A 57,671-nucleotide genomic window follows, 5' to 3' on the forward strand; every position below is an offset into this window, starting at 1 on the left:
CGCCGACGCCGCGCACCCGCAGCACTGGCCCTACCCGGAGAAGGTCCTCGGTTTCGCGGGGCACCCGATCGAGCTGATCGAGAGCCCCGGCACGCTGGTCCACGCCTTCCGGCCGGCCTGGTGGCTGACCGACGCCGACCGCTGGGCCGTGAAGCCGCCCACCGCGCAGTTCTGCGACACCAGCAACCAGTGCGTGCCGGGCAAGGAGTTCCCGCCGCAGGCCGACGAGGTGCTCGGTGAGCCCGCCGGGCCCTGCGCGCACAAGAACAGCGCCGGTGAGTACGACCTGAAGTGCTGGTACCACCAGCCGAACACGTGGAAGGCCAACTGCCAGGACAGCTGCGGACGGGAGTTGCTGCGGTTCGACCCGGGCTACGCCTACCAGGAAGACGCCACCAGCTACCCGCCGGTCTGCTCGACGGCCGGGCTGCCGTCGACCGCGCTGGTGGTGGACAACCTGCCGCAGAACGTGCCGTCGATCCGTCCCGGCTGCGTCAAACCACCCAGCTCGGGCACCTTCTCCTTCACCTTCAGGCAAGCCCCGACCGGCAACTACCCCGGCAAGATCGACGTGCACCAGATCGGCGCCGCCTACGGCGGGCACTTCTGGATGAGCAACACGCACAACTCCGACAGCCGTGAAGCGGTCGGTACCTGGACGCTCAGCCAAGCTCGCACCGGCCCGATGAAGATCCTCGCGCACATCCCCGATCCGGGTGCCCGGACCCGGCTCGCCGAGTACCGCGTCAACGCCGAAGGCGGGGAGCGGGGCCGGTTCGTCAACCAGGAGGGCAGCGGGAACCGGTGGGTCACCATCGGCACCTTCATGTTCAACGGCACCCAACCGCGCGTGAGCCTGAGCAACCGCACCGCCGACGGTGACGGCACCACGCGCATCGCCTGGGACGCCCTCGCGTTCGTGCCCGTCACCGGCCAGTACCACGAAGAGGCGGTCGAATCGGTCGCCGTCTACGACGAGGACCAGGACATCGACACCGCCGCGCCCGCCTCCTGGCTGGCCGGGCCGATCGCGAGCAGCGCGACCCTGTACCAGTGGGGCCGGGACTCGGCCGGCAGCGTGCTCTCGGCGAGCAACCTCGGCCCGGCCACCAGGCAGGTGATCAGCGCCTGGAAGCAGCAGGTGGAAGCCGCGGGATCAGACCCGGTCAACCACCCGGACGGCAACAGTGCCGGCACCTGGATCGGGTTCGCCCAGCCCCACACCGACCGGCCGACCGGCAACCAGCGGCCGGCCTGGTTCGACGACGTGGACCGGTTCAAGATCAGGACCAAGGCCACCATCTCGTTCGTGACCGGCGATGACGCGAGGATCATCCCCGGCACCGAGTTCGCCGAGTACGAGCACCGCACCGGCAACTCGCACCTGCCACCGTTCGTGGTCGACCTGTTCGCCGCCCTGGAGACCGACTACGGGATCACCCGGCCGGACCTGAGCTACCGCATGGTCGACCTGAACGTGCACGACGGTGCCTGGCGATCGGCCGACCCGAGCCGCGACGGCAAACTACCGGGACGGGCCTACGCCGAGGGCCGCCGGGCACCGCAGCTCACCGACGCCTCAGGCGCGGCGGCACCCACCAACGCCTCGTGCGTCCGGGCGCAGACCACGGGTGGCGGTTCGACCGGTTACCGGCCGATCCTGAGCCAGTCCGGACCGGTGAACGCGGCCGCGGCCTGGCGCGACCGCGTCGGTGGTGACGGCCGGGTCCCCGCCGGTCTCCAGCAACTGGTGGCCGACGTCTGGGACATGTTCTTCAACGCCGGCGCCGTAGCCGGGGTGAGCGCGTCCGCCTTCAACGACGCACCGCCCATCTGGCAGGAGCTGAACTTCCTGGCCTGCGTGGACGGCACGGTGCGCAAGGTCGACCAGTGGACGCCGATCCTGCGGGCCAGCTGGATGCCGGACAACTACCTCTACCACCGAGGTCTGGCCATCGACCGGAACGGCGCCCGCACCGGGACCTCCCAACCCGTCCTGCGGGGTGACTGGTTCAACTTCACCAAGATCCCCGAGGTGGGTTCGGACACGGCCTACGGACCGTGCCGCGGCATCGGACTGCACGAACGAGCGGGCAATCCGTGGGAGATCAACCCGGTCATCCCGACCGACCCCGGCACCAACCCGCCCTTCCGGAGGTTCTGCTCCAACGCATGAGAACAGTCCGCTTCATGGCGTGGTGCCCCCGTTCGCTCAGCACGTGAGCGAACGGGGGCACCACGCCGGCTGCCTCGATGTTCCCGCAATCTCCGACCGCGGCGAATTCCGCGAACGCGGGCGCCGACGGAATCCGACCAGGTTCTGTAACCGCCCCAACGCCGACCCCGATCACCGGCACGGCCGGACCACCGACACCGGTCCTACTCACCGCCGACCACCGAGTGTGGTGCCGGATGGCACCGAGCACGTCAAATCCTGATGAGCGCTTGATGCACCCGGGGCAGGAGGCGACCCATCAGGGATACCAGCGCCATCGCTCGAGGTCGGGCCAGGTGGCGGGCAGGGCGGTGGCGAGGTGGCCGCCGAAGGCGACGGTTCCCTCGTGGGAGGCGTAGGCGATCCACGTGAGCGTGTCGTCGCTCCACACGCCTTCGGCACCGGTGTATCGGGGCGCGACGAGGTCCAAGTCGATGAGGTAGTCCTCCCCGTGCTCGCTCAACTCGGTCACGCGACCACCGCGCGCCGCGCGCAGCGCAGTGCGCACGTGCGTGACGGCCTCCGGCTCGTCCCACATAACCGCCCCGGGCCTGCTCAAGCGCACTCGTCGGGCTCGGGACGCTCATCGGCAGCTGCCCGCTGGTGTGCGTCTGTTCACCCGAACGGCAGATCGAGGGGCGTGGCCACCGGTCGGGGCAAGCGGTTGGGCCGATCCGGTCATCTTGGGAGCGAATCGGCCCGGTGCGTCGTCCCAGGGGCAGTAGCTTGGCCCGATCTCCACGTCACCGGAGGGGGAGCCGATGACCGACCCGTTGGCCAACGTGCAGCGCTTGGTGGACGACTGGGAGCGCAACGCGGAGGAGAAGGCCGCCCGGTACGAGTCGATGCGGCAGGAGGTCGAGCGGATCTCCATCACCGCGTCGGCCGCGAATGGCGCGGTGAGCGTGACCGTCGGCCCGAACGGCATCCCCAGCGCGGTGACCATGACCGACGGGGTGAGCCGGTTGCGGCCGGAGCAGATCGCCGCGGCGGTGATGGAGGCGATGGGCAAGGCCCAGGCCGGCTACCCGGCCGAGCTGGCGCGCATCGTCGGCGAGACGGTGGGCCCGACCCCCTCAGGGCAGCACATCGTCGCCGTCGCCGAGCGGAACTTCCCCCGACCCGAGCCGGACGCGCGACCGTCGACGCCGCCGCGTCGGCCCGGTGACGACGGCGACTTCACCGACGAGAGCTACCTGAGGTGACGCGATGACGGGCTACGAGGCCGTTACCGGGGAGATCGGTGCGCTGGCGGGACGGGTGGAGGGCCTGGCCGACCGGCTGCGCACGGCGGCGGACGCGGCGCGGACGGTGGCGATGAACGATTCCGCCTACGGCGTGGTGTGCCAGCCGTTCGCGATGTTGTTGCAGCCGTTCGAGGAGATGGGCGTGCAGGCGCTCACGACGGCGGCGGAGACGGTGTCGGACAACGCGGCGAAGCTGCGTGAGACCTCCCGCGCCTACGACGACCAGGAGACCGGTGAGTCGGCGCGCTTCGACGGGATGAACACGTGAACAACCCCCTCGTCGCGACGGCGCAGAGCGACACGACCGCGGTCACCGGCATCGGCATCGCCGAATCCGCCAACGACCTGGCGCAGGGCATCTCCGACGGCAGCTGGGTCGCCGCCGGCCTCGGCGGCATCGGTGTCGGCCTCGAAGTGCTGTCCATGGTCATCGACCCCATCGGCACCGTCGCCTCCTACGGCGTGTCGTGGCTGATCGAGCACGTGCAGCCGCTCAAGGAGGCGCTGGACTGGTTCGCCGGCGACCCGCCGGTCATCCGCTCCTTCAGCGAGACCTGGTCCAACGTCGCCGCCGAAGTCGCCCGGGTTGCCGAGGAGCTGGGCAGGCAGGACGCACCCGGCTGGCAGGGCGCGGCGGCCGACACCTACCGCGGCCACGCCGCCCAGACCGCCGACGCCATCGCCGGCGCCGGCTCGCTGGCCGAAGGCGTAGGCGCGGGTGTGATGATCATGGGCGAGGTCGTCGCCGCGGTCCGCGAGATCATCCGCGACCTCGTCGCCGAAGTCGTCGGCAAACTCATCACCTGGGCGCTCGAAGCCGTGGCCACCCTCGGCCTGGCCACCCCGCTCATCGTCGCGCAGGCCACCTCCACCATCGCCAAGGTCTGCAACCGCATCTCCGACCTGGTCCGCAAGCTCGTCAAGACCATCGGCAACGTCACCCCGCGCATCCGCAAGGTCCTCGACAAGCTCGGCGAGATCATGGAGAAGCTGGGCAAACTCGGCCGCAAAGCCGACGGCCCCGGCACCCATGGCGTCACCAGCCCGTCAAGCGCACCCAGCGCACCCGACGCACCCACCGTCAAGGGCCCGGACGGCACCACCAGCCCGTCGAGCACACCGGACACGACCTCGCCCTCCGGCACCACCTCGCCCTCGAGCACCACCTCGCCCTCCGGGACGACGTCGCCATCGAGCACACCGTCACCGGACACCGCGTCTCCGGACACGACACCCGGTGGCGCCAACGGCACCGGATCGGCACCACCCGGCTCCGGCAGGCCGCGCTCGAGCAGTCCCGACCGGCCGAGCCTGCGCGAGGACACCCCCAACCCGCGCGACCGGGCGCAGCCCCCCGAGGGGCGCTGCGAGGGCCGCGAGCCGATCGACCTCGCCTCCGGTGAGATGTACCTGGCGCAGATCGACGTCGACCTGCCCGGCGTGCTGTCGCTGTTGATCGGACGCGTGCACGTGTCGTCGTACCGCGCCGGACGGCTGTTCGGCCCGTCGTGGGCCTCGACGCTGGACCAGAGGCTGGAAGTGGACGACCACGGCGTGCACTTCGCCGACCCGGACGGCGTCGTGCTCGTCTACCCGCTCCCGCCGAGCAGCGGCGCCCCTGTGCTACCGGTGGAGGGTGCGCGGTGGTCGTTGGCGCGTACCGACTCCGGCTATGTGATCACCCAACCCAAGACCGGACGGTCGCTGCACTTCCCGGACGCGGCCCACGCACCGATCAGCGCGATCACCGACCGCAATGGCAACCGGGTCGACTTCGAGTACGCGGGGGCGGTGCCATCCCGGATCCGGCACAGCGGTGGCTACGACATCGCTGTGGACACCGAGAACGGCCACGTCACCGGACTGAGGCTGGTCGGCCCGGCGGGCAGCGAGATCACGCTGGTCTCCTACCGCTACGACGACGACCGGCTCACCGAGGTGCTGAACTCCTCCGGCGCGGCGCTGCGGTTCGAGTACGACCACGCGGGACGGATCACCAGGTGGATCGACCGCAACGGGGAGTGGTACGGCTACGAGTACGACCACAACGGCCGCTGCGTGCGCACCACCGGCTCGGGTGGCGCGCTGACCGGCGAAGTGGAGTACGACCCAGCGGCCGGCGTCACCCGAGAGATCGACTCACTCGGACACGTCACCCACCACCACTTCAACGACGTCCGCCAACTGGTGCGGCGGGTGGATCCCCTCGGCAACCAGACGCTGTTCCAGTGGGACCGCTACGACCGGCTCGTGTCCACCACCGACGCGCTCGGCCTCACGACGTCGTACCTGCGTGACGACGACGGCGAGATCCTGGTGCTGACCCGGCCCGACGGCACGCAGCTGCTCGCCGAGTACAACGAGTTCGGCCAACCCACCCGTCAGGTGGACCCCGACGGCGCCGTGTGGCTGAAGGACTACGACTCACGGGGCAACCTGGTCGCGGTGACGGACCCGAGCGGCGCGGTGACCCGCTACGAGTACAGCGGGAACGGTGGCCTGACCGCCGTGGTGGACGCGGCGGGCGGCACGCAGCGGACCGAGGTGGACGCCACCGGGCTGCCGATCGCCGTCACCGACGCCCGCGGCGCCACCACCCGCTACACCCGCGACGCCCTGGGACGCGTGCGGCAGATCCTCGACTCGACCGGCGGGGTCACCGCGCTGTCGTGGACGGTCGAGGGCAAGCTCCTCGCCCGCACCCACCCGGACGGGTCGAGCGAGTCGTGGCGCTACGACGCCGAGGGCAACGAGGTCGAGCACGTCGACCGGGTCGGGCAGCGGACGAGCACGCGCCCCACTCACTTCGACCTGCCCGCCGAGCGGATCCTGCCGGACGGCAGCACCCTCCGCTTCGCCTACGACACCGAGCTCAGGCTGGTGTCGGTGACCGACCAGACGGGCTCGGCCTGGCGGTACGAGTACGACGCCGCAGGCAGGCTGGTGCGCGAGATCGGCTACGGCGGCCAGACCCTCGAATACACCCGTGACGCCGCCGGGCGGGTCGTGCGGCGGTCGCACGGGCCGGACGACCACATCGGGTTCGAACTCGACCCGCTAGGCCGGGTCCTCACCCGCTCGACACCGACCGGCACGTCCCGATTCCGGTACGACGAGGCCGGTCGCGTGGTGTGGGCGGCGAACGGGCACGCGGAAACCGCGTTCCGCCGCGACGCCCTGGGCCGGGTGGTCGAGGAGAGCACCAACGGGCGCACGTTGGTGTCCCGGTACGACGCGGTCGGTCGGCGCGTGAGCCGGGTCACCCCCACCGGCGCCCGATCCGACTGGACGTACGACCCGTCGCACCTGCCGACGGCCTTGCGGGGCGGCGTCCACACCCTGGAGTTCGCCCACGACGCGGCAGGGCGTGAAGTAGGTCGCCGGTTCGGATCCGCCGTGCTGGCCCAGCGCTGGGACGCCGCCGGCAGGCTGGCCGACCAAGATATGTCCGTTGTGGATGGATCCGGCGCGAAGCGGCGGGTCGCGCACCGCCGGTACCACTACCGCGCCGACGGCTACCTCACGGCGGTCGAGGAGCCCGCGGGCCCACGGACCTACGACCTCGACCCGCTCGGCCGGGTCGTCTCCGTGCACGGCCCGCACTGGTCGGAGCAGTACGCGTACGACCCGACAGGCAACCTGACCCACGTCGGAATCCCCGGGGCGGAACCTGCCCCGTTCATTTACGAGGGCACGCTGTTGCGCCAGGCGGGGCGGACCCGCTTCGACCACGACCGCCGCGGCCGGGTCGTGCGGCGGGTGCGGAGCAGGCTCTCGCGCAAGCCGGACGTCTGGCACTACACCTGGGACGCCGAGGACCGGCTGACCGAGGTCGTCACACCGGACCAAGCGCGCTGGCGTTACACCTACGACGCGATGGGCAGGCGCATCGCCAAGCAGCGGACCGGTCCGGCGGGGGAGGTGGTGGAGCGGACGGAGTTCGTCTGGGACGGCACGGTGCTCGCCGAGCAGATCGAAGCCCTCCAGGCGATGACCTGGGACCACGACACGACCGGGATGCGACCGGTGGCGCAGCGACTGCGGGTCCCCACCCACGACGCCGCATGGGTGGACCGCGAGTTCCACTCGATCGTCACCGACCTCGTCGGCACCCCCGCCGAACTCGTCGCACCGAACGGTCACGTAGTGCGCCAGGAGCAGACCACGCTGTGGGGTCGAACGGTGCACCCGACCACGCCATTGCGGTTCCCGGGCCAGTACCACGACCGCGAGTCCGGCCTGCACTACAACTACTCGCGCTACTACGACCCGGAGGTCGCGCGGTACGTCACCGACGACCCGCTGGGCATCCGCCCGTCCCCGAACCCCCGCGCCTACGTGCCGAACCCGACGCGGTTCATCGACCCACTGGGCCTCTCCCCCGCGCCGGGTGGCTCGCACGCGCTCGGCACCGGCTCGCACACCAACCCGCCGCCGCCCCGGATCCCCGGCCCGATCTCGATGGACGAAGCGGTCGAACTGGGCGCCCGGCACGCCGGCGACAACGCCCGGGTCGTTCCCTCCGGCAGCGGCGGCTACCAGTTCATCGGCACCTCCACCGACAGCGCGGGCAACCGGATCGCCAGCGTGGCGCGCTTCGACATCAACCCGGCCAGCCCGCACGTGCAACAACTCGGGCCGCACCTGAACCTAGAGACGCAGGTCAACGGCAACCCGGTACGCTCGGGCCCGTACAACGACCCGCACATCCCGATCGACCCGTCCACGATCCGGCCGGGTGACATACCGTGAGAAGGCCATGATCGTCGCACTGTCCACGACCACGAACGAGGCGGCGCTGTCCGGGACGCCGCAGGAGTACGCCGAACTCGCGACGGCGCTGGAACGCGGTCAAGGCCGGTTCGCACTGGTCACCACGGAGAGCGTCGCCCCCTACGGTGTGGCGCTGGAGACGTTGTCCGTGGAGGCGGTGGACACGCCAACCGTCCGGATCACCGTCGACCGCACGGCGCTCGACCTGGCGATCCGCGGCCCGGAGCGGCACCTGGCCACCCTCGGCGTGATCGTCCGGGCCAGCGCCGATTCGGGCGACCCGAACGGGCACGTGCACCTGGAAGGCTTCGAGGGGCACGACTTCCTCGCGGAGGACTCCTTCTCCCTGACCGTCCACGACGCGGTCGAACCGACCCCATGACCCCTCCCGGACCACTCACCCCGGTCCGGGAGCTTGTCCCGCTCGAGAAGTCATCGCCGCTGGTGGAGCGAGGGCACCACCGCGGCCCTCTTGGCTGGGTAGGTCATGCTCCCGGGCCGGGCGAACCGGGGCCGTCATGTTTCTTTCACAGCGGGCAGCGCACGAGGGCCCCTCGCGTTCTACTCGTCGGTCTTCTTCGCGGACAGCAGGATCTGGGTGTTGCAGTCCACGACCTGGCCGGCGGCGACGCTCTGCGCAGTGGTGGTCCAGTTGCGGTCGACGACCAGCATGCGGCCCTGCCCCGTGGCGTCCTCCTCGCGGAGCATGTACAGCCCGGCGGCCTGCATGGTGTCCTGAGCGGTCTGATGGACCATGCCGACCACGTCCGGGACGGTGCAGGTCTTCGAGGCCGGCGCGGACACGGCTTCGGCGGCGGTCGTGGTGGTGACCGGCGCCGTCGTGGCGGGCGGCGCGACCACGGTCTCGGTCTTGGTCTGCACGGGCGCGGCAGCGGGCGGCGTCGGGGAACAGCCGGCAAGCAACGCGGCGCTCGCCAGCGCGAGGGCCAAGCGGATCTTCAAGAGGGAACCTCTCCTGCGGGGTGCTGTCGCCCCGGGATGTCGCACGCGGAGCGAGCCGTGTTACTCCACCAGGTGCATGGCGGTCCGCCTCCCTTGCCGTCCGAGGCGGGCGGCCTCGTCCACGTCGGTCAACTCGGCCTCGATCCAGTTCACGCCACCGGGAGCGCAGGGCCTTGAGGAGGTCGGGGAACTCGGCGTGGCGTTTGCTGCGCCGAATGCGGTAGTGGATCTTCCCGGTGGTCAGGTCCAGTGCGGCGAGCATGTGCCCGACGCGGGGGTGGCGGAGGGGGTCAGGAGCGGGTGGGTGTTCTCGGCCCAGCCGAGGAAGCGCACGGCCGTGCCGTGCTGCACGGTTCCGGTTGGCGTGAAACGGCCACCGTGGAGCACGTGCAGCAGACCTTCGACCGCCGGTCCGAGTGCGGTGCCGCGCGCCTCGCCCGCCAGCCTCTCCGCGTGGGCGAGCTGCACGGCGGGCTCGCAGAAGGCGAGCAGGAACAGGGCTTGTCGCCACGCGTACGCCGCGTTCTTCACCTGGATCAGCGCCGCGTGCCGGTGGGCCGCGCGCTGGGTCAGCCTGCGGACGATCCAGCCGAACGCCTGCCACGCGAGTTCCGGCGCGAGTTCGCGCAGCTCGCCGGTCAGGTTCAGGCCGTCGACCAGAACGGCGAGGTTGTGCGTGGTCAGGATCTGGCTCTGCTCCAGCACCATGCCGTTCGCCGCCGTGGAGCCGCCGGAGGTGCCCGCCCGCTCCCGGCACAGCGCCGAGAAGTCCTCGGCGGTGTGCGTGCCCCAACGCAGCCTTCTCTTGCGCGGCGGCTCGGGCCAGTCCGTCGGCAGGTCGTAGTAGTTCGCGTAGAGCGTGCCGGCCAGCAGACGGCTCGCCACCGCGCCGGCATCGCGCCATTTGGTGGTGAACGTGCCCGTGAAGATGTCCGCGGCCACTTCCTCCACGAGCGGCAGTTCCAGCCCTGCCTGCTTCGCCAGCATCCTCAGCTCGGTCACCAGCGGGTTCGGCAGCAGTGCGTGCGGGAACGCGGTGAGCGCCAGCACCGTGGTCTGCCGCAGGGCGCGATGTGCGGCCGCGGCGTTGTCCGGCTTGGGCGAGCGGCAGGGGGCGAGCGCGGCCACCCAGGGCAGCTCGGTGAACCGCACCTGGTGTTCGAGGTTGAGCAGCAGCAGGCCGCGGCGACGCCGGAACGCCGTGTAGGTCTGCTCGTGCAGCCCCGCCACGACCGGGTCGTCGATCGCCGCGCTCAGCAGGCGTGAGGTGAGTTGCGGCAGCACGATCGCCAGCGTCTCCCCCGACGTGATCACGCCGAGGCGCACCAGCTCGTCCACCGGTGCTTCGAGGGACCGCGCCGCCTTGTGCACCAGGTGGTCCGGCATCGTCGCGCCGTGCGGGATTTCGTCGGTCGCCTCGGCTTCGGACACCTCGGCCGTCGCGACGTCGAGCGACGGCAGACCTCCGTCCGTCGGGTACCGGTCCAGCCTGCCCGCGAGCACGCCGGCGAGTGCGGCGTGGGTCGGCGCCGCGACGGTGGCCACCTGGGCGGTGCGCCACGCGTCGCGTTGCCCGGTTCCCGGAGCGCCCCGGTGGCTCACCGTGCTCGCGATGACGCGGCGGATCCAACCGACCTCCCGCGCGGTGAGCGCGTCGCTGCCGTCCGGGCAGGACTCCAGTGCGCTGCGCAGTCTCGCGAAGTTGCTCTTCGGGTTGGTCTGCCTGCCCGAGGGTGCGTGGGTGCGGGACGTTTCGGCGAAGTCCGCGAGCCACTCGGTCCTGGCCGCCGCCCAGTCCGCGGGCCATGTCCGGCACGGCCAGCCGCCGCGCACGGTCCCGTCCTCCTCGAGGTGCGGCAGCTCGTCGTCGACGGTGCGGCACCACAGCGCGACCAGCCGGTCGTACAGCGGATCCCACACGGTCAGCGCGTCGCGCATCTTGGCGAGCTGCACCGGCACGCGCGTGGAACGCAGCGACGCGGCGGCTTCCTCCACCGAGGTGAGGCGGACGGCGGCATCCGAAGGCCGGGCGATCGGTTCGAACCGTGGCGTCAGCCGCAGCCGGTGCATCAACGGGCGCAGTTCGGCGACCAGGTCGAGCGCCTGCTCCGGGAAACCCTTGTCCAGCAGCAACGCCACGACGGGCAGCGCCGCGTCCTCCGGGACCTCGACCCGGTAGTGCCCGCTGCGGATCGCGTCCAGCAGCTCGGCCTGGCCGGCGTCACCGAGGTACCAGGAGTTGAGCCGTTCCCGGTCGTTCCTGCCGGGCACGTCGTCCGGGAGGGCGGCGACGCGGGCCGCTTCGTCCTCGGACAGCCGCACCTCGGCCAGGTACCTGCCGGTCGCGAATCCGCCGTGCGCGACCTCGAGCGTCACCCACGCCGGGGTGTCCGCGACCGGGGTGCGGGAGCCGACCGTGAGCGTGCCGTCGGTCATCCCGATGACGACGTCCTCCCAGCGCCGCAGCTTGCGCAGCGCCCGCTCGCGGTCGGCCGCGGTACCCGCGGCGACCGCCGCGGCCAGTGCCCGCGCCAGCTGACCGGTCGCGTAGCCGGACGAAGCGGTGTGGACCTGGTCGGACACTGCGGACTCCACGGTTGATCGGCCATGGAGGCGGGGATCGAACCCGCGCCCTCCCCGTCCGAAGCGGGGCGATCTGCCACTGATCTACTCCATGAGGTGGGCGGATCGTACCGACCACGCACGCAGGCCGCTCCCGATTTACCCGAACGACCATGACCGCCGACCTCGACGGCGAGTCCGAGCTGATCGCGCCGACGCTCACGGCCGACCACACGTCCGCACATGCCGATGTGCGGGTGTTCAGGTGCCAGGGGAACGGTTCGCGGAACCGATCTCGAAGTCCGGGTACGACCAACTACCACCCGAGACCCGACATCACCCTCCACGGTGGAGGGTGGTGCGCGGCACCGGGTTCGTGGGCACGAGCCCGGTGCCGCGCGGCGTGGCCGCTACCGCCCCCAGAGCCGCCAGGTCTGGTTGCGCGGGCTGCTCTGGCCGGCCGGGTTGCAGGTCCACTGGTGGATGGAAGCGCGCGCCGCGGTGGAGATCTCGCTGACGTCGACGCACTTGCCGCTGTGCCGGGCCACGAGCTGGTAGTCGTGGGAGTCGTTGCCCGAGTAGGTGACCTTCCGCAGCGCGAACTGCTGGTTCTGCGCGTCGGCGAGGCAGGTCCACTGCTGGACGGCGGCTCCGTCGGCCGTGGACCTCCCGTTGACGTCAAGGCACTTGCCGGTCTGCTGGTTGACGACGGTGTAGGTGTTGGCGACCCCGGCCACCGGCCGGAAGTTCCACAGCTGCTGGTCGCCGCCCTCGCAGTGGAACTGCTGCTGCCGGTTGCCGTCGGCGGTGCTCAGGTTGGTGTTGTCCAGGCACTGCTGCGAGTGCTGGGCGACGGCCACGGACTGGAAGCCGCCGTCGGACGGCGGGAGGAGTGTCACGGTGAAGGATTCGTCGGCGTTGGTGTGGGGAAGGTTGACCGTCGTGGCGTTGTTGGACAGCGTCACGACGGAGTTGCCGATCGTCACAGGACCCTGGACCGCGCCGCCCCCGTTGTACGGGATGCGCTGGACGACCACCCGCACCCGGTTGTCCTGCACGATCCCGCTGGTGGCGTCGAGTCGCTGGAGGTTGACGGCGACGTTGCCCGTGGTGCCGCCACCGCCGACCAGGATCTTCGCGACGCCGGACGTCTTCGTGACGAACGCGTCGTAGGCCGGACTTGGCGTGACGGAGACGATCTCCCCGGTCTGCGAGCCGTAGTAGCGGTACACCCACCACTCGCCCTTGGGCTGGTGCACGCCGGCGGAGTTGCGGACCAGCAGGTTGCCCAGGTCGTTGTGCAGGTTCCCGGCGCTGGCCCAGTTGGCGCGCAGCCCGTCGGCTCCGGCTCGTTCCAGGCGCGCGATGTACCAGGAGCCGTCACCGGGGTTCTGCTCGGTCGTCCAGCCGTACTCGTTGATCTGGTAGGGGCGGGGGTGCGGAATGCCGCGTCGGCCAAGGGTGGTGTTCGCCGCCGCCACGTTGGCGACCGGGTCGCTGGGCAGGGAGTGCCAGCTGATGATGTCGGGGACGGTGTCGGACGAGTGGATGAAGTCGAGGTACTGGTTCCACCACGCCCCGTCCGTCGTCGGGACGCCGGCGAAGCTCGGGCCCACGATCAACTGCTGCGGGAACGCGGTACGGACGCGATCGTACGTGCGGCGCCACAGCTCGAAGTACTGCTCCTGCGACCGCTTCCAGAACAGGTCCAGGTTCGGTTCGTTCCACAGGTCCCACTGCACCGGCACGCCCGTGGCCCGCACGTCGTCGATCAGGCGGGTGAGGAACCTGTCGTAGTCGGTCCAGTCGCCGTTGTCACCCGGGAAGCGGGTGATCGGGTAGCCGTCGGCGCCCCAGAGGTCGTGCACCAGCAGGATGAACTCGCCGCCCAGCGACCGGGTGCGCAGCAGTTGGGCCCGGGTGGCGTTCCACCGGCGGTCGTACTTGCCCGCGACCCAGCCGCCGGGGCCGTCGAGCTGGGCGCCGCCGGCGCGCATGTACCGGAACTTGAGGTCGCGGTAGAAGTGGTCCGCGGGACCGGTCGCGTCCTCGGTCATGCCGTAGATCCACCCGGAGGCCCGGTAGGTCGGGGCACCGCCGGCGATGGAGAAGTTGACGGAGATCGACTCGTCCCCGGCCAGGGCGGCCGGTGCGGGTGCCACCACCGCCGAAAGCGCGGCTGCGGCCACTGCGGTGATCGCCGCGAGGCAGCGGCCTCGCCGTCGTGCGGGTGTGAGGGACATGCGTGACTCCTTTGTCAGGTGTGGTGGGCGTGCGAGGTCGGGGGTTCGGCGTTGAACCCCGTTGTCCCCGGGGGGCTCCGATCGGATCGGTTCGCCTACCCCGCTGACGTGGTGAGGTGTTCCGCAGCGCCGTCCGTCAGTCGGCCCTCGGCGTCCGCGGCGAGCAGCAGGTAGGCGCCGGCGGTCCAGGTGTAGGCGCGGTCGCGCAAACCCTCGCCGGTGAGGGCGTCGAAGTTCTCGGCGAAGCCGCTCTTCTCGCACACCGCGCGGAAGCGGGCGCTGACCTGGTCGGCGAGGTCGACCGCGCCGCCTCGGCGGAGGCCGTCTTCGACGAGCACGGTCGAGGGCGCCCACACCGGGCCGCGCCAGTAGCCGTCGGCCTCGTAGTGGGGCGAGTCGGGCCGTTCGGTGGCGGGGCCGACGGCGGTCAGGTGCCGGGTGACGCCCTCGGCGAGCTTGGCGTGCACGTCGGGAGGCAGGTCGGCGCCCAGGACGACGGGCATGAGGTCGAGCAGGCTCGCCGTGGTGCGCGACGTGCCGTCGAGGGCGCGGCTGGTGAACGCCGTCCCGTCCCACAGCGTCGTCAGCATCGAGTCCAGCATCGCCGCGGCTTCCCGCTCCCACCGCGTGGCGGCGGCCTGGTCGCCGATCTCGCCGGCCAGTCGGGCGAGTTCCCGCATCTGCACCACGAGGAAGGCCGCGAGGTCGGCGGACTGGACGAGCTGTTGCCCGTCGAAGACGGTGGAGTTGTCCCAGCCGCTGTCGTTGCCGTGCTCGTAGTGCGGGAACGGCTCGCCCGGCGCGCGGCGGTGGTCGAGCCAGAACCTCGTCCACGCCTCCAGCTGCCGGTACAGCAGCGGTAGTTCGGTGGTCGGGATGCCACCCGGCAGCCTGGATCGCAGCTTGGTCACCGCCCAGCCGTGGATGGGTGGTTTGACGAAGTTGTGCAGGACCTCGGCGTGGGTGATCGAGTCCGGCAGTGCCCCTTCGGGGGTCTGGTGGTCGAGCACCACCTGGAGCTGGTCCCACGCCAGTCCGGGTGCCCCCGGCGCGAGGGCGAGGGCGTTGAAGCAGTGGTCCCAGCTCCAGACCTTGTCCATCCAGTTCTTCGACATCAGCACCGCGGGGCGACGGAGGAAACCCGCCGGGCTCACCGTGGCCGACCACAGCACATAACAGGCGAGTTCGGCGGCCGGGGTGCGGGCGGAGCGCCAAGGGGCGACCGCGTCCGCGAACCGCGCGAAGGAACGCCGTGAGGCGTCCACCACCTCGGAGAACGTCGCGGCGGTGGAGTACCGCCCGCGCGTGGTCGTCATCTCCTCCACCACGAGTTCCCACTCCCCGCCGTCCCCGCCGACGACGACCGCCCGTTCCGCCGTGCCGAGCGCAGAGGCACCGGCCGAGCCCTCATGCCCTGCCAGCACGGTGACCCGGTAGCGGTGGCCTGTCTCGTAGGAGGTGAAGACGTACGACGAGGTCACGGGGTCGTGGAAGAAGTGGGTTCCGGTGAAGGGCGTGAGGGTCTCGTCCGCCGCGGCGATGCGCAGGCCCAGGCCGTCACCGGAGATCCGGAGCGCCGTGGGTGACTCGAACGCCGCCGCGACCCGTCCCCGGCCCGCGCTCCACGTGAGCAGCGCGGGGTCGGCTTTGACCTCGGCGGAGACCCTGGCACCGGACAGCACCGGCACCAGGGACAGCACCGCGTGCATGCCGTTGCGGTGGGACACGAGGTGCAGGTCCTCGGCGTACTCGGCGAGCCCCACCACCGCGGAGATGCCGAACCACGCCCCCGAGTGGCTGAACGGGATCTCCCGCACCGAGAAGTCGTCCACAAGTTCCCCCTTGGTCAGTCTTTGACGGCACCCGACGTGATGCCCGCGGCGACGAAGCGCTGGGCCAGCACGAGCAGCACGGTGGCGGGAACGGAGGCGACCACGGCGGTGGCCATGATCGCGTTCCACTCCTGGTTGTTGTTGCCGATGTAGCGGTAGATGCCGAGCGTCAGCGGTTGCATCGATCCCCCGCTGTCCAGCGTCGCGGCGAACACGAAGTCCGACCACGCCCACAGGAACGCGAACAGCCCGGCGGTGACGACCCCGTTGCGGCTCGCGGGCAGCACCACGGACCAGAACGTGCGGAACGGTCCCGCGCCGTCGATGCGCGCCGCCTGCACGATCTCGTCGGGCACCGAGGACATGAACGAGGTCAGGATCAGCACGGCGAACGGCACCGCGATCGTGGAGTCGGCGAAGACCAGGCCCCACACCGTGTTCGTGATGCCGAGCTTGACGTAGATGCCGTACAGCCCCAGCGCCATGATGATGCCGGGGATCATCTGGGCGACCAGCAGCACGAACGTCAGCGGTCCCCGGCCGCGCGGACGCAGCTTCGCCAGCGAGTACGCCGCGGGCGCGGCCAGCACCAGCGTCAGCACCACGGTCCCGAGCCCGACCAGCAGGCTCGTCCCGAAGTACGGCAACTGCTCGTCCAGCACCCGCGCGTACCCGTCGAACGTCGGGCTGACCGGGAACAGGTCCGGCGGTGACTTGCGCATCGCCTCCGGCGGCGTGAGCGAGACGTTGACCATCCAGTAGACCGGGAACAGCATCACGCCGGTGAGCAGCAGCCCCACCGCGGTCCGCCACCAGGTGCGGGTCATGACGCCTCCTGCCGGCGTTGCACCCGCACGTACACCAGGCCGGCGACCACGGCGAGCAGGATGAGCACGTTGCCCACCGCCGAGCTGGGCCCGAAGCGGGGCAGCATGCTGCCGAACCCGAGTTCGTAGGACCAGGTGGCCAGGGTGGTGGACGACCCGCTGGGGCCGCCGCGCGTCATGATCCAGATGATGTCGAAGACCTTCAGCGTGTAGACCAGGCCGAGCAGGAGCGTGACCGTGGAAACGGACCGCAGCATCGGGAAGGTGACGTGCCGGAACGTCTGCCAGGAACTCGCACCGTCCAAAGAGGACGCCTCGTGCACCTCGGCCGGGATGTTGCGCAACCCGCTGTACAGCACCACCAGGTTGAACGGGATACCGATCCAGATGTTGGCGACGATCACCGACACCAGCGACCAGTCCGGCGAGGTCAACCAGTTCACCCCGTCGAACCCGAACCGCGACAGGGCCGCGTTCACCACGCCCGCTTCGCTGTTGAACATCCACGCCCACGTCGACGCCGACACGATCAACGGCAGCAGCCACGGCACCAGGAACAGCGCCCGCAGCGTCGCCGACAGCCGGAAGTGGCGGGAGAAGAACACCGCCAGCGCCAACCCGATCGCGTACTGGAACACCAGCGACACCACCGTGAACACGACCGTGTTCAGCACCGCCGTGCGGAACACCGGATCGGTGAACACGGTGATGTAGTTGGCCAGTCCCGTCACCGGCGCGCCACCGTGCACGAAAGTGCGCACGGTGTAGTCGCGCAGGCTCAGGTCGAGGGTCGTCAGCAGCGGGTAGCCGTAGCACAGGAGCAGGTAGGCGACCAGCGGGGCGAGGAACGCCCAGCCGACGAGGTTTCGACGGACCACTGCGCTACTTCGCCGACGCCGCGGCGGCCTGGGCGTCCTTCAGGGCGTCGGCGGCCGGCTTCGACCCGGTCAGCACCGCCTGCACCGCGGTCCACAGCGGCTGCGAGATCCGCGGGTAGCGGGTACCCAGACCATCACCGGTGCGACCCTTCGCGGCCTGCACCGCATCGACCCACACCGTCAACTCCGGCTTCGCGGCGACCTGCTGCTGCCGCACCGATTCGATCGCGGAGACGTAGGTCAGCGCCGTGTCGGTGGCCAGCACGGTGTCCGCGCCGGTCAGGCAGTTGGCGATCTTCGCCGCGGTCGCCTCGCGGTCCGCCGAGCCCTGCACCGGCACGGTGACGAACTCGCCGCCGGTCGGCGCGGGCGCGACGCCGCCGTCACGGGACGGGATCGGGATGACGCCGTACTCGAAGCCCAGCTTCGCGGCGTTGCCGAGCTGCCAGGTGCCGTTCTCGGCGAACGCGTACTCGCCGGTGGCGAACTCCTGCCAACTGGTGGTCTGCGTGTTGCCCACGACCGAGTTCGGCGCATACCCCTTGTCCAGCCAGGACTTCCACAGCTCCACCGCCGCCACGGCCTGCGCCGAGGACAGGTCGGTCAGCTGCGCGCCCGCGCCCCAGAACCACGGCAGGAACTGGAACGAACCCTCCTCGGTGCCGATGGCGGAGAACGTGATGCCCTTCTTGCCCGCACCGGCGACCTTGGCCATCGCCGCGTCCAGCGACGCCCAGTCCTTCAGCGCGGTCGGGTCCACGCCGACCTGCGCCAGCACCGCCTTGTTGTAGTACAGCGCCAGCGTGTTCGCCCCGATCGGCACACCGTACGTCTTGCCACCCGCCTCACCGGCCGCCACCAGGTTGGGCGAGACCTGAGACGCGTCCAGGCCGGTGTCCTCGTTGGCCTTCAGCACCCCGCCTTCGGCGAGCGTGGAGACCACCGGGTTGTCCACGACCAGCACGTTGGGCGCGGTGCCCTGCTGCGCGGCGAGCAGCACCTTGTTGGTCAGGTCGGAAGTGTCGTACGCCTGGCGCAGGACCCCCACGCCGGCCTCCGCCCCGCACTTCTCGATCACCTTCGCCCAGTCCGAGGTCCCGTCGAACTGCGGGTACGGGTCCCACACCGCGAACGAGGCAGGGCTGTCACCACCCGTGTCCCCGCCCGAGGAACACGCGGCCAGGGACAGTCCCGCCGCCACCAGGGCGACGGTCACGCGTCGGCTGAACGGGGAGCGCTTCATCGCGGAGGGTCCTTCCAGGCTGCTGAGCCAACGACCGCCAAACCCTGTCGAACCGGTTCGACCTCGTGGGTAGCGCCAAAGTAGCCGGAGGGCGATCAGCATTGCAATACCTCGGTGTCATAGGATCGAGAGCCTGTCGAATCGGTTAGATCGGAAGCTCATGAACATCGGTGAGATCGCGAAGCGGGCCGGCGTGTCCCGCAGTACCGTGTCCTACGCGCTGAGCGGTAAGCGGCCGGTGTCCGTGGCGACGGCGCGGCGCATCAACGACGTGATCGCCGAGCTGGGCTTCCGGCCCAACGCCAGCGCGCGGGCGCTGGCCGAGGGACGAACCCGCACGTTGAGCCTGGTCATACCACCCGCCGGCAAGCGGCTGACCGACGTGCAACTGGGCTTCGTGGCCAGCGTCGTGGAGGCAGCGGCCACGCACGACCTCGACGTGCTGCTCTCCCCCAGCGGCGGCGACCACGACCGGTCGTTCGAGCGCATCGTCACCGGCCGCCGGGTCGACGGCGTGATCCTGATGGAAATCCTCCTCGACGACCCGCGCGTGGCCCGCCTGGAGCAGGAGGCGCTGCCGTTCGTCACCATCGGCCACGTCGAGCACCCGGGCACGTCGTCGTGGGTCGACGTCGACTACGCGGAGCTGATCACCCGCTGCGTGCACCACCTCGCCGACCTCGGCCACCGCGACGTCGTGCTGATCAACCGGTCCGACGAGCTGGTCGCCGCCGGATACGGACCCGCCCTGCGCTCCTCGGCCGGCTTCCTCACCGCCGCCGAGCAGCGCGGACTGACCGCGCACACCGTGTGCTGCGCCGACGAACCCTCGGCGGGCCTCGCCTGCTTCGAGGACATCCGCCGCCGGTGGCCCGAGGTGACCGCAGCGGTGACGATCAACGAAGCCGCGCTGCCCGGCCTCCAGCGGGCCCTGCGACAGGCGAACCTCGACGTGCCGGGCGACTTCTCCATCACCGGCGTCATCGCCAGCCGCCTGGCCGAAGCCTTCGACCCACCGCTGACCGCCGCCGACGTGCCCACCGAGGAGATGGCCCGGCTCGCCGTCGACCTGCTGGTGGAACGCATCGCGAACCCTGGAGCCCCGCACCGCAACGCGCTCCTGCGGCCGGTCATCTCCCTGCGATCGAGCACGGGGGCCCGCCACCGGTAGCGGCGACGATCGAACCGGTTCGACTCCACGTCGACGCAGCCGGTCACCTCGTGGCGGCCTCACCACGCTCAACTCGAACGTGCGACTCGCCGTGATCTCCCGACGCCGTCTACGTCATCGCACACACCCTCAACGAGGCTGACGTCGCCTGCCCCGCAGGACGCGACCACACTACGGGCGGCATGATCGACTTTTAACACGCACGAGGACGAGCACGTAGCCGCCTAACCGCAGGTCAGGCCCTGCGGCCGACTTCCCACACCCGACAGGCGGGCGCGCTCCCACGACGGCGTCGACCGCACGTCTAGACCGTCGCCAGCGCTCGTCGTTCGAACACGACCAGCGCGACGCCGAGCACGACCACCGCCATGCCCGCCAGCACCGCGACCTCGACCAGCACCGACCCCAGCCCGGCCGACGGGCGGGACAGGGCGAGCAGGGCGTCCATCGCCCACGAGTGCGGGAACAGGTAGCCGATCGTGCCCAGTGCCTCGCCCGCCACCTCGCGCGGCCACAGGCAGCCTCCCAGCATGCCCAGGACGATGCCCACCGGAGGACCGATGGCGGGTGCCTGCTGCGGCGAGCGCACGAGGGCGCCGACCAGCATCGCGGCGCCCGTGGCGATCAGGCAGAACAGCGCGACGACCACCCCGACGCCCAGCGGGTCGCCCCACCGCACGTCGAACAGGAACCGGCTCACCACGATGATCAGCAACGACTGCGCGAGCGCCACCGCGAACCGGCTCAACGCCTCGCCCAGCAGCACCCGGCTCCGCCGCACCGGTGCGGCCAGGGAGCGGCGGACCATGCCGATGCGGCGGCTCTCGACCAGCGCGGCGGCGACGGCCATCGAGTTGACGAACGTGAACAGCAGCAGGTTCGCGGGCGCGGTGTAGGCGAAGCCGGTCGGCTTGGCCGGCTCCTCACCGCCCGTCGAGGCGACGGTGACCGCCACCGCCTGCTCCTTCGCCTTGCGCACGTACTCGTCGGCCTGCTCCGGTGACGCGCCCGCCGCCCGCGCCGCGCGGGTCGCCTCCAGCACGGCCGCCACCCTGCCGATCGCCACGTCGACCTCGCTGCGCGCGGCCATGCCGCTACCGCTGGTCTGGGTCATGACCAGTTCGAGGTCGGTGTCACCCGGTGTCACGATCAGTCCCGCGGCCAGCTCACCCCGGCGGACGCCGTCGCGGACCTCCTCCTCGGACTCCGCGCGCCGCACCTCCAGCGCCGCGTCGGACTCCAGCTCGGCGACCACGGCCGCCGACACCGGGTCGGAGGTGTCGGCGACCACGGCCACCGGCAGCTTCGCGTCCGCCGCGTCGCCACCCAGGGCCATGCCGACGAACACGATCGTCACGAACGGCATGACGACGATGAAGAACATGCCGACCTTGTCGCGAAGCTGGCGCTTCAGGTTGGCCAGCACCAGCGCGGTGACGGGGCGGGACCTCACGCGAACCTCCCCTTGCGGAAGCCGAGCAGCGCCAGCGCGCCGGCGACGACGCCGATGCCGGTGACCACGGCGATCGGCCCGAGCACGGCGGACGGCCCGGCGCCGGTGCCCGCCAGCTCCGACAGGCCCGCCGACACCCAGCCGTTGGGCGTGATCAGCGAGACGCCGCGCAGCCATTCGGGCAGGTTGTAGACGGGGACGATGCTGCCGCCCAGGAACGCGAACACGAACGCCACGCCGAGGGTGTAGCCGTCGGCCTGCGCGTCGGTCTTCGCGCGGCTCGCCACCAGCATCACGATCGCGGTCGCCGCGAACACGTGCGCCAGCAGCAGCGGGAACACCCCGAGCGGGTCGCCCCAGCTCGCACCGAAGATCAGCACCGACGACAGCCAGGTCGCGCACATGCTGACCAGCGCCAGCCCGAACCCGACGGCGCTCTTGCCCACCAGCGCCGTCCACAGCGGCACCGGCGCGGCGCGCATCCGGTCGAGCGTGCCGTTCTGCCGCTCGCTGAGCAGGCTGCGGGCCGTGGTGCCGACGACGAAGAACGCGAACATCACCGCCATGCCCGCGCCGTAGTGCACGGCGAGGTCCACCCGCCCGCCCGCGACCGGGTCGCCGACCAGCGACAGCGCGGGCCCCGCCGCGCCGTTCTCCTCGACGAACAGCTGCACCCGGTCGGCGGGCACGCCCGCCTCCAGCGACGCGCGCACGGCCAGCGTCCTGGCCTCGACCAGGGCCGAGATCCGGTCGACCATGCTGCGCGCCACCACACCCGCCAGCGGCGACTCGGGCGATTCCACGACCGACACCTGCCCGCCGCGGCCCGCGCCGACGCCCTCGCTGAACCCGGCGGGGAACACCAGGGCCGCACCCGCCTCGCCGCCGTCGACCGCGCTGCGCGCCGCGGCCTCGTCCGGGTACTGGCGGAAGGTCAGCACGCCCTTCAGCTCGTCGGTGTTCAGCGCTTCGCGCTGCACGCTGGCCGGGAACTCGCCACCGTCGAGGTCGACCACGCCGATGGTCGCCTTGAGCGGCGGGTCGTCGTCGCCGCCCAGCGCCAGCCCGAACAGGGTCGCGAGCATGATCGGTGCGACGAGCGCGATCAGCGGCGCGGTGCCGTCCCGCAGCCGCGACCGCAACTCGTGGCCGCCCACGACCAGCAGGGCACGCATGGTGCTCTTCCCCAAGGTTCTCGCCCGTCCCTAGCTCGGTCCGCGTCAGTCGCGCAGGGTGCTGCCGGTGAGGTGCAGGAACGCCGCCTCCAGGTCGGGCTCGACGACCTCGACACCGGTCACCGCGCCCGCGTCGCCGACGGCGGCCAGCAGCGCGGGCAGCAGGTGCCGCCCGCCGGCGACGAGCAACCGGATCGACGACGACCCGGTGACCACCGCCTCGGACACGCCCTCCACGACCCGCAGCTTCTCGGCCGCCGCGGTGACGTCGCCGTCCAGCGTCAGCTCCACCCGGTCGGTGCCGCCCAGTTCGGCGACCAGCTCGCGCTTGGTCCCGTCGGCGACCACGCGACCCCGGTCGATGATCCCGACCCGCGTGCACACCCGCTCCACCTCCTCCATGTAGTGGGAGGTGTAGAGCAGGCTCATGCCGTCGCCGACCAGCGCCTCGACCCGGTCCAGGATGGCGACGCGGCTCTGCGGGTCCACGCCGACCGTCGGCTCGTCGAGGATGAGCAGGCGCGGCCGGTGCAGCAGGGCCACGGCGATGTTGGTGCGCCGCTTCATGCCGCCGGAGTAGGTGTCCACCTTGTCGTCGCCGCGACCGGTCAGGCCGACCAGGTCGAGCACCTCGCCGATGCGCGAGGTCAGCTCACGCCGCGGCAGGCCGTAGAGCCGGCCGAAGTAGCGCAGGTTCTCCCGGGCGGTCAGCTCCGGGTACAGCGCGATCTCCTGCGGCACGTACCCGATCAGCCGCTTGGCGGCCACCGGGTCCTCGTCGACGTCGATGCCGCCGACCCGCACCGAGCCGTCGTCCGGGCGCAGCAGCCCGACGAGCATGGAGATGGTCGTGGTCTTGCCGGCTCCGTTGGGGCCGAGCAACCCGTACGCCTCCCCCTCCTCGATGTGGAAGCCGACCCGGTCGACCACGGTCTTGTCGCCGTACCGCTTGACCAGGCCCTCGCACACCAGCGCAGGCGTCATGTCATCCTCTCGATCAGGGTCCGCACCCTTCGATCCGCTCCGGCTGGGAAGCACCCACCACGTTGTTCCGGAAGCGCTGGTTGCCCGGGTCGGTGCCGATCTGCACGTCGAACGGGCTGTTGCCGGTGATGGTGTTCCACTCGATGGAGTTGTCGACCGAGTCGGAGCCGCCCCAGTCCGCCGACGACGCCAGCACCAGCGCGGCGCCCATGACCGACGGGCCGCCGGGTTCGTTGCGGTGCAGCCGGTTGCCGACGATCGAGACCCGCTGGACGCCGATGGCGGCGATGCCGACGCCGGAGATCGGCGGGCCGGCGAAACCCAGCACGCCGGGCTCGTCGCCACCGGAGGCCAGGGTGTTGCCGGTGATGTCGTTGTCCGCGACGAGCACGTCGGCGACGCCGCCGGGCAGCTCGCCCTCGTACGTCTGGTGCAGCAGCAGCACACCCGCCGCGTTGCCGTGGCTGCGGTTGCGCACGACCCGGGCGCGGCTGGAGTTGTCGACGAACACGCCGAAGGCGTTGGCGGTGCTCTCGCAGTCGGCGATCAGCGCGTCGGCGGCAGGGCAGAACGCCAGCGCGATGCCGCCGTACTGGCTGCCCTCGGCGCGGCAGCGCAGCACCTCCACCTTGGCCGACTCGCGCACGTACAGGCCCCACACCGCGTTGCCGACCGACTCGACGTCGACGAGCCGCAGGTCGGTGGCGGTGTGCGCGTAGACGCCCGCGCCGGAGAAGCCGCGCACGGTCAAACCCTCGACGGTCACACCGGACACGTCGTGCACGGTGATGCCGCTGACCACGTCGGCGGGCGCGTCGTGCAGTGCCGGCACGGCACTGGGCGCGACGGCGCCGGGCACGATGACCGTGCGGCCCGCGCCCGCGCCGACGAGCGCCACATCCGGGCGGCCGATCACCAAGCTGCCCTCGTAGGTGCCCTCGGCCAGGCGCAGCACCGCGCCGGGCGCGCAGGTGTCGAGCGCTTCCTGGACGGAGTCCCCCGGTTGAATGCGTACTTCGGCCGCGGCCTCGGTCACGGGCATCGCAGCGCTCCTCTCGATGTGGTGGTCAGTATGGCAAGGGCGACGATCAGGTCACCGCGGAAGCCCCAGCGGGCCATGCCGACGACGGCCACGCCGTCCCCGGGGTCCGCGGAGCGCTCGGTGAGCCGCGCCAAGGCGGCCGAACCGCTGGCGCCGAACACGGTGTAGGCGCACCGCTCGGTCATCGACACCCGGGTGGCCGCCTCCACCTCGGGCACGGCGGCGGCCAGCAGCGGGTCGGCCCACTCCGCACCGGGCAGCGGCGCCTCGCCACGCGCTTCGAAGTCGTGCCAGGAGAACCCGGGCGGCCGGCCGCCGATCGCCTTCACCAGGCACTCCTTCACCGCCACGGTGGCCGCGGTGGCGAGGCCGGGGTCGGGGTGCAGGTCGCGCTCGGCGGGTGAGGTGACGTGCCGGGTGTAGGCGGGCCCGCTGTAGGACATGGCGCGGGTGACCCGGGCGACGTCCACCACGTCCACCCCGAACAGCATCAGCGGCGCGGTCACCCGGTGACCCCGTCGAGGAACCGCAGCAGCTCGGCGGTGTAGACCTCGCCGCGCTCGATCATCGGGATGTGCCCGCAGTCCTCGACGGTGACGAACTCGGTGTTCGCGTGCCGCGGCACCAGGTCGAGCCACGGCTCGATCGGCGTCATGCGGTCGTGGCGGCCCCAGATGTACAGCGACCGGCACGCGACCTTGTCCATCGCCGGGTCGACCTTGTAGGTCCTGGTGGCGCGGATGCTGCGGGCCATCGCCACCATCGCCGAGCCCTGGCGCAGCAGCTGCGCGGTCGACTCCACCTGCTCGTCGGTGAACAGCGGTTCACCGTGGAAGAGGGCGGCCAGCATGCGGTCGCGGAACTGCTCGCCCTGCAACCGCACGTCGCCGCGCCGGTCCATGTTCAGGCCCACGTCGGGGTCGGCGGTCAGGCCGGGCGCGCCGCTGACCACGATCGCCTTCACCCGGTCGGGGAAGCGGCCCGCGAGGTCGATGGCGACCAGGCCGCCCAGCGAGTTCGCGCAGACCACGACCTCTTGCGCGCCGGCCGCGTCCACGGCCTCCATCAGGGCGTCACCGAGGCGTTCGATGGAACCCGCCACCTTCGCGTCCACGCCGCAGATGGGCTCCTCGGTGCGCAGCACCGGCCAGCCGGCGTCGGAGAGGGCGGCGAACGGGTGGTCCCAGATCCAGCCGCCCGCGAACAGGGCGGACATGAAGGCCACCAGCGGTCGCCCGCCCGCCGCGGGCCGGTGGTCGGCGGTGAAGACCGTCATCGGGCAACTCCTGGCGTCATCAGAACAGGGGGTCGGGGGTCGGGGTGGTGCCGCACGCGCAGGTCCTGCCCTCGCTCGCGTCGACCACCTCCTCGCAGTCGGGGCAGCGCAGGTGCAGGCTCTCCCGCTCCAGCACCCACACGCTGGTGTAGGCCCCGGTGCACAGGCCGCCGCGGAAGAACTTCCGCAGGGACCGCTGGTGCGGCCGCGCGTGCACGGCGCGGACCGACTCCGGGCGGTCGAAGGCGCTGATCGTGTACTTGCGGTTGCCGATCTCGAACGTGCCCACACCGAGGAAGCCCTTGGAGGCGCGCAGCGACTTGACCACCTCGGTGCTGAGCAGGTCGACGTCCGCACCCTCGACTTCGTCGCGGAAGTCCAGGTAGGTGAACGCGAGCACCTGCGGGTAGTCGGTCCGGCCCATCGTGGTGCGCGCGCTGATGCCGTACTCCTGCACCTCGTCGTGGTCGAGGAGGAAGCGTGCCGTGTGGCCCAGCGACGAGGCCAGCGCGACCCGGTCGAAGTGGCGGCGCACCCGCACCGCGCCGTCCACGACGGTCAGCACGTCCGCGCCGACCACCGCCGCCGCACCGCCCGTTCCCGGTATCCCCAGGTAGTGGGCGCGGTGCGTGGCGGCCAGGGTCCAGGTGAGCACGGCGGTGTCGCCCGCGTCGGCGGCCGGCGCGAAGTCGAGCACCAGGTCCGGGAACCGGGTCAGCACGGCCTCGACGTGCGCGACGAGGCCGGCGCCCGACACCGGCTCCGGGGTGTCCGGGTCGGCGAACTCCGCCACCGCGTCCGCGATGGCGGCGGCGTCGCGGGCGCGCCAGGCCGCGGTCCACCGCGCGGCGGTCTCGATCAAGTCCATGCGGTCACCGCTTCCAGGTCGTGGTCCTCGGGCAGCCGGGCCGAGGTCAGTGCCACCGCGAACGCCAGGTCGGCGGTGTGGCTGACGGAGACCCGGATGCGGGTGCCCGCCGCCTCCCGGCCGTCCAGCACGCCGATCAGGCGCACGCCCGGCGGGTGGCCGTGCAGGCAGGCCGCCGTGCGGTCGCACAGGGGCGCCGGCACGGGCAGCACCTCCACCGCGCCCAGGTGCTCCGCGGTCACGGGTTCGTCCAGCAGGCGCAGCACGGCGTACTTGGCCGCGAGCCTGCCCGCCCAGTGCTGGAGGGTGCGCCCGGCGCCGGACCGCAGCCGTTCCGGGCGGGTGAACACGACCTCCAGCGGCATCGGCTCGACCAGCTGCCACGGTGCGGTCAGTCCGCCGAAGGAGACCGCGGCACTGCCCCACGTGGTCATGCCGCGGGCTCCGGGCGGCGCAACCTCCGCACGGCGGCCGGGTCGGCCATGCTGACGCACCGCGCGTCGACGCCGCGCAGCAGCCCGGCGAGCACCTTGCTGTCGCCGACCTCGACCAGGGTCTCGGCGTCGGCGAGCACGCGCATCGTCTCGGTCCACCGCACCCGCGCGGTGAGCTGCGCGATCAGCGCGTCCACGATGGTCGGGAGGTCCGTGGTGGGCTCCGCGGTCGCGTTCGGCACCACCGGGACGCGTGGCGGGCGCATCGGTGTCGCGCGCACCGCCTGGGCCCAGCCGTCCAGCGCCCCCGCCATCAGCGGCGAGTGGAACGCGTTGCTCACTTTCAACGCCACCACCTTGCGGGCGCCGGCGGCTGTGGCCAGCGCGACGAGCCGGTCGACGGCTCCGGTCGCGCCGGAGACCACGGTGTGGTCCGGCGCGTTCTCCAGGCCGACGACCAGCGGCTCGCCCGGCCGGGCGGCCTGGTCGGCCAGCTCCTCCACCCGCTGCGGCGTCAACCCCAGCACGGCGGTCATGCCACCGGTGTCGGGCAGGTCGGCCATCAGCCGGGCGCGGTCGGCGACCAGGCGCAGCGCGGTGTCGACGTCCAGCACGCCCGCCGCGCACAGCGCGCTGATCTCGCCGACGCTGTGCCCGGCGACGATGTCCGGCTCCACGCCGCGTTCACCCAGGACCGCGAGCGCGGCGAGGTTGCACGCGGTCACGGCGGGCTGCGCGTGCAGGGTGTCGACGAGCTTGTCCAACGGCCCGCGGGCGCACAGCTCCGACACCGGCGAGGGCAGCAGCTCGTCGGCGCGCGCGAGCACCGCCGCGCCCGCCGGGTCGCGGCGCAGCCAGCCGCCCATGCCGATCCGGACCGTGCCTTGACCGGGGAACACGAAGCCGATCACCTGCGAACCTCCAGTCTCCTGCGCTGCCTTGCCGACGAGCCGGGCACCGACTAGAGCCGGCGCCGCCGGGTGGGCACCGCCGCCGCCTTCTCGGTGCCCAGGAAGCCCAGCAGCAGCTTGGTGACGATCTCCGGCTGGTCCAGCGGGATCCAGTGGCTGGCGTCCTCGACGCGCTCGTAGCGCCACGAGCCCTTGACGAACTTCGCCGAACCCGTCATGCCCTCTTCGAGCAGCGCCTTGTCACCGGTGGACCAGATGCCGAGGGTGGGCGCGAGCACGGGCGGGAAGTTGCCCTCCACGCGCAGCTCGGCCTCGGGCGAGCGGTTGGCGCGGTACCAGTTCAGCGCCGCGGTGAGCGCGCCCGGCTTGGCCAGCTCGCGCGGGTAGCGCTGGTGGTCGCCCTCGCCGCCCATGATCTCCTTGAACAGCCGCCACCCGTTGCGCCGCAGCAACTGCTCGCTCACACCCGGGAACTGGTAGAAGAGCATGTACCAGCTGGCCTTGCGCTGCTCGATCGACGGCGTGCTGAACACGCCGGGGTGGCCGACCGACAGCACGGCGAGGTGGTCGACGCGGCGCGGCATCAGGAACGCGTACATCCACGCGATGGCGGCGCCCCAGTCGTGCCCGACGATGTGCGCCTTGGGGATGCCGAGGTGCTGCGTCAGGGCGACGACGTCGTTGACGATCGTGCGCATGTCGTAGGCTTCGACCTCCTGCGGCTTGCCCGACTCGCCGAAACCGCGCAGGTCGGGCGCGATGACGCGGAAGCCCGCCTCCACCAGGGGGTCGATCTGGTGCCGCCACAGGTAGTGCGAGTCGGGGAAGCCGTGCAGCAGCACGACCGGGTCGCCCTCGCCCTTGTCCACGTAGGCGATGTCGACGCCGTTGACGTGCGCCGACCCGGTCAGCAGGGTGTCCTTGACGCTCATGCCCTCTCCCTGAACAGCCTCTCGGCGAAGAACTCGCTGAACCCGAACTCCGGCACGTCCTCCGGCGGGACCATGTTGAGCAGGCCGGTCACCGACGCGGCGAAGTTCTCGGCCATCAACTCGCGCGCCCGGCGGCGGCGCTCGGCGGCGGCGGGCCCGAACTCGCAGTGCAGCTTGGCGATGATGCCCGCGCCGAAGTGCAGCCGGTCCATCCGGAACTTCCGCTCGGCCAGGTACCCCTCGAAGGCGGCGGGCGACCAGTCGTCGCCGCCGGTCAGCACCTCGCACACGGCCCGGGTGTCGCGCAGGCTGCACGACAGGCCGGTGCCGAGCACGGTGTCGGCGTTGCCCGCCTCGTCCCCGACGAGCACCACGCCGTCCTGGACGATCGGCTGCTCGGGGAACATCGCCACCGACGGCCACAGCTTGAGCGGCCCGATCGCCTTCGCCGCGCCGTACACGGCCTTGCCGCGGTCGGGCAGGGACGCCAGCTCGAAGTCCGCGATGAACCGCTTCTCGCCCTCCGGGCCCTGGTAGAGCTTCCGGTTGGCGGTCGGGAAGTTGATGTAGAGCCGGGCGTTGCCGTCGCCCTGCGGGAACACCATGAACATCTTCTCGTCCTCGGTGCCCATCGCCTGCACGTCCATCGGCCAGTCGTCCAGGCCGGTGACCCGCAGCCCGCCGCCCCAGTGGTGCACCGAGGTCGCCATGGACACGCCGACCTGGCGGCCGACCGTGCAGCCGCGGCCGGTGGCGCCGATGACCAGGCGCGGCTTGGACAGGTGCTCCTGCCCGGCCTGCGTCCAGCGGACCTCCGGGCTGGTCCCGGCGGTGACCCGCACCCGCTGCGCGCCCATGACCACCGTCGCGCCGTTGTCCTCGGCCTGCTCGGCCATCAAGGCGCAGACCTCGTGGTGCGGGAACGACATGGGGCCGCCGACACCGGGCACGAACCGCGTCATGTCCACGGTCTCCGCCTCGGCCGGGTCGACCGTCTCGTCCCACTGCGTCCACTCGCGGATCTCCCACGCGCCGCCGAAGCCGAACGCGTCCTCCACGCCCAACCTCTGCGCCTCGCGCAGGCCCCACGGCGCGATCCACTCACCGCGCACGATGTCCTGGTAGGTCTCCTGCTTCTCCAGCAGCACCACGGACAGGCCGTTGAGCGCGAGGTTGGCCGCGGCGGACGCGCCCGCGATGCCGCCGCCCACCACGACGACGTCGATCCCGGTGTGCTCGACGGTCATGCCTGCCACCTCTCCCAGGACGTGCGCTCCTTGGCCGAAACCCGCTTGGCGGGGCGGAAATCGGTGCCGATCGTGTAGGCGACCGGCACCAGGCAGATCTGGGTGACACCGGCGGGGATGCCGAGCAGCTCGCCGACCTGCCGCTCGAACGGCAGGTGCATGCACGTGATCGTGCTGCCGAGGCCGCGGCTGCGCAGGGCCAGCTGGAACGACCAGACGGCGGGGAAGATCGAGCCGTAGAAGTTGCTGGCCCGCATGGCCCCGATCCGCACGCCCTCCTGCCAGGTGCCGAGATTGCGGGTGCCGGTCGCGCCGAGCCACTCGGCGTCGATCGCGCCGATGTCCGGCGGCCGGCCGAGCACGCACGGGATCACCAGCGCGGGCACCCTGGCGATGGTCTCGGCCAGCGTGGCGGCGGAGGCGTTGTTCTTCCTGGCCTGCGGGTTGTTGCGCCGGCGCCCGGACCGCGTCCACACCTCTTTCTGGTGGAACTGCCAGGAGATGTCGAACAGCTCCGCGAACCGGTCCTTCACCGCCTGCTCGGTGATCACGACCCAGCGCCAGTTCTGCTGGTCGTTCGCGGTCGGCGCCTGGACGGCGACCTCCAGCGCCTCCTCGATCACCTCGCGCGGCACGGGCCGGTCGAGGTCGAGCCGGCGGCGCACCGACCGGGTGGTGGTGAGCAGCCGGTCGGTCTCCAGCACGTCGAAGGGCCCGTCGGTCATACCGCACCCAGCAGGGTTCCGCCGCGCACCGAGCCGGGCGCGGCGCTGAGCACGAGGGCCTTGGCCGGTGCGGTCGGCAGCTCCGGCTTGGTGACGTAGGACTCGACCGCGCCGGCACGAGGGCTGCTCAGCCCCGCGATGGCCGGTGCGACGCCGTCGCGCAGGGCGAGCGCGGCCAGCGCCAGGTTCAGCGCGCCGGTGGCCGCGCCCGCGTCACCGGTCAGGCCCGCGGTGGCGGTGAGCCGGGCGGACGGGACGGCGTCGAGCACCGCGCCCGCCTCCGCCTCGTCGGTCGCGCCGCCGGTGGCCGCACCGACCACCAGGTCCACGCCCTCGGTGGGCAGCGCGGCGATGGCGCGATCCACCAGGGACCGCTCGTCGCCTGCTCCCGCGCCCGCGTGGGCGCTGCCCAGCACCCGCGCGTACGGGGTCGCGCCCCGGGCGGCGGCGTGCGCGGCGGACTCGACGACCAGTGCCACCGACGCGGACGCGGACGCCTCGCCCGAGTCCCGGTCGTAGGGGTTCACCTGCGTGCCGTCGCCGGACCTCGACGCCTCGTCGGCGGCGACCACGATCACCACGTCCGCCTTGCCCGCGCGGATGGTCTCCACCGCGCAGTCCAGCGCGATGGACGCCGACGCGTTGCCGTTGCAGATGGTGGTGGTCGGGCCGCGCAGGCCCAAGGTCTGGCAGACCGCGCCGCCGGTGGCGTTGAGCACCACGTTGGAGAAGCTGAGCACGGCGGGCTTGTTCGGGTTCGCCAGCACGCTCTCGTCGAACCCGTCGGTGCTCTCCACCGAGCCCGCCGCGGTGGCGAAGATGACGCCCACGTTGTCCAGGGCGGCGCGGGGCAGCTTCAGCCCGGCGTCCTCCCAGGCGAGCCGGGAGGCGGCGATCGCCATGCGGGACAGGTTGTTCATGTGCCGCCACAGCGAGCGCGGCGCGAACGTGCGGCCCTCCAGGGACGGCTCCGCGCCGACCGCGGTGCGGCCGTTGGCGACCGCCTCGGCGACCTCGGCGATGCCGGTGCCCAGGCCGGTGACCGGCCCGAGGCCGGTGAGGACGACCTCGGTGGCGGGCAGCTCGTCGTACTCGCGCGGTCCGCCGGGGCGGCGCAGGACGAGCGAGGCGTTGTTGCCGCCGAACGCGTAGTTGTTGGACACCACGACGTCCATGTCCAGCGCGCGGGCGGTGTTCGGCACGAAGTCCAGGGTGGACTGCGCGATCGCCTCTTCGGTGAACCCGATGGTCGGCGGTGCGGTCGCGGTGCGCAGGGCCAGCACGCTGGCCACCGCCTCGACCGCGCCCGCCGCGCCCAGCGTGTGCCCGATGAAGCTCTTGATGCTGCTGGTCGGCACCTGCGGCGCCCGCTCGCCGAACACGGCGCGCATGACCTTCTTCTCCATGGCGTCGTTGGCGGGCGTGCCGGTGCCGTGCCCGTTGACGTAGTCCACGGCGTCGGCGTCCAGGCCGGCGTCGGCCAGCGCCCGGCGCATGGCCGTGGCACCGCCGCGACCGGTCGGGTCCGGCGCGGTGGCGTGGTAGGCGTCGGCGGACAGGCCGTAGCCCGCGACCTCGGCCAGCGGCTCCGCACCCCGGGCCAGCGCGTGGTCCAGCGCCTCCACGACCAGGAACGCGGCGCCCTCGCCCAGGTTCAGGCCGTCCGAGCGGCTGTAGGGGCCGCACGGCTGGGGACTGAGGGCCTGGAGGCCCGCGAACCCCGCGTAGGTGCCGAACAGCAGGGGGTCGACGCCGCCGGCGAGCACCACGTCCGCGTCACCGGTGAGGATCTTGTCCTTGGCCAGGCCGACCGCGTTGCCGCCCGCCGCGCACGCGGTCGAGACCAGGATGCGCGGGCCGGCCAGGCCCAGCTTGTGGGCGACGACGTCACCGGTGGCGTGCATGGGCTGGTAGCCGCCGGCCGCGGTCGGAGTGGCCTGGCACTTGCCGAGGACCAGCCCGAACCGCTCGGCGGGCAGGTCCGAGGGCGTGGTCGTGCCCAGCCCGGCCTGGGCGACCGCCTGCCGGGCCGCGACGAGGGCGAGCCGGGCCGTGCGGTCCAGCCCCGTGTCGTCGGCCGGCAGTTGCGCGTCGATCCACTCGTCGGGCACCTGGCCCGCGAACCTGGCCTCGAACGCGGCGAACCGCTCGTCGTCCACGGCGGTGATGCCGCCCCCGCCCGCGGTGAGCCGCGCCCAGAACTCCTCCGGGTCCCGACCGACCGCGCAGATCACCCCGACCCCGGTGATGACCACTGGCCGCAGCGCCATGCTTGCTCCTCCTCGCGACCCCGGGCGACCGCCCGGGTGACCAGATCAGATGATCGGGGTGCTCCAGCTCTTGGGCGTGACGTACGGGCTGGTCAGCGTGGTGACCTCGGTGTCGCCGACGGTGACCTTGAGCCCGGCGGCGGCCAGGTCCGGCGGCAGCCGCAGCAGGCCGAGGGCGGACTTCAGCCCGACGCTGTGCACGGCGTGCACGACCTCGCCGATCTTCTCCCCGCCCACGGTGACCGGCGTGCCCGGCTCGGGCACCTCGGTGCCGCCGGAGAAACCGACCGTGCGGCGCTCGGCCGTGCCCTCGAAGGCGGCCACCACGGCGTCACGTCCGACGAACTCGTCCTTGGTGATGTCCACGAGCCAGCTCGCGCCCATCTCCAGCACGTCGACGCCCTCGCCCGCCTCGTGGCGCACGACCGGCTGCCGCACTTCCAGCATCGCCAGCTCCACGGCCTCCTGGCCGGCGGGCACGGCCTGCTCCAGGGCCTTGGCCCACAGGCGCTCGGCCGACTCACGCGGCACCAGCACCTTGTAGCCGTACTCGCCCGTCACGCCGGTGCGGGCGAAGAGGATGTCCACGCCGTCCCACTGGCTGTCCACGACGGACTCGAACGGCAGCGCGGCCAGCTCACCGTCGATCAGCCGGCCGACCACGCCCCACGCGTACGGGCCCTCCAGGCCGAAGAGCGCGTGCTCGGCGGTGCGGTCGGTGATCTCCACGCCGGGCTCGGCGTGCGCGCGCAGGTGCTCCAGCAGCCGGGTGCCCGCGCCGGTGGAGGACTCCAGCAGCAGGCCGTCCTCCCGGCCCCACACCACGACCTGGTCCACGACGGTGCCGTCCTCGGCGAGCACCAGGCTCGTCATGCAGCGCTCGGCGGTCAGGTACTCCACGTCGCGCGCCAGCACCTTCTGCGCGAAGTCGGTGGCGCCGCTGCCGGACAGCTCGATGATCCGCTCGCCGGACAGGTCCAGCAGGGCGGCCCGCTCCCGGATCGCCTCGTACTCGGCGTCGAGCGTGCTGAACCGCAGCGCGACCTCGGCGTCCAGGACGGTGCCGTACACGGCGCCGTCGGGGTGCGCGGCCTTCACCGGCGACGTCAGGGATTCCATTGTCGTGTCAAACCTTTCCGGTAGGGCTGGTGGCTGCCGGGTCCGCGATGGTGATGGTGCCCTCGGCGGCGACCTGGCCGTCGACCCTGGCGCTCACCTTGAACTCGCTGAAGCCGCGGCCTCCCGCCGTGCGGTCGGCGGTGAGGACGAGCTGGTCCCCCGGCACGATGGGACGGCGGAACCGCATCGCCCGCACGCCCGCGAGGTAGCCGATCGGCCCCGCGCCGGCGAGGGCGAACACCACGCCGGCCAGCTGGGCCATCGCCTCGACGACGATCACGCCCGGGAGCACGGCCGCGGTCGGGAAGTGCCCCTGGAACCACATCTCCGTGGCCGCGACGTTCTTGATCCCGACCGCGCCGACACCCGGCTCGACCTTCTCGACCCGGTCGATCAGCAGGAAGGGCCAGCGGTGCGGCAGGATCTCCCGGAGCTGGTCGTTGCTCAGCGACGTCCCCGCCCGCACGGGCTCCCGGGTGGTCGTCATGCCGAACCGGTCGGCGCCTGCTTGACGAGGGCCGGGTTCACGTGGTCGGCCAGGCGCGACACCGAACCGAACACCGACATGTCGCTGTCGTAGAGGGCGACGCCGAACTCGGCCTCGATCGCCACGTACAGCTCCAGCACGTCGAGGCTGTCCAACTCCAGGCCGCGGCCGAACAGCGGCTGGTCGTCGGTGATCCACGCGGGCTCGATCGGCAGGTCGAGCCGCGAGACGATCATCTTCTTGATCTGGGCGCACGTGTCGTGCCGGGCGGCCGCCGTGGCGCGCAGTTCGTCGAGGTTCACGCTTGTCCTTCCGTCCGCTGGGTGGTCCGGCTCGGGGGTGTTCCGGCCCGGGGATCAGCCGAGCCCGCCGCCGTTGGCGACGAACGTCTCGCTGGTGATGTAGGACGCCTTGTCCGAGGCCAGGAACGTGACCAGGTTCGCGATCTCCTCGGGTCGGCCCATGCGGCCGAGCCGGATGCGCGAGGAGTAGCCGTCGCGCAGCTTCGCGGGGATGACCTTGGTCATGTCGGTCTCGACGAACCCCGGTGCCACCACGTTGACGCGCACGCCGTGCGGCGCGGCCTCGTAGGACAGCGCCTTGGTGAACGCGATGATCGCGCCCTTGGACGCGACGTAGTTCGTCTGCCCGGGGAAGCCGCCGTCCAGGCCGCTCGCGGAGCTGAGGGTCACGATCGCGCCGCGCCGCTGGTGCTGCATGATGCGCATCGCCTCGCGGCAGGCCAGGAACGTGCCGTGCAGGTTGATGTCCATCGTCTCGCGGAACGTGGCGCTGCTCATCGCGACCAGGTGCCGGTCCCGCGTCACGCCCGCGCTGGTGACCAGCACGTCGAGCCTGCCGTGCTCGGAGCGCACGGAGCGGAACAGCTCGCGCACCGCGTCCTCGTCGGTCACGTCGGCCCGCACCGCGCTCGCGCTGCCACCGTTCTGCTCGACCTGCGCGACCAGCTCCTTGGCCTGTTCCTCCGAGCGCGAGTAGTTGATCACGACGTGCACGCCGTGGGCCGCCAGGTCGACCACGACGGCCCGCCCGATCCCGCGCGACCCGCCGGTGACCACGGCGACCGATCCTTCGGCGAACATGGTGCCTCCCCACGTTGTCCAAGGCTTGCCCGCTGCGCACGCCGTCGTTCGGCACAAAGCTACTGACCTGCGACTTCAGCGCTCTATCACTTCGATATCCGTCGCCTTGACGTCCCCGCGGCGGTGTCGCAGGCTCATGCCCATGGCTGATCTCGAGGTCGACGTCCTGATCGTGGGTGGTGGCCCGGTCGGCCTCGCCGCGTCGATCGAGTGCTCCCGGCACGGGCTGACGTCGTTGCTGGTGGAGCGGCACGCCGGGACGTCGATCTTCCCCAAGGCACGCCTGGTGTCCACCCGCACGATGGAGCTGGTGCGGTCGTGGGGGCTGGCGGCGGAGGTGGAGCGCGTCGGCCTGCCGCGCGAGGACAGCCTGGCCGTCGGCGTCGGCTCCTCGCTGACCGCGGACGACTTCCACCGCGAGGTCGCTCCCCTCGCCGAGGACGCGCCGCACAGCCCCACGTACACCTACATCTGCGCGCAGGACAAGTTCGAGGTGGTCCTGCGCGGCCTGGCCGAGAGCCTGCCCGGCGCGGACGTCAGGTTCGCCACCACGCTCACGTCCCTGGAGCAGGACGAGTCCGGTGTGGACGCGGTGATCGAGTCGGCGTCCGGCCGCGCCGGCGTCCGCGCCCGTTACGCCATCGCCGCCGACGGCGGGCGCAGCACCGTGCGCGACCGGCTCGGCATCGGAGTCGAGGGCCCGCCACCGCTCGGGCACATGATCAGCATCATGTTCGACGCCGACCTGGTGCCGCTGCTGACCGATCGGATGTGCGCGCTGTACTTCATCCGCAGCGCGATCCCCTGCGCGGTGGAGGCGGTGGACAACCAGCGGCGCTGGATCATCCAGACCGGCTACGACCCGGACGAGGGCGGCAGCGAAGCCGATTTCACGCCCGAGTTCTGCGTGCGGGTGGTGCGCGAGGCGGTCGGCGTGCCGGACCTGGACGTCGAGCTGGTCGGCGTGATGCCGTGGCTGCAACAGGCGGTGACCGCGACGAGCTTCCGCTCGGGTCGGGTGTTCCTGGCGGGCGACTCGGCGCACGTGTCCACGCCGCAGGGCGGGTTCGGGATGAACTGCGGCATCCAGGACGCGCACAACCTGGTGTGGAAGCTGGCCGCGGTGCTGGCGGGCCCGGCCGGCGAGGCCCTGCTCGACACCTACGACGCCGAGCGCCACCCGATCGGCGAGCGCACCGTCGGTGAGAGCCTGGCCAACGCCTTCATCACGTTCCAGATGATGGAGGGCAAGCTGTCCATGAAGGAGGCCATCGCGCAGCAGGCGGGCCGGCGCAGCTGCGAGGGACTGGTCCTCGGCTTCCACTACGACTCGGCCGCCGTCGTGCCGGACGGCACCGACGCCCCGGCGGTCGAGGACCCCTACCGGACCTACGTCCCCACCGCGCGACCGGGTCACCGCGCGCCGCACGTGCCGCTGACCCGCGGCGCGGAGACGTTGTCCACTTTGGACTTGTTCGGTGCGGGTCTCGTCCTGCTCACCCCGGCAGGCAGCGGCTGGGCGCAGGCGGCGAAGGAGGTCACCGCCCGGACCGGCGCGGCGGTCACGGCGGTGGAGGTGTCGGCCGACGGTTCGACCGAGGTCGTGTCGCCCGTGTGGGCCTCGGCCTACGGCGTGGGTGAACTGGGCGCGGTGCTGGTGCGGCCGGACGGTCACGTGGCCTGGCGCAGCACGGCTGCCGCGTCGGCGGACGCGCTGTCGGCGGCGGTCGACACGGTTCTCGCACGTGGTTGACCCGCCCGCCACGGCGTGCACAGGCCAAGCGGAAACGCGGCCGAGCGGACACGTCGGTCAGGCGGGCACGCCGGTCAGCCATCGACGGTCCGGGCGGTGCGGCGCGGACCGGACGCCCGCCGCCGCGCGGCGCAGCGGCAGGGGGAAGCCGTCGGCCGAGCCGACGATCCTGCTCGCCTCACCGCGTTCCTCGGCCACCCAGTCGCGACCGAGCAGCATGGTCAGCAGCTCCCACGACTCCTCCGGCCTCAGCGGCTCCAGGAACGCCCGGTGCGCGCCGTGACGGGCGACCAGCTCGTCCATCGGGTACCGGCTGGTGACGATGACCCGGGTGTGCGCACCGCTGGGCAGCAGCGGCCGGACCTGGGCGTGGTCCACCGCGCCGTCCAGCACCACCAGCACGCGCTTGCGCGACACCGTGCTGCGGTACAGCGCGACCTTCTCGCCCGGGTCGTCCGGGATGGACGACCCGGGCACGCCGAGCGCCCGCAGGAACCGGTCCAGCAGCACGGCCGGCGGCACCGGGCGATCGAAGTCGTCCACCAGGTCGGCGTGCAGCTGCCCGTCCGGGAACCGGTCCAGGCGGTGGTGCGCCCAGCGCAGCGCCAGCGCCGTCTTGCCCACCTCGCCAGGACCGGACAGCACGACCGCGCCGGGCACGTCCGGGCCGGTCGCGAGGGCGGCGTCCAGCTCGGCCAGCTCGGCCGACCGACCGGCGAACGGCAGCACCTGGCGCGGCAACTGGGACGGCGCCACCGCCGCCACCTCGGCACGGGCCGGTGCGGCGAGCAGCGACGGCGCGTCGCGCAGGATCTGCTCGTGCAGCTCCCGCAGCTCCGGGCCGGGCTCCAGGCCGATCTGCTCGACCAGCACCCGCCGCGCGTCCTGGTAGGTGCGCAGCGCGTCGGCCCGCCGACCCGACCGGTACTGGGCCAGCATCAGCTGTGCCCGCGCCCGCTCGCGCAACGGGTGCTCCGCCACCACGGCGGCGAGGTCCTTGCCGACCCGGTGGTGCAGCCCGAGCCGCAGCTCCAGCTCGGCGCACGCCTCCACCGCGTCCAACCGCGCGGACTGCAACGACACCGCCTCCGCGCGCAGGCCGGGCAGGTCCTCGAACGGCACACCGCGCCACAGCCCCAGCGCCTCGCGGTACAACGCCACCGCGCCCGCCGCGTCACCACCCGCCGCGCGCGTGCGGGCTCGGCCGACGAGCGCGTTGAACCGCAACCAGTCCACGGCGCCCTCGTCCAGCCGCGCCACGTAGCCGGGGCTCGCGGTGCCGATGGCGCGACCCGACTCGCCGAGGGCCCGCCGCAGCCGCGACACGCAGATCGCGACCTGGCCGCGCGCGCTGGCCGGCGGGTCGCCGTGCCACACCGCCTCGATGAGCCGGTCCACGCTGACCACGCGGTTGGCGTCGAACAGCAGCCGCGCCAGCACCGCGCGCTCGCGGGGCCCGCCCACCCGCTTCTCCACGCCTTCGCGCAGGACCCGGATCGGGCCCAGCACGCCGAACTCGGTCGCAGCGGCGGTCAACGCGACCGCGCCAGGTGCTGCTCGACCTCGTCGGCGGCGCGCACCGTGCCGCCCGACTCCGCGACGGCCTTGCGCATCAGCTCCGACCGGACCGCGGTCTCCTCGTCGCCCAGCACCGACGTGATCGCGTCGACCAGCGTCGCGGGCGTGAGGTCGGCGGGGTCGAGCACGGTGCCCAGGCCCAGGTCGCGGACCCGCCACCCGGTGGGCCGGTCGAGCGCGGAACCCGGCACGCACACCATCGGCGTGCCCGACCGCAGCGCCTCCATCACGGTGCCCATGCCGGCGTGGGTGACGCACAGGGACGCGTGCTCCAGCACGGCCACGTGCGGCACGAAGTCGTGCACCTCCACGTTGGGCGGCAGGTCGCCGAGCGCGGCGCGGTCCACCCCGCCGCCGGTGGTCATCACCGCGTGCCACGGTCGGCCGCGGAACGCCTCGACGCACGTGCGGAAGAAACCCTCGTCCTGGTTGAACACCGCGCCGAGCGACACCAGCACCACGGGCAGGCCGTCGGCGGGCGGCGTCCACGTGCCGAGGAAGCTGCGGTCGCCGACGCACGGCCCGACGAACGCGAACCGCTCGTCGAAGGTCTCACCCGCGTACTGGAACTCGCGCGGCACGGTGACCAGGCTCAGCGGCGGCACCTCGAACCACACCTCGTGCGGCGCGGCGGCCACCCCGTAGCGGGCGCAGAGCGCGCCGATGCGCGCCATCGTGGCGCCGACCCACTCGGGCATCTCCTTCGGTCGCTCCGCCGCGGGCCGCTCGGCGGCGTCGGACTCGGGGTTGTACATGGCGTTGAGGAACGAGAAGTGCTCGTTGGACGCGAACACCGGGATCACCTGCGCGGCGGGCAGGTCCCAGTGCCGGGCCAGCACCCGGGCCGCGTAGAGCACCGAGGTGTCGTAGACCAGGCAGTCCGGTCGGTCGCCGTCCAGCTCGGCCGTCGCGGTGGCGAGCATCGCCTCGCTCTCGTCGAGCAGCACGCCCATCAGGTAGCCGGGATCGTTGGCCACGAGGGCGAAGTCGGCGTCGCGGTACCGGGACGGGTAGGTCACGGCGGTGGCGCCGGCCTCGGTGACGATCTCCGCCATGCTCGGCGCGGTCAGGTAGGTGACCCGGTGCCCGCGCGCGGCCAGTTCGGTGACCACCGCGAGGTTCGGGATGACGTGCCCGTGGTCCGGGTGGCACATGAACAGGAAATGCCGCGACATTCGTCGTCCTCGCCCCAATGGATGTGCTGGAATCCGGCGACCCCGCCGGGAGCGTGGCCACCGTAAAGCGCCCGGAAGCGGCCTGGACACCCCTAACCCCCCTATTCCCCCGAGGCCCGGACAACGCGCGAACGGACTAGTGGCCGTTCACCCCTGTGGCCCGCACCGGCCACCCTGACCTGCAGGTTAGGGGTTACCCCCTAGCCGGGGGCCAGACCTAGGCTGGACGGGATGCCGACCACCGCGAAAGGGCTGCCGATGGCCACGCTCGTCTGGGACTACTCGCGCGAATACGAATCGGAGCGCAAGGACATACTCGACGCGGTCGAGACCGTGTTCTCCTCCGGCAGGCTCGTCCTCGGGCCGAGCGTGTCGTCCTTCGAAGCCGAGTTCGCCGACTACCACGGCGTCGCCCATTGCGTCGGCGTGGACAACGGCACCAACGCGATCCGGCTGGCCCTCCAGGCGCTCGGCGTCGGCCGCGGCGACGAGGTGGTCACGGTGTCCAACACCGCCGCGCCGACCGTGCTGGCGATCGACGCCGTCGGCGCCACGCCGGTGTTCGTCGACGTGGACCCGAACACCTACCTGATGGACGTCGCCCAGGTCGACTCGGTGATCACACCGCGGACCAAGGCCCTGCTGCCCGTGCACCTGTACGGCCAGTGCGTCGACATGGAACCGCTGCGGGCGCTGGCACGGCGACACGGCTTGCTGGTGCTGGAGGACTGCGCCCAGGCGCACGGCGCGCGCCACCACGGCCGCGTGGCCGGGTCGATGGGCGACGCCGCCGCGTTCTCCTTCTACCCCACCAAGGTGCTCGGCGCCTACGGCGACGGCGGCGCGACGATCACCAACGATCCGGTGGTGGACGCGAACCTGCGCCGCCACCGCTACTACGGCATGGAGAAGACCTACTACGTCGTGGAGACGCCCGGCCACAACTGCCGGCTCGACGAGGTGCAGGCGGAGATCCTGCGCCGCAAGCTCGTCCGCCTGGACGACTACGTCGCGGCGCGGCAGGCGGTGGCCGCGCGGTACGCGGAAGCGTTGGCGGACACCGACTTGGTGCTGCCGACGACCGCGCCGGGCAACACGCACGTGCACTACGTGTACGTGGTGCGCCACCCGCGTCGCGACGACATCCTGGAACGCTTGAAGGCGCACGACATCCACCTGAACATCAGCTACCCGTGGCCGGTGCACACCATGACCGGGTTCGCGCACCTGGGCTACGCCGAGGGCAGCCTGCCGGTGACCGAGCGGGTGGCCGGCGAGATCTTCTCGCTGCCGATGTACCCGTCACTGCCCCAGGACACGCAGGAGCACGTGGTGGACGCGCTCAAGCAGGTGCTGGCGACGCTGTGACCGGGCCGGGGCGGGCGGCGACGCCCGCCTCACCCGCGCGGGACGAGGCTGCGCAGGCACAGCAGCAGGCTGCGGGCCTGGATGTTGACGTAGAAGCTGTGCTTGAGCAGCTCTTCGTACTGGTGCAGGGTCAGCCACCGGTACTCGGGGTCGTCCGGTGCGACGTCGGCGTCGGTCTCCACGACCAGGTACCGGTTGCGCGCGCCGAGGAACCGACCGCCCTCCTCCGACAGCACGGCGTCGAAGCGGATCCTGGTCGAGCCGAGCACGTCGTCGAGGAACCGGGGCCGCACCGGCAGGTGGTCGTGCGCCTCCGGCACGCACTGCACGGTGGGCGCGAGCTCGGTCACGTCGGCGTAGCCGGCCTCGGTGCGCGCGTGGGTGAGCACGTGCAGCACACCACCGATCTGCTTGACCAGGAACGCGATCACGCCCGTGCCGCGTGGTTCGATCATCGGCTGGGACCAGGCGCCGACCTCACGCCCGCCTGCCCGCACGTCCACGCCCACGACCCTGAAGAACCCGCCGCCGCGGTGCGCGATGACGCCGTTCTCGCGGGTCCAGTCCGGCAACCCGGACAACGGGCCGAGGGTCACCCGGAGGTCGGTGCGCGTGCGGACCTCGGTGATCCAGCTCAGCACGTCCCCGATGGTGTGCACGCCGGGGGTGGCCGGGTCGGCGGAGCGGACCAGGGCTTCGCTGAACGGGTCGGTCGCCGCGCCGGCCAGGGCCGCGCCGCCGCCGGGCAGGCAGGCCAGCACCGTGCGGGCGTCCATGTTCACCAGGTCCGGCACGGTCATCAGGCCGGCGATCTCGCCGAGGGTGAACCAGCGGAACCCCTCGCGCACCTCGACCTCGCCGTCGACCTCGACGACCATGTTGCGGTTGCGCTTGCGGTAGAACCACGCGCCCTGCTCGGACTGCCGGATGTCCACCAGGACCCGGTGGCCGGAGGTGTCGCGGAAGTGCTCCAGGTACGGGATGGGCTTGCCCTGGTGCACGCGGGTGTAGTTGCTGCGGGTGGCCTGCACGGTCGGCGACAGCTGCAGGCCGTTGGGGTTGCCGGGCTCGTGCTTGGCCTGCATGAGGCAGTGCAGCACGCCGTCGATCTCGCGCACCAGGATGCCCAGGATGCCGATCTCCGGCTGGTTGATGATCGGCTGGGACCACCGCGGCACCGGTGCGCCGGGCAGCTCGACGGACAGCGACTCGACGCTGAAGAACCGGCCGGTGTGGTGGCGCAGGTTGCCGGTGCCGGGTTCGGTGAGCCAGCCCGCGAGGCCGTCCAGCGGCACGCGTTCGACGTGCATCCAGCTGCGCTCGGCGGTGCGGGCGAGCCAGGCGTGCGCGGCGTCGGCGTCACGGGCGGCGAGCATCGACTCGGCCAGGCGCACCTGGGTGGGACGACGGGTGGGCGCGGTCACCTGGTGTGCTCTCCTCGGCTCAGGCGGCGTGTGCCGGCAGCAGTCCGGTGCTCCGCGCGAGGGCCAGGCCCGGCGCGGCGCGGTCGCGTTCGGACAGCACGACGTCGGCCGGCACGGGCAGCCCCAGGTCCGGGTCCAGCAGGGACACCGCCAGCTCGTCGGCGGGTTCGTAGGCGCGGGACAGCAGGTAGTGCACGGTGGAGTGGTCGTCCAGGGCGACGAACGCGTGGCCGAGTCCCGGTGGGAGGTAGACGGCGCGGAAGTCGTCGCCCGCGAGCTCGACGGAGTCCCACTCGCCGAACGTCGGCGAGCCGACCCGCAGGTCCACCACGATGTCCAGCACCCGCCCGCGCGAGCAGGTCACGTACTTCGCGCAACCCGGTGCCGTGCGGGCGTAGTGCACGCCGCGGGCGACCCCGCGGCGTGACACGCTGGCACTGGCCTGTGCCACGGTGAACAGCGGCGTGCCGACCGCCTCGACGAACACCTCGTGCTGGAACGGGGAGACGAACAGGCCGCGGTCGTCCGGGAACACCTCGGGCTCGAACTCCCAAGCCCCACCGACCGAGAGTGCGCGGGCTTTCATCGACGACCTCCGTCTCAGGCGGTGATCAGCGTGCAGCGGCCCGGCCCGCGCGGTCAACCAGCTTAGGGGAACCCCTATCGGGGGTTAGGGGTACCCGACCGAGGACTGTCCGCAAAGGACTGCGCCAGGTGCGCGACGGTCCTCGACACCGCGTCGGCCAGCGGAACCCGGGGCCGCCACCCGGTGGCCAGGGTGAGGGCGGCCGGGTCGGCGACCAGGCTGCGGAAGTCCGACGCGGTGGCGTGCGGCGGTGGCGACACCGACCGCACCGGCACGGCCGGGCGGCCGGTGTGGTCGGCGACGGTGGCGGCGATGAGCTCGAACAACGCGCGCACCGCCACCCCGGCGCCCGAGCCGACGAGCCACGCCCGACCGGCCAGCCGGTCGGCGTGCGCCACGGCCGCCGCGAACGCCTCGGCGACGTCCTCGACGAACACCAGGTCGCGTTGCATGTCCCCGGCGCCCCACACGGTCAACGGCTCGCCGGCCAGCGCACGCCGTGCCATCGCGGTCACCACGCCCCGGTCCGGGGAGCCGGTGGAGGGCCCGAAGACGGTGGGCAGCCGCAAGGAGCAGCCGCCCGCGTCGCGCACGAGCCGTTCGGCGGCGCACTTCTGCCGGTCGTACTCCGAGTCGGGCTGGTCGGTCTCGGTGCCGTCGATCCGCTCCGGCGCACCCGACCCCACCTGCGAGGTGGAGCCGGCGAACACGACCGGCCCGCGAGCCGCGGCCACCGCCTCCGCGACGATGCCGACGTTGACCCGCGCGGCGTCGTCCGCGCCACCGTCGGCGACCCGCCAACTGCCACCGCCGGTGAACAGCACCAGCGGCAGCACCACGTCCGCGCCCGCGACCGCGGCGGCGACCGCGCCGGGCTCGGTGAGGTCGGCCGCGACGACCTCGCACGGGAACGGCGGCACGCCGGGGTCGCGCGCCACCACTCGCACCCGCGCGCCCTTCGCCGCCAACCGCGCGGACACCGCGGAACCCACGAACCCCGAGCCGCCGAGCACCGCGACGAACGTGCCGGCCAGTGTCCCCGGCACGGTCACACCACGTGGACGTCGGGCACGTACAGGATCCACTTGCCGCCCGCCGCGCGGAACGCCTCCTCCTTCGCCATGATCTCCGCGGCGTGGTTCCAGGCGAACAGCAGCGCGTAGCCGGGGTAGGGGTCGGCGAAGGCGGCAGGCGGGCGCACCGGGATGCCCGAGCCGGGCGCCAGCCTGTGCTGCTTGGCGGGCGTGGTGTCGCTGATGAACTCGACCAGGTCCGGTCCGATGCCGCAGAGGTTGGTGACGGTGGCGCTCTTGGCGGTCGCGCCGTAGCCGACGACCCGCTCGCCCTTGGCCTTCAGGTCCTCCAGCAGCGCCCGGAGGTCGGTGCGGATCGCGTGGATCCGGTCGCCGAACCCGCCGAGGACAGCGCGGTCGTGCAGGCCGCGCGCCTCCTCCTCGGCGAGCAGGGCGGCGACGGCCTCGGAGCGGGTGCGCGCGCCGGGCAGGGCCAGGGTGTAGCGGACCTCGCCGCCGTGCACCGGCAGGCGTTCGACGTCGACCAGCTCCAAGCCGTGCCGGCGGGCCATGGCGTCCACCGAGGTGGCGCTGAACAGGAAGAAGTGCTCGTCGTAGATCTGGTCGAACGAGGTCTGCTCGACGATGTCGCCGAGGTAGGGGTCCTCGAACACGAACGCCCCGCCGGGCTTGAGCAGCGCCACGACGCCGCGCAGGATCGAGTCCACGTAGGGGATGTGGCAGAACGTGTTCGCGGCGTACACGAGGTCGGCCGGGCCGTCCTGCTCGCGGATGGACAGCGCGGTGGACTCCTCGAAGAAGTCCTTCCGGACCCGCACGCCCGCCTCGGCGGCCAGGTCGGCGACCGCGCCGGACGGTTCCACGCCCAGGTGACGCACGCCCGCCTCCGCGAGGGTGCGCAACATGGTGCCGTCGTTGGAGCCCAGCTCGACCACGAACGGGTCCTCGCCCGCCAGCTCGGTGTCGAGGAACCGCTCGGCCAGGGCGCGGAAGTGCCCGCGCATCACCGCGGACCCCTGGGAGAGGTAGGGGTAGTCCTCGTGGAACATCTTCTCCCTGGGCACCTCTTCCATCAGCTGCACCATCGCGCAGTCCGCGCACGCGCCCACGGCGAGGCGGTAGGTGAACTCGACGGAGGTGTCCTCGGGGCGCCGGAACGCGTCGGACAGCGGCTGGTCACCGAGGTCGACGAACTCGGTGACGGTCCCGGCGCAGACGCGGCAGGTGGACTGGTTGGGCATTGGCGGGCTCTTTCTGCTCAGGTGGTGCGCGGGTCACCCGCGGGCTTCGAAGGCCCGCGGGTCTGCGCCCGTCCGCTGGGACAGGCGGTGCGGCAGGTCCGCCCGGCTGCGCATGCCCAGCTTGCGGTAGACCCTCGTGAGGTGCTGCTCGACGGTGCTGACGGTGATGTAGAGGATGCCGCTGATCTCGCGGTTCGTGTGACCCTTCGCGGCGAGTTCGGCCACCCGCAGCTCGGAGTCGCTCAGGGCCGGTCGCCCGTCGCCGGCGTCGCCGCCGCCGCCGTCCTCCCAGTCGACCGGGATGGGCAGGGCGCCGGAGTAGGAAGCCTTGGTCTCGGCCGCCGCGACCTGGGACAGCTCGCGCGCCTTGTCGTGCTCCCCCAAGGCGTCGAGGGCTTCGCTGAGGTCGGACAGTGCCCGGGCCAGCTCGACCCGGTCACCCGCCCGTCGCAGGTGCCGCACGGCCTCGTGCAGCAGCTCGGGCCGCTCGGCGAGCTCACCCGCCGCGGCGAGGACCCGCAATGCCGCGCCGCGGGTGCGGCGGTCGCCCGCGGGCAGCAGCATCTGCTCGTGGATCAGCTCGCGGGCCACCTCCGGGCGACCGAGGGTGAGGTTGGCCTGGGCGAGGCCGCAGCGCCACGGCGCGAGCACCGGCAGGTCGATGCCCCACTCGCGCATCCGGGTGCCGCAGTTCTGGAAGTCGCTGATGGCGGCGAGCACCCGCCCGGCGGCGAGGTTGCCGTTGCCGCGGGCGTGCAGGTAGCGCAGGCCGGCGGCGGTGGCGAACATGGCGTCGGGCACGCGCAGCCGCATCAGGTCGGCCACCACGCGGTGCCGACCGAGCGCGATGTTGGCCTCCAGCAGCACGGCCAGCGGGTAGCCGATGGACAGGCCCCAACCCTGGTGCGGCAGCAGGGCGAGCGCGGTCTCGGCGCGTGCGGCGGCCACCACGACCTCCCCGCGGCGCAGCGCGATGTCCGCTCGGACGACCTCCAGGATCGCCTGCCAGGTCACCGCGCCGCCGCGGGTGGCCTCGTCGACGAGCCGGTCGCACCACCGCTCGGCACGGTCCGGGTGGCCGCTGTGCACCAGGATCAGCAGGGCGGTGAGCACGACCTCCAGCGACATGTCGCCGAGCTGGCAGCTGCGCAGGATGTGCTCGGCGCTGGCGATCGCGTCGGGGTGGAACTCGGCGGTCCAGAAGGTGCCGACGGCCTGCGCCGCGGCCACCCACGGGTCCGCGTCGGCCACCACGTCGGTGGCCACCGCGGTCGCCGGGCCGAGGCCGTGGAACCACTGGCAGACGATCCGCAGCTCGGCCGCGCTCTGCGCGTCCAGCACTCCCGGGTTCTCGTCCAGCACGGCGAGCGCGCGCACGGCCGTGGCCTCGTCCCCGATCCACAGCGCGTGCTGCACGACGGTCATGGCGTCCCGGCCGCGCAGCACGCCCGCCCACATCGCCTCGTGCAGGGGTTCCATGTGCACGACGGCGGCGGCCGGGTTGACCCGCCACAGCGCCCGGACCAGCACGCTGGTGATGCCCAGCCGCTCGTCCCGCTCGACCACGGGCAGCGCGGGTTCGAGGTAGCGCACGGCCGCGGCCACGTCGTCGCCCATGAGCGCCTGCTCGGCGGCGATGCGCAGCACGCCGACCGGCCAGCCCGGCGCGACCCGGTCCGCGGCCACGAGGTGGTCGGCCACCACGGCCGCCGCCGCGCCGCGCTGGTAGAGCAGTTCGGCGGCGCGGGCGTGCAGCCGCACCCGTTCGGCGCCCGGCGTGCTGTCCAGGACCGCCGACGCCGCGCCGGGGTGGCGGAAGCCGCCGTCGTGCAGCAGCCCCGCGGCGGTGAGCACGTCGACCGCCTGCTCGACGGCCTCGGGCGTGGTACCGGCCAGCCGCCCGAGCAGGACCGTGGTGCGCTCCTCGCCGAGCACCGCGATGGCACGCGCGACCTCGAGCAGCCCGGCGTCCCAGCGGTGCAGGCACTCCAGCACCGCGCGCTTGAACGCGGGACCGACCTGGCCGGGGCCGGTCTCGTGCCCGGCCTCCAGGTCCTCGATCAGGGCGCGGACCAGCATCGGGTTGCCTCCGCTGAGGTCGTGCCAGGCAGGGGCGAGCGCGTCGGGGTCGAGCACCCGGTCGCGCAGCAGTTCGGCGATCCCGTCCGCCGACAGCGGTGCGAGCCGGATGCGGCGGTGCGGCCGGCGGGTCAGCTCGGCGTGGAACAGCGGCAGCGTCGGCTGCGGCCGCTCCCACTCGGCGAGCACGACGACCACCCGCCCGGTCCTCATCCGCCGCCGCAGGTAGAGGATGAATTGCAGCGACGAGCTGTCGGCGAATTGCACGTCGTCCACGCACAACACGACCGGGCGTTCTCGGGACAACTCGATCAGGATTTGACACAATTCATGCACGGGCCGCACGTAAGAATGGCGGATGCCCTGCACGTCCGCACCGGAGTCGTCCACGGTCGCGGCAATAGGAGTGATGAGGTGCGAAACGCGGTCCGCAATTTCCGGCGGCAGCCCTGCGCCGTCGAACAGCTGGTCGATGACCCCGGCCTGCAGGGGTTGCTCGGCAGGCGCGCCGGTCGCGGTCAGCAACAGCGCCCCGGCCGCGGCGGCGTGCCGTTGGAACCGCTGGAGCAATTCGGTCTTCCCGCTGGCCAGACCGCCGCTGACCAGGGCAAGCCCGCCTGTCCCCGCCGAGCACTCGGCGAGCAGGCCGGCCAGTTCGGCGAGCGCATCACCATGGTCCGTCGGCACCAATCGTCCAGTTCCCTCCAGCGCAGCGACGGGTGGTCTTTTCGCTACAGCACCCCCCACGGGACGCTTTATAGCACGACTTCCCGGCCTGTCCAGGGCCTTGAACGCCACTACCCGATAACAATGGCGAACCCAGGTCGTCGGCGTGCCGCGAACCCTTCGTAATCACGCAAGCCAAATTGTGACGACCCTGTCTCGACCGTGGCGAACGGGCCAACCGGTACGACCGAATCGTGGAGTGCCGAGCTGCGGCTGCGCGATTTCGGGACGTGCCATAGCACGACCCGACCGAGCCGTCATCGGTTGATCGAACCCTAGCCGCAACCACAGTCGCACCCCCGCCGCGGACAGCGCACCGAGCCGACGCGGCACACCACCCCCGTCCCGGCGACGCGCCGACACCCGATCCGCGACCAAGATCCACGCCGCACTCCACCGCGGCCGACGGCCCACCCCGCCCCGACCGGGCCCAACGAAATCGGGTAACCGGTATACCACCTGAACGGTGAATCGCCCCCAAGAAAAGCGTCATCCGCAGTCGAACACGGCAGAACCGACACGCGAAAAAAAGGGCGAATCGGACGGCCAACTTCCATCGGCAGCATCGACGGAACACCGTTGCCGATGTTCGCCGCCGTGCCCCGATGGTCCAGATACCCACCGCCGGTCGGTGCCGGCGTGCGCCCGGACCCGGTGCCGCGGTCGTGGGCAGGCGTCAACTCTCTTGGCCCCGAATCAAGTGGCCAGGGCTGCGCCACACGCGACACGGCTGTCGGCGGCAAGCGACCCGGCACCCAACCCACCTCCTCGACGGTGCCCGAGGACGCAGCCTCGTCAACCAGTACAGACAAGCCGCCTGACCAGCCGCGATGACTTTCGAGCGGCACAGGATCGGGCGCAAGTTGTCGAGAGGCACGGGCGATGTGACGTGAGGTGGTTCGCGCCGTCAGAGGAGGGACGGCAGCAGGTGCTCCTCGGTGACCACCAGGCCGGTGGTCGCCATGGTCTCCGCCAGGTCGGGATCCCAGGCGGCGTCCGGGGGGCGGCTGTTCAACGTCGGCAGGTCGACGCTGCGGGCGATCAACGTGGCGACGGCCTCGCGGTAGTCGTTCGCCGACATGCGCCACGCCGTGCCGCCGGTCCAGGCGAGGGTGTCATTGGTCGCGCGGACACCGTCCGGTGTGAAGTCGTTATGGCAGCGGACCACCTTGCCGACGAGGTGGTGCCTGGCCTGTGCGGTGAGGCCGTTCGGGAGCACCATCAACGGGCCGGGCACGCCGGATTCGAGCAGGCGTGGGCTGCGGACAACGGTGATCTCCGGGGTCTCGAGGGTGTCGTTCAGCGTCAGGTAGCCCTGGGAGGTCAGCACCGGGTCGCTGTAGGCGTCCTTGAGGATCCCCGCCTGCTCCCAGGTCGTGCCCATGAGTTCGAGCGCCTTGCCCACGATGCGGGCGAGTGGCCGTCCGTCGTCGAGGTCGTTGCCGGCCAAGGCGTACCGAGTCGTGGTCGGACCGAGCTTGCCGAGTACCGAGGCCGCCTGGTTGGCGAGCATCGGCAATGCCGGTTGCGGAACCTTGCCGTACCGGCGCACGTACGCGATCCACGGTGCGGCCCACGGTTCGTGCAGCAGGTTGTGCTGACGCAGTGCGAACTTCAGCACGGCGTCGGCTGTCGATGCCTCCTCGGCCGTGGACATGCCGATCGGCTTGCCGTGCAACGCTTCCAGCACCTCGGTCAGCGTGCTGCCGTGCGCACGGATGTGCTCGTCCAGCCGCGCCAGGGAGATCTGCCGACGGGCCGGGTGCGCGACCGGCTTGCGCAACAGTTCGGTGAGCGCCGCGGCAGTCCTCTCGTCCTCGACATAGATGCTGAACGCAGACCGGCCGCCGCCCTCCAGGGTCTCGCGAGCCAGACGCCACAGCTCAGCGAGTTCAAGTCGGTCCAGGTCCACAGTCCGAGTCTAGTTTCGCGACCCGGACCGCGCGCACCGACTCCGAGTGCCCCACGCGCCGGAAGGGCGAGCTGTGGCACCGGGGCGTGAACCTGTCCGGTAGCCATCCCGCCGAGGTGGAACGCGATCTGACGACCGGGCAACGGACTTCCAGCGCGTGCGGGGTTCCAAACTCTGCTCTGAGGCGCTGAGCTGCGATGATCGCGCACCACGTGGTGCTGCGGCACGAGGTCGTCGTGCTACGCCGGACCACCCCTCGCCCGCGGGTGGACTGGGCCGATCGCGCCGTGCTCGCCGCATTGGTGCGACGCTTGCCAGGCTGGTTTCGGGGACACCGGTTGGTGACACCGGGGACCCTTCTGCGATGGCACGGCGCCTCGTCGCGAAAAAAATGGCCCGGGAGAACGCCGGGTGGGGCTACCGCCGGATCCAGGGTGAACTGCTCAAGCTCGGCCACCGAGTAGCCGCGTCAACAGTTCGCCGCGTGCTCAACCGCCTGCGGGTACCGCCCGCGCCCCAGCGCGACACCGACACCTCCTGGCGACGGTTCCTCCGCGCTCAGGCAGCCAGCCTGTTGGCCTGCGGCTTCTTCCACGTCGACTACGCGGTCACCCTCAAACGGGTCTACGTGTTCTTCGTGATGGGAGTCGCCACCCGCTACGTCCACATCCTCGGCAACACCACCAATCCGAACGGCCCGTGGACTACGCAACAAGCAGCGAACGGTTCATCAGCACCGTCCGACCCGACGCAATCGACCGACAATCCTCAACGAACCCCACCTGCGAGCGGCCCTCGACCGCTACGCGACCCACTACAACCACCGCCGAACACACCAAGCCCTACGCACCACCACGACCGGACCACCCGATCGCGGAGCCGGGCCGCACCTCAATACGCCGTCGACCAGTCCCCGGTGGCCTGATCAACGAGTACGAATCCGCAGCAGCCTAACCGCTGGTCAGCTCATGTAGCCGACCTTTGGCACCCTCCAGGGTCCGCTACGACGGTCCTCACCCCACCCGGTCGCGGAAGGAGCGCCAGCCGGGAGCAACTCCGACCGCGCCCATGGGTACGGTCACCTCGGCGTTCTGGCAGGCGTCGGTGAAGGCCCGGTAGCTGGACTGCCACACTCGAACGAGGGGTGCTCGCCGGTTCGGGTGATCGGCTGGTGTCGCCGACCTACGGCGCGACTTCGCGGCCGATGACCTCGGGTGCCTGACCGCGACGACGTCGGTACCGCGCCGCGACAACAGGCAGCGTCGTCGTCTGCGGCGGACCGTTTCCGGGGCGGGGAGGCGGGCTCCGCCCCGGAAACGGGAGATCACCGCTTCCAGAACGGCTTGCGCCGGCGGGGCTCGGCGGGCCGGGATTGGCCTGACGGGGGTTCGGCCAGGGTCTCCAGCGTCGCGATCGCGTGCCGCAGGCGGCGGTCGACCTCGGTGGGATCGGTGGTGGGCACGGCGAGTTCCGCGGCCAGGTCCGACAGCGTCCGCAGCGCCTCGGCGGGCGCGCCCGCGGCCCGCCACGACGGGAGGTGGCGGCCGATGGCCTGGTGCAGGTGCTCGAGCAGGGCAGCGGCCGGCTCTCGCGCCTCGCGCAGCCCGGTCAACGCCTCCGCGGCGAACTCCGCCGGCGCGGGGACGGGCGGCGCGGGTGCGACGGGCTTGGGTGCTGCCAGGTCCGCGCTGATCGCCACGGCCGCTTCGAGACCGGCACGGGCCCGCGTCTTCCGTGCGCGGGGTGCCGCCGGAGCCGGGGCGGGGACGAACGGCATGGCCGCCATCGGCGCCCCGGCCACCGGCATCCCGGCCGGAGCCGCGCCGTAGCCGCCTCCGCCGGCGAACGCGGGGACGGATGACCAGCCGTCGGGCAGTTCGACCGGCTGCGTCACCCGCCGCACCCGACCGCCCTCGTTGACGACCCGTTCGTCCACCGCGACGAACGCGGTGAACCGGGACAGCACGCCGTGCTCCAGCGATGTTCTCACGACCTGCCGCTCCAGGGCGTCGAGGTCGCCCGCACCCACGACGTAGCGGTCCTCCAGGTCGCGCACCCGAGCCCTGGCCCACAGCGCGGCCAGCCCGGGGTTGTCGCTCGCCACCGCCACCACCCGCTGCCGCCACCCACCCGAGCCGGTGACCTCCACCGCGCCCGACGGCTCGCCCGCGTACCTGCCGGTGACCACGACCGGGACGCCGGGGAACAGGTCGGGCAGCGGCGCGGGGGCCAGCGACCCCTCCTCCACGGCCAGACCGTCGGCCCGCACCGCCAGGCCGGTCAGCACGGGCGCGCCGATGCGGTGGTGGATGGCACGCATGGCCTCGTCCAGCCGGTCCTCCGACTCGACCAGCTCGCAGCGGCCGGTCGAGCCCGCGAGTCGTTGCAGGAACGCCGCGTTGACCGCGCGGTCGATGCCGACGGTGTGCACCCGCACGCCCGCCAGGCTCGTGGCGACCTCGCGCAGCAACCGGTCCTCGTCGCCCACCTGGCCGTCGGTCACCAGCACCAGCACGCGTTCCCGATCGCCCTCCGCACCGAGCAGCCCGGCCGCGCGCTGGAGGGGGTTCAGCATCTCGGTACCGCCCCGGGCCTCCAGGCCGGCCAGGAACTCCACCGCGCGGTAGCGGTTGCGGTCGGTGGCCTCGACCAGGCCGGCGGGCAGCTCGTCCGGGCTGTCCAGCCGGTCGTCGAACGCCAGCACGGCGAACCGGTCGTCCGCGCGCAGCGAGTCGACCACGCGGCTCGCGGCCCGGCGCGCCGCGACCACCTTCCAGCCGTGCATCGATCCCGACCGGTCCAGCACCAGCACCACGTCCCGGCTCGGCAGCCGTCCGCCGGCCGCCGGGGGCAGCACGGTCAGCGCGAACGTGCCGCCCTCACCGTCCTCGTCCGGGCGCACGGCCAGCGAGGTGCGGACCACGTCGGCGTCGGCGAAGCGCAGGCGCAGCAGGAAGTCGCGGTCCACGCGCGCGCCCGGCTCGACCCGCACGCGGAACCCGCCGGCGGTCTCCTCGGTGGCGGTGGCGTGCAGGCTGGCCGAGGGTTCGGCGGGTGGCAGGCCGGCCAGGTCGACATCCACCACCAGGGACAGGCGGACCGGGTTCGGGAAACCGGGCAGCAGCACCGGAGGGCTGATGCGGGAGGCGTCGGGCACCGCGTCGGTGTCGCGGGCCACGCCGTCGCCGACCTGGTCGCCGGGCAGCGGGGTGCCGGGGACGTAGCGGGGTGCGACGACCAGCGGCAGGCGGTACTCGGCGGTGTCGTCCTCGTAGGCGAGCACGCCCACGATCGTGAGGCGCACGGTGATCCGCTCGCCGGGCACGATGTTGCCGACGCGCGTGGTGAACACGCCCGGCCGCTCCTCCTCGGCGATGGCGGCGCGCTTGCCGTCGGAGACGGCCTGGTCGTAGTCGGCCCGCGCTGCCGCGCGTTCCTTGAGCATGCCCTCCACCACGCGGCCGTCGGCCTCCACGCGCAGCGCGGTCACCGCGGCACGGGCGGGCAGCGGGAAGACGTAGGTCGCTTCGAGGGGGTCGGGGTGCGGGTTGTGGAAGGTCTGCGTGATGGTGGTGCGCGAGGCCAGCCCGGTGATGGTCGCGTGGACGTCGACGGCTTCCAGCGGGAGGTTGCCACGCTCGGTGCGCAGGCAGCCCAGGCCGTCGTCCTCGGTGGGCCGGGTGGCCCCGACGTCTCCCACGACTGCGATGCGGGTGCTCATCCGTTGTCCTCTCCAGTGGTCGGGGTCAGACCCGTGCGGGCGAGCAGGTCGAGCAGGGGTGCCGCGGCGGTTTCGATGGCGGCGAGTTCGGCCGCGTCGGGGACGCGGTCGGCGGCGTGGAGCACGAGGGTGACGCCGGGTCCCAGGCGCAGACCGGGCACGACCCGGGTGACGCCGGCGGCCGGGGGCGCGGAGGCCACCGGTGCGGGAGCGGCCGGCGGCACCACTGCGGACGGCGCTGGTGGCGACGACGCGGGCCGGTCGCGCCAGAAGGCCCCGCTGCGGGACGCCGCGGCACTGTCGTCCAACCGTCCCACGGGTTCGGCTCGTCCAGCCGGCTCGACCTGCCGGGTCACCCCGGCCAGCTCGGCGAGCCTGCCGTCGTCCGCGCCCACCACCACCGCCTGGATCTCCGCCAGCGTGTGCCCGGCGGCCTGCAACTTCTTGACCGCGACCACCTGGAGCAGGTGCCTCCGCCCGTACAGCGCGGCGCGTCCCCGGTACGCCACCGGCCGATCCACCAACCCGATGGTCGTGTACCACCGGATGGCGCGCCCGTTCGGCAACTCCCGCACCCGGCCGCTCCGCTGGCCCCCGTAATCGTCGGCGAGCAGCGCGGCGACCCGGTCCGGCAGCTGCCCGATCGTCCACAGCCCCTCGTCGCTCACGACACGACTGTAACTGACACTGTCAATATGACAGTGTCAGATTGGTCTCCCACGTCGGTTGGCCGCGACGACGTCGCTGCTGTCGGCGAGTGCCTGTGGGGTGTCAGGACCTTGCACTGGGATGCTGAGCTGCGACGACCGCGCACGCTGGACCACCAGGGCACGATCGTGAGGCGTGGCGTTACGACTGCTGTACCTGATCTTCGTTCGACTCGGTAGCTAGTGCGATGACCACATACGTTCACCGGGTTGGGGACACGCCGGTCAAGATCCCCGACGCCGGTTCGTGGTGATCTCATGCTCGGCGGTGACGTAGTCGCCGCCGAGCATGAGAGGCATCGATGGCCGAGCCGGTCAGAGCACGTCGATTAACCGAGGACGAGGGCCGCCGTCTGCTGAACTACGTGCGTCGGGGCAAGCAGGGCACGATCCGGATGCGCCGGGCGATGATCATCCTGGCCTCGTCGTCCGGGACCCCCGCGCCGTCGATCGCCCGTCTCGTCGCCGCAGATCCGGACACCGTCCGGGACGTGATCCACGACTTCAACGCCCGCGGCCTGGCGGCCCTGGACCCTAGTTGGGCGGGAGGCCGTCCCCGCCTGATCAGCCACGACGACATCGCGTTCGTCGTGGCGACGGCCAAGGCCCGCCCCGCCCGGGCGGGCCTGCCCTTCACCCGATGGAGCCTGCGCAAACTCGCCGCCCACCTGCACCACAACCCCGACCGGCGGGTCCGCATCGGCCGGGAACGATTACGACAACTCCTGCACCGACACGGGATCAGCTTCCAGCGCACCCGGACCTGGAAGACCTCGAACGATCCCGCCTTCGACGCCAAGCTCGACCGCATCGACGAGGTCCTGACCCGGTTCCCGCAGCGGTGTTTCGCCTTCGACCAGTTCGGGCCGTTGTCGATCCGACCGCACCACGGCTCCGGCTGGGCACCGCGCAAGCGTCCCGACCGGCTGCCGGCGACCTACCGACGCACGCACGGCATCCGCTACTTCCACGGCTGCTACTCCGTCGGCGACGACCGGCTCTGGGGCGTCAACCGCCGTCGCAAGGGCGGTGACCACAGCCTGGCCGCCCTGAAATCAATCAGGGCGGCCAGGCCGGACGGCGCGCCGATCTACGTGATCATGGACAACCTGTCGGCCAACAAGACCCCGAAGATCCTCGACTGGGCGGCGGCCAACAATGTCGAGATCTGCCTGACCCCGACCTACGCCTCCTGGGCCAACCCCATCGAGCCGCAGTTCGGACCACTGCGCACCTTCGTCATCGCCAACTCGAACCACCCCAACCACACGGTTGTGGCACGCCGCCTTCAAGAACATCTGCGCTGGCGCAACGCCAACGCACGCCACCCCGACGTCCTCGCCGCCCAACGCCGCGAACGAGCACGCATCCGCAGCGAACGCCACCAACGCTGGGGCCGACCACGAGCAACCTGACCAACCCGGCGAACCTATGTGGTCAACGCACTAGCTGGTGCTCCTCGGTCCGTCGCCAATGTGTCGGCGTGATCCGACGTGTGACCACGGCTGAGCAACTCCAGACTGCGCGTCCTGAGCAGCTCGACCGTGTCCCCGGCGTCCGCGGGGCGCTGGCAGCCCGGTGCGCCGAAGACGACCTGATTGTGTGAGCCGTCTCCGGCGCGCGTGCCACCTCCTCAACCTTGTCACCGTCGCGGCTATCAGCCGGGGACCCGGCTTTCACCGTGATGAGCACCCGCATCCGCTGCCATCTGTCGCCAACAGGCTTGGCCGATCTGTCACCCGGTTCGAAGAGCAATCTCTGGCTCATGGCGCCTGCGCACGATTTTAACCGTGGTCAGTGCCGACCTAGGTCGAGGACGTCCGTGACGATGGTGCCGAAGTCGCGAGGGCTCCGGCCGTGGGCCCTGGAGTAGTCGACCTTCGCCTTCATGTGGATGGCGAGTTCGTCCGGGGTGACGTCCTCGGCGCGTAGATAAGCGATGTGCGGATGCAGCACCTCCTCCGGTACGACGACGTCTCCGACCAGCACCGGTAGGACGTAGTCATCCCCACGGCGGACAGCGGCCAGCATGGCGTAGGAGAACTCATCGCGCGGGTACTGGCCCGCCAGGTACTCGGTGGAGAGGAACGGCACGAAGTGCAGTGTTCGCTGTCCGTAGACCCGACGTTGCTCGATGACGAAGTTCCGCCCCCACCAGGCGTGGGTCATGTCCCGGTCATAGAACACCGCCAGCCCGAGCGCCTTCGCCGCAGACACCGTCCGCTCGACGTAGTCCCGCTGCTCGGACGCGAACGACACCGCGATGTCGTACACCATCGTCCGCGCCTGCTCGTCCCGCGCCACGAGCACCGCGACAACCGCCGCCGTGTCCTCGTCCTCGCCTTGATCGGCGAGGATTCCGGCGATGACGGCAGGCTCCAGGGTCT

At 72.0% G+C, this 57,671-nt stretch carries 46 protein-coding genes and 1 tRNA gene (2 of these 47 running past the window's edge); 10 read left to right on the forward strand and 37 right to left on the reverse strand.

Features of this window, described 5'->3' with window-relative positions:
• Positions 1-2,176 carry the 3' portion of a golvesin C-terminal-like domain-containing protein gene (locus ACIQMJ_RS19535; RefSeq protein ID WP_499762382.1) on the forward strand. Its footprint begins 1,883 nt before the window's first position, so only the last 2,176 of its 4,059 coding nucleotides appear in the window; the start codon falls outside the window, past its left edge; it ends in the stop codon at positions 2,174-2,176.
• A gap of 298 nt (positions 2,177-2,474) precedes the next feature.
• Here the strand turns inward: ACIQMJ_RS19535 and ACIQMJ_RS19540 are convergent, their stop codons facing one another.
• The gene (locus ACIQMJ_RS19540) at positions 2,475-2,774 is read right to left on the reverse strand and encodes a hypothetical protein (protein WP_499762383.1); all 300 of its coding nucleotides are present in this window, start codon (positions 2,772-2,774) and stop codon (positions 2,475-2,477) included.
• A gap of 202 nt (positions 2,775-2,976) precedes the next feature.
• On the opposite strand from ACIQMJ_RS19540, the gene ACIQMJ_RS19545 reads away from it, so the two are divergent.
• From ACIQMJ_RS19545 to ACIQMJ_RS19560, 4 genes are read left to right on the forward strand one after another with little or no spacing between them, the layout of a single operon-like run.
• On the forward strand, positions 2,977-3,420 hold the full coding sequence (locus ACIQMJ_RS19545) for a YbaB/EbfC family nucleoid-associated protein (RefSeq protein ID WP_499762384.1): 444 nt from the start codon (positions 2,977-2,979) through the stop codon (positions 3,418-3,420).
• Between the two features lie 4 nt (positions 3,421-3,424).
• Complete coding sequence (locus tag ACIQMJ_RS19550) at positions 3,425-3,730, forward strand: type VII secretion target (protein WP_499762385.1); 306 nt, start codon at positions 3,425-3,427, stop codon at positions 3,728-3,730.
• Positions 3,727-8,214, forward strand: coding sequence for an RHS repeat-associated core domain-containing protein (locus ACIQMJ_RS19555; protein WP_499762386.1), 4,488 nt, complete (start codon positions 3,727-3,729; stop codon positions 8,212-8,214). Before ACIQMJ_RS19550 ends, ACIQMJ_RS19555 begins: the two co-directional genes overlap by 4 nt.
• A 7-nt stretch (positions 8,215-8,221) precedes the next feature.
• A complete protein-coding gene (locus ACIQMJ_RS19560) occupies positions 8,222-8,617 on the forward strand; it encodes an Imm32 family immunity protein (RefSeq protein ID WP_499762387.1) in 396 nt (131 codons plus the stop codon).
• A 179-nt stretch (positions 8,618-8,796) separates the two neighbouring features.
• Here the strand turns inward: ACIQMJ_RS19560 and ACIQMJ_RS19565 are convergent, their stop codons facing one another.
• The 8 genes from ACIQMJ_RS19565 to ACIQMJ_RS19600 all read right to left on the reverse strand — a co-directional run bounded on the left by ACIQMJ_RS19565 (position 8,797) and on the right by ACIQMJ_RS19600 (position 18,783).
• On the reverse strand, positions 8,797-9,198 hold the full coding sequence (locus ACIQMJ_RS19565; RefSeq protein ID WP_499762388.1) for a PASTA domain-containing protein: 402 nt from the start codon (positions 9,196-9,198) through the stop codon (positions 8,797-8,799).
• A gap of 240 nt (positions 9,199-9,438) precedes the next feature.
• A complete protein-coding gene (locus ACIQMJ_RS19570) occupies positions 9,439-11,781 on the reverse strand; it encodes a hypothetical protein (RefSeq protein ID WP_499762389.1) in 2,343 nt (780 codons plus the stop codon).
• Positions 11,782-11,803: 22 nt separating this feature from the next.
• Positions 11,804-11,875, reverse strand: a tRNA-Arg gene (locus ACIQMJ_RS19575).
• A gap of 295 nt (positions 11,876-12,170) precedes the next feature.
• The gene (locus tag ACIQMJ_RS19580; RefSeq protein ID WP_499762390.1) at positions 12,171-14,003 is read right to left on the reverse strand and encodes an RICIN domain-containing protein; all 1,833 of its coding nucleotides are present in this window, start codon (positions 14,001-14,003) and stop codon (positions 12,171-12,173) included.
• Between the two features lie 95 nt (positions 14,004-14,098).
• A complete protein-coding gene (locus ACIQMJ_RS19585; RefSeq protein WP_499762391.1) occupies positions 14,099-15,835 on the reverse strand; it encodes an amylo-alpha-1,6-glucosidase in 1,737 nt (578 codons plus the stop codon).
• Between the two features lie 14 nt (positions 15,836-15,849).
• On the reverse strand, positions 15,850-16,662 hold the full coding sequence (locus tag ACIQMJ_RS19590; protein ID WP_499762392.1) for a carbohydrate ABC transporter permease: 813 nt from the start codon (positions 16,660-16,662) through the stop codon (positions 15,850-15,852).
• Positions 16,659-17,540 carry a carbohydrate ABC transporter permease gene (locus tag ACIQMJ_RS19595; RefSeq protein WP_499762393.1) on the reverse strand — a complete coding sequence of 294 codons (882 nt, stop codon included), beginning with the start codon at positions 17,538-17,540 and terminating at the stop codon, positions 16,659-16,661. The genes ACIQMJ_RS19590 and ACIQMJ_RS19595 overlap by 4 nt, the downstream gene beginning before the upstream one ends.
• Before the next feature lie 4 nt (positions 17,541-17,544).
• Complete coding sequence (locus tag ACIQMJ_RS19600) at positions 17,545-18,783, reverse strand: sugar ABC transporter substrate-binding protein (protein WP_499762394.1); 1,239 nt, start codon at positions 18,781-18,783, stop codon at positions 17,545-17,547.
• A 160-nt stretch (positions 18,784-18,943) separates the two neighbouring features.
• Between ACIQMJ_RS19600 and ACIQMJ_RS19605 the strand changes: the two genes are divergently transcribed.
• A complete protein-coding gene (locus ACIQMJ_RS19605) occupies positions 18,944-19,954 on the forward strand; it encodes a LacI family DNA-binding transcriptional regulator (protein WP_499762395.1) in 1,011 nt (336 codons plus the stop codon).
• A 304-nt stretch (positions 19,955-20,258) separates the two neighbouring features.
• Here ACIQMJ_RS19605 and ACIQMJ_RS19610 read toward each other — a convergent pair whose 3' ends face one another.
• The 17 genes from ACIQMJ_RS19610 to fabG are packed head-to-tail and all read right to left on the reverse strand — an operon-like array spanning position 20,259 to position 35,980.
• Positions 20,259-21,407: an ABC transporter permease gene (locus ACIQMJ_RS19610; RefSeq protein ID WP_499762396.1), complete on the reverse strand. Its 1,149-nt coding sequence runs from the start codon at positions 21,405-21,407 to the stop codon at positions 20,259-20,261.
• On the reverse strand, positions 21,404-22,582 hold the full coding sequence (locus ACIQMJ_RS19615; RefSeq protein ID WP_499762397.1) for an ABC transporter permease: 1,179 nt from the start codon (positions 22,580-22,582) through the stop codon (positions 21,404-21,406). The genes ACIQMJ_RS19610 and ACIQMJ_RS19615 overlap by 4 nt, the downstream gene beginning before the upstream one ends.
• Positions 22,583-22,627: 45 nt before the next feature.
• Positions 22,628-23,566: an ABC transporter ATP-binding protein gene (locus ACIQMJ_RS19620; RefSeq protein ID WP_499762398.1), complete on the reverse strand. Its 939-nt coding sequence runs from the start codon at positions 23,564-23,566 to the stop codon at positions 22,628-22,630.
• 13 nt (positions 23,567-23,579) lie between these two features.
• Positions 23,580-24,608: a right-handed parallel beta-helix repeat-containing protein gene (locus tag ACIQMJ_RS19625; protein WP_499762399.1), complete on the reverse strand. Its 1,029-nt coding sequence runs from the start codon at positions 24,606-24,608 to the stop codon at positions 23,580-23,582.
• Positions 24,599-25,114: a holo-ACP synthase gene (locus ACIQMJ_RS19630; protein WP_246107757.1), complete on the reverse strand. Its 516-nt coding sequence runs from the start codon at positions 25,112-25,114 to the stop codon at positions 24,599-24,601. Before ACIQMJ_RS19630 ends, ACIQMJ_RS19625 begins: the two co-directional genes overlap by 10 nt.
• Entirely contained in the window at positions 25,111-25,884 is a 774-nt protein-coding gene (locus tag ACIQMJ_RS19635) for an alpha/beta fold hydrolase (protein ID WP_499762400.1), read from the reverse strand. Before ACIQMJ_RS19635 ends, ACIQMJ_RS19630 begins: the two co-directional genes overlap by 4 nt.
• A gap of 19 nt (positions 25,885-25,903) precedes the next feature.
• Entirely contained in the window at positions 25,904-26,752 is an 849-nt protein-coding gene (locus ACIQMJ_RS19640; protein ID WP_499762401.1) for an ester cyclase, read from the reverse strand.
• Positions 26,743-27,186, reverse strand: a complete 444-nt coding sequence (locus tag ACIQMJ_RS19645; protein ID WP_141977613.1) for a holo-ACP synthase — start codon at positions 27,184-27,186, stop codon at positions 26,743-26,745. Before ACIQMJ_RS19645 ends, ACIQMJ_RS19640 begins: the two co-directional genes overlap by 10 nt.
• Positions 27,183-28,097 carry an ACP S-malonyltransferase gene (locus ACIQMJ_RS19650; protein WP_499762402.1) on the reverse strand — a complete coding sequence of 305 codons (915 nt, stop codon included), beginning with the start codon at positions 28,095-28,097 and terminating at the stop codon, positions 27,183-27,185. The genes ACIQMJ_RS19645 and ACIQMJ_RS19650 overlap by 4 nt, the downstream gene beginning before the upstream one ends.
• 50 nt (positions 28,098-28,147) lie before the next feature.
• Positions 28,148-29,029 carry an alpha/beta fold hydrolase gene (locus ACIQMJ_RS19655; RefSeq protein ID WP_141977617.1) on the reverse strand — a complete coding sequence of 294 codons (882 nt, stop codon included), beginning with the start codon at positions 29,027-29,029 and terminating at the stop codon, positions 28,148-28,150.
• Positions 29,026-30,276, reverse strand: coding sequence for an FAD-dependent oxidoreductase (locus ACIQMJ_RS19660; RefSeq protein WP_499762403.1), 1,251 nt, complete (start codon positions 30,274-30,276; stop codon positions 29,026-29,028). Before ACIQMJ_RS19660 ends, ACIQMJ_RS19655 begins: the two co-directional genes overlap by 4 nt.
• The gene (locus tag ACIQMJ_RS19665; protein WP_499762404.1) at positions 30,273-31,001 is read right to left on the reverse strand and encodes a nitroreductase family protein; all 729 of its coding nucleotides are present in this window, start codon (positions 30,999-31,001) and stop codon (positions 30,273-30,275) included. Before ACIQMJ_RS19665 ends, ACIQMJ_RS19660 begins: the two co-directional genes overlap by 4 nt.
• On the reverse strand, positions 30,998-33,271 hold the full coding sequence (locus ACIQMJ_RS19670; protein WP_499762405.1) for a beta-ketoacyl synthase N-terminal-like domain-containing protein: 2,274 nt from the start codon (positions 33,269-33,271) through the stop codon (positions 30,998-31,000). The genes ACIQMJ_RS19665 and ACIQMJ_RS19670 overlap by 4 nt, the downstream gene beginning before the upstream one ends.
• A gap of 45 nt (positions 33,272-33,316) precedes the next feature.
• Complete coding sequence (locus tag ACIQMJ_RS19675; protein WP_499762406.1) at positions 33,317-34,390, reverse strand: aminomethyl transferase family protein; 1,074 nt, start codon at positions 34,388-34,390, stop codon at positions 33,317-33,319.
• A 7-nt stretch (positions 34,391-34,397) separates the two neighbouring features.
• On the reverse strand, positions 34,398-34,877 hold the full coding sequence (gene fabZ, locus ACIQMJ_RS19680) for a 3-hydroxyacyl-ACP dehydratase FabZ (protein WP_499762407.1): 480 nt from the start codon (positions 34,875-34,877) through the stop codon (positions 34,398-34,400).
• Positions 34,874-35,179: an acyl carrier protein gene (locus ACIQMJ_RS19685; RefSeq protein WP_499762408.1), complete on the reverse strand. Its 306-nt coding sequence runs from the start codon at positions 35,177-35,179 to the stop codon at positions 34,874-34,876. Before ACIQMJ_RS19685 ends, fabZ begins: the two co-directional genes overlap by 4 nt.
• 54 nt (positions 35,180-35,233) lie before the next feature.
• Positions 35,234-35,980: a 3-oxoacyl-ACP reductase FabG gene (gene fabG, locus ACIQMJ_RS19690; protein WP_499762409.1), complete on the reverse strand. Its 747-nt coding sequence runs from the start codon at positions 35,978-35,980 to the stop codon at positions 35,234-35,236.
• A 142-nt stretch (positions 35,981-36,122) separates the two neighbouring features.
• Here fabG and ACIQMJ_RS19695 point away from each other — a divergent pair, with 142 nt between their 5' ends.
• Complete coding sequence (locus ACIQMJ_RS19695; RefSeq protein ID WP_499762410.1) at positions 36,123-37,733, forward strand: FAD-dependent monooxygenase; 1,611 nt, start codon at positions 36,123-36,125, stop codon at positions 37,731-37,733.
• Between the two features lie 57 nt (positions 37,734-37,790).
• On the opposite strand, the gene ACIQMJ_RS19700 is transcribed toward ACIQMJ_RS19695, so the two are convergent.
• Complete coding sequence (locus tag ACIQMJ_RS19700; RefSeq protein ID WP_499762411.1) at positions 37,791-39,269, reverse strand: AfsR/SARP family transcriptional regulator; 1,479 nt, start codon at positions 39,267-39,269, stop codon at positions 37,791-37,793.
• Entirely contained in the window at positions 39,266-40,486 is a 1,221-nt protein-coding gene (locus ACIQMJ_RS19705; RefSeq protein WP_499762412.1) for a macrolide family glycosyltransferase, read from the reverse strand. The genes ACIQMJ_RS19700 and ACIQMJ_RS19705 overlap by 4 nt, the downstream gene beginning before the upstream one ends.
• A gap of 258 nt (positions 40,487-40,744) precedes the next feature.
• Here ACIQMJ_RS19705 and ACIQMJ_RS19710 point away from each other — a divergent pair, with 258 nt between their 5' ends.
• Positions 40,745-41,854: a DegT/DnrJ/EryC1/StrS family aminotransferase gene (locus ACIQMJ_RS19710; RefSeq protein ID WP_499762471.1), complete on the forward strand. Its 1,110-nt coding sequence runs from the start codon at positions 40,745-40,747 to the stop codon at positions 41,852-41,854.
• A 29-nt stretch (positions 41,855-41,883) separates the two neighbouring features.
• On the opposite strand, the gene ACIQMJ_RS19715 is transcribed toward ACIQMJ_RS19710, so the two are convergent.
• The 6 genes from ACIQMJ_RS19715 to ACIQMJ_RS19740 form a co-directional block, all read right to left on the reverse strand.
• The gene (locus ACIQMJ_RS19715) at positions 41,884-43,278 is read right to left on the reverse strand and encodes an NDP-hexose 2,3-dehydratase family protein (RefSeq protein ID WP_499762413.1); all 1,395 of its coding nucleotides are present in this window, start codon (positions 43,276-43,278) and stop codon (positions 41,884-41,886) included.
• A gap of 19 nt (positions 43,279-43,297) precedes the next feature.
• Positions 43,298-43,864: a dTDP-4-dehydrorhamnose 3,5-epimerase family protein gene (locus tag ACIQMJ_RS19720; RefSeq protein WP_499762414.1), complete on the reverse strand. Its 567-nt coding sequence runs from the start codon at positions 43,862-43,864 to the stop codon at positions 43,298-43,300.
• A 74-nt stretch (positions 43,865-43,938) separates the two neighbouring features.
• Positions 43,939-44,910, reverse strand: coding sequence for an NAD-dependent epimerase/dehydratase family protein (locus ACIQMJ_RS19725; protein WP_499762415.1), 972 nt, complete (start codon positions 44,908-44,910; stop codon positions 43,939-43,941).
• A gap of 2 nt (positions 44,911-44,912) precedes the next feature.
• Positions 44,913-46,139, reverse strand: a complete 1,227-nt coding sequence (locus ACIQMJ_RS19730; RefSeq protein ID WP_499762416.1) for a methyltransferase domain-containing protein — start codon at positions 46,137-46,139, stop codon at positions 44,913-44,915.
• 33 nt (positions 46,140-46,172) lie between these two features.
• Positions 46,173-48,905: a helix-turn-helix transcriptional regulator gene (locus tag ACIQMJ_RS19735; protein WP_499762417.1), complete on the reverse strand. Its 2,733-nt coding sequence runs from the start codon at positions 48,903-48,905 to the stop codon at positions 46,173-46,175.
• 946 nt (positions 48,906-49,851) lie between these two features.
• Positions 49,852-50,856, reverse strand: a complete 1,005-nt coding sequence (locus tag ACIQMJ_RS19740; protein WP_499762418.1) for a TIGR02679 domain-containing protein — start codon at positions 50,854-50,856, stop codon at positions 49,852-49,854.
• 364 nt (positions 50,857-51,220) lie between these two features.
• On the opposite strand from ACIQMJ_RS19740, the gene ACIQMJ_RS19745 reads away from it, so the two are divergent.
• Positions 51,221-51,781, forward strand: coding sequence for a hypothetical protein (locus ACIQMJ_RS19745; RefSeq protein WP_499762419.1), 561 nt, complete (start codon positions 51,221-51,223; stop codon positions 51,779-51,781).
• Between the two features lie 399 nt (positions 51,782-52,180).
• On the opposite strand, the gene ACIQMJ_RS19750 is transcribed toward ACIQMJ_RS19745, so the two are convergent.
• The gene (locus tag ACIQMJ_RS19750) at positions 52,181-54,577 is read right to left on the reverse strand and encodes a VIT domain-containing protein (protein WP_499762420.1); all 2,397 of its coding nucleotides are present in this window, start codon (positions 54,575-54,577) and stop codon (positions 52,181-52,183) included.
• Positions 54,574-55,245, reverse strand: a complete 672-nt coding sequence (locus ACIQMJ_RS19755) for a MerR family transcriptional regulator (protein WP_499762421.1) — start codon at positions 55,243-55,245, stop codon at positions 54,574-54,576. The genes ACIQMJ_RS19750 and ACIQMJ_RS19755 overlap by 4 nt, the downstream gene beginning before the upstream one ends.
• Positions 55,246-55,586: 341 nt before the next feature.
• On the opposite strand from ACIQMJ_RS19755, the gene ACIQMJ_RS19760 reads away from it, so the two are divergent.
• Positions 55,587-56,699, forward strand: a complete 1,113-nt coding sequence (locus ACIQMJ_RS19760) for an IS630 family transposase (protein ID WP_499762422.1) — start codon at positions 55,587-55,589, stop codon at positions 56,697-56,699.
• Positions 56,700-57,078: 379 nt separating this feature from the next.
• Here ACIQMJ_RS19760 and ACIQMJ_RS19765 read toward each other — a convergent pair whose 3' ends face one another.
• A protein-coding gene (locus ACIQMJ_RS19765) for a TIR domain-containing protein (RefSeq protein WP_499762423.1) crosses the window boundary here: on the reverse strand, positions 57,079-57,671 show its 3' portion. 157 nt of this gene lie beyond the right edge of the window; 593 of the gene's 750 nt are visible here — the last part of the coding sequence; the start codon falls outside the window, past its right edge; it ends in the stop codon at positions 57,079-57,081.

The organism is Actinosynnema sp. NPDC091369, assembly GCF_044757065.1.
Taxonomy (GTDB): Bacteria; Actinomycetota; Actinomycetes; order Mycobacteriales; family Pseudonocardiaceae; genus Actinosynnema.

Coding starts and splice junctions, on each gene's coding strand:
- ACIQMJ_RS19640 (WP_499762401.1), bottom strand. CDS start 26,752: ATGGACTTGATCGAGACCGCCGCGCGGTGGACCGCGGCCTGGCGCGCC.
- ACIQMJ_RS19645 (WP_141977613.1), bottom strand. CDS start 27,186: ATGACCACGTGGGGCAGTGCCGCGGTCTCCTTCGGCGGACTGACCGCA.
- ACIQMJ_RS19635 (WP_499762400.1), bottom strand. CDS start 25,884: ATGACGGTCTTCACCGCCGACCACCGGCCCGCGGCGGGCGGGCGACCG.
- ACIQMJ_RS19660 (WP_499762403.1), bottom strand. CDS start 30,276: ATGACCGTCGAGCACACCGGGATCGACGTCGTCGTGGTGGGCGGCGGC.
- ACIQMJ_RS19670 (WP_499762405.1), bottom strand. CDS start 33,271: ATGGCGCTGCGGCCAGTGGTCATCACCGGGGTCGGGGTGATCTGCGCG.
- ACIQMJ_RS19655 (WP_141977617.1), bottom strand. CDS start 29,029: ATGAGCGTCAAGGACACCCTGCTGACCGGGTCGGCGCACGTCAACGGC.
- fabG (WP_499762409.1), bottom strand. CDS start 35,980: ATGTTCGCCGAAGGATCGGTCGCCGTGGTCACCGGCGGGTCGCGCGGG.
- ACIQMJ_RS19615 (WP_499762397.1), bottom strand. CDS start 22,582: ATGCGTGCCCTGCTGGTCGTGGGCGGCCACGAGTTGCGGTCGCGGCTG.
- ACIQMJ_RS19760 (WP_499762422.1), top strand. CDS start 55,587: ATGGCCGAGCCGGTCAGAGCACGTCGATTAACCGAGGACGAGGGCCGC.
- ACIQMJ_RS19750 (WP_499762420.1), bottom strand. CDS start 54,577: ATGAGCACCCGCATCGCAGTCGTGGGAGACGTCGGGGCCACCCGGCCC.
- fabZ (WP_499762407.1), bottom strand. CDS start 34,877: ATGACGACCACCCGGGAGCCCGTGCGGGCGGGGACGTCGCTGAGCAAC.
- ACIQMJ_RS19600 (WP_499762394.1), bottom strand. CDS start 18,783: ATGAAGCGCTCCCCGTTCAGCCGACGCGTGACCGTCGCCCTGGTGGCG.
- ACIQMJ_RS19710 (WP_499762471.1), top strand. CDS start 40,745: ATGGCCACGCTCGTCTGGGACTACTCGCGCGAATACGAATCGGAGCGC.
- ACIQMJ_RS19560 (WP_499762387.1), top strand. CDS start 8,222: ATGATCGTCGCACTGTCCACGACCACGAACGAGGCGGCGCTGTCCGGG.
- ACIQMJ_RS19665 (WP_499762404.1), bottom strand. CDS start 31,001: ATGACCGACGGGCCCTTCGACGTGCTGGAGACCGACCGGCTGCTCACC.
- ACIQMJ_RS19675 (WP_499762406.1), bottom strand. CDS start 34,390: ATGGAATCCCTGACGTCGCCGGTGAAGGCCGCGCACCCCGACGGCGCC.
- ACIQMJ_RS19545 (WP_499762384.1), top strand. CDS start 2,977: ATGACCGACCCGTTGGCCAACGTGCAGCGCTTGGTGGACGACTGGGAG.
- ACIQMJ_RS19605 (WP_499762395.1), top strand. CDS start 18,944: ATGAACATCGGTGAGATCGCGAAGCGGGCCGGCGTGTCCCGCAGTACC.
- ACIQMJ_RS19625 (WP_499762399.1), bottom strand. CDS start 24,608: ATGCCCGTGACCGAGGCCGCGGCCGAAGTACGCATTCAACCGGGGGAC.
- ACIQMJ_RS19695 (WP_499762410.1), top strand. CDS start 36,123: ATGGCTGATCTCGAGGTCGACGTCCTGATCGTGGGTGGTGGCCCGGTC.
- ACIQMJ_RS19580 (WP_499762390.1), bottom strand. CDS start 14,003: ATGTCCCTCACACCCGCACGACGGCGAGGCCGCTGCCTCGCGGCGATC.
- ACIQMJ_RS19590 (WP_499762392.1), bottom strand. CDS start 16,662: ATGACCCGCACCTGGTGGCGGACCGCGGTGGGGCTGCTGCTCACCGGC.
- ACIQMJ_RS19745 (WP_499762419.1), top strand. CDS start 51,221: ATGGCACGGCGCCTCGTCGCGAAAAAAATGGCCCGGGAGAACGCCGGG.
- ACIQMJ_RS19705 (WP_499762412.1), bottom strand. CDS start 40,486: ATGTCGCGGCATTTCCTGTTCATGTGCCACCCGGACCACGGGCACGTC.
- ACIQMJ_RS19550 (WP_499762385.1), top strand. CDS start 3,425: ATGACGGGCTACGAGGCCGTTACCGGGGAGATCGGTGCGCTGGCGGGA.
- ACIQMJ_RS19720 (WP_499762414.1), bottom strand. CDS start 43,864: ATGAAAGCCCGCGCACTCTCGGTCGGTGGGGCTTGGGAGTTCGAGCCC.
- ACIQMJ_RS19620 (WP_499762398.1), bottom strand. CDS start 23,566: ATGACGCCTGCGCTGGTGTGCGAGGGCCTGGTCAAGCGGTACGGCGAC.
- ACIQMJ_RS19730 (WP_499762416.1), bottom strand. CDS start 46,139: ATGCCCAACCAGTCCACCTGCCGCGTCTGCGCCGGGACCGTCACCGAG.